The organism is Vibrio glycogenivorans (assembly GCF_051660965.1).
Classification (GTDB): Bacteria; Pseudomonadota; Gammaproteobacteria; order Enterobacterales; family Vibrionaceae; genus Vibrio.
This window is the reverse complement of sequence record NZ_JBPVIS010000015.1, coordinates 1-57,671: the sequence shown is the minus strand read 5'-3', so window position 1 is coordinate 57,671 and position 57,671 is coordinate 1. Positions and strand designations below refer to the sequence as shown.

The 57,671-nt window shown below is 48.4% G+C and carries 53 protein-coding genes; 20 read left to right on the top strand and 33 right to left on the bottom strand.

Annotation, left to right across the window (positions count from 1 at the left end; all coding sequences use genetic code 11):
- Nucleotides 1–86 precede the first annotated feature (86 nt).
- Nucleotides 87–872 carry a sterol desaturase family protein gene (locus ACSTTG_RS21085; protein ID WP_438476179.1) on the top strand — a complete coding sequence of 262 codons (786 nt, stop codon included), beginning with the start codon at nucleotides 87–89 and terminating at the stop codon, nucleotides 870–872.
- 4 nt (nucleotides 873–876) lie between these two features.
- A complete protein-coding gene (locus ACSTTG_RS21080) occupies nucleotides 877–1,347 on the top strand; it encodes an NlpC/P60 family protein (RefSeq protein ID WP_438476177.1) in 471 nt (156 codons plus the stop codon).
- 112 nt (nucleotides 1,348–1,459) lie between these two features.
- Here the strand turns inward: ACSTTG_RS21080 and ACSTTG_RS21075 are convergent, their stop codons facing one another.
- The gene (locus ACSTTG_RS21075; protein ID WP_438459327.1) at nucleotides 1,460–1,804 is read right to left on the bottom strand and encodes a DUF3802 family protein; all 345 of its coding nucleotides are present in this window, start codon (nucleotides 1,802–1,804) and stop codon (nucleotides 1,460–1,462) included.
- A 398-nt stretch (nucleotides 1,805–2,202) separates the two neighbouring features.
- Here ACSTTG_RS21075 and ACSTTG_RS21070 point away from each other — a divergent pair, with 398 nt between their 5' ends.
- The 3 genes from ACSTTG_RS21070 to ACSTTG_RS21060 all read left to right on the top strand — a co-directional run bounded on the left by ACSTTG_RS21070 (nucleotide 2,203) and on the right by ACSTTG_RS21060 (nucleotide 4,415).
- Nucleotides 2,203–3,072 carry a fructosamine kinase family protein gene (locus tag ACSTTG_RS21070; protein ID WP_438476175.1) on the top strand — a complete coding sequence of 290 codons (870 nt, stop codon included), beginning with the start codon at nucleotides 2,203–2,205 and terminating at the stop codon, nucleotides 3,070–3,072.
- A 154-nt stretch (nucleotides 3,073–3,226) separates the two neighbouring features.
- Nucleotides 3,227–3,430, top strand: a complete 204-nt coding sequence (locus ACSTTG_RS21065) for a CPXCG motif-containing cysteine-rich protein (protein WP_438459325.1) — start codon at nucleotides 3,227–3,229, stop codon at nucleotides 3,428–3,430.
- 748 nt (nucleotides 3,431–4,178) lie between these two features.
- Nucleotides 4,179–4,415, top strand: coding sequence for a hypothetical protein (locus tag ACSTTG_RS21060; RefSeq protein WP_438459324.1), 237 nt, complete (start codon nucleotides 4,179–4,181; stop codon nucleotides 4,413–4,415).
- Between the two features lie 126 nt (nucleotides 4,416–4,541).
- On the opposite strand, the gene ACSTTG_RS21055 is transcribed toward ACSTTG_RS21060, so the two are convergent.
- A complete protein-coding gene (locus ACSTTG_RS21055) occupies nucleotides 4,542–5,156 on the bottom strand; it encodes a riboflavin synthase subunit alpha (RefSeq protein WP_438459323.1) in 615 nt (204 codons plus the stop codon).
- Between the two features lie 105 nt (nucleotides 5,157–5,261).
- On the opposite strand from ACSTTG_RS21055, the gene ACSTTG_RS21050 reads away from it, so the two are divergent.
- The 4 genes from ACSTTG_RS21050 (at nucleotide 5,262) to ACSTTG_RS21035 (ending at nucleotide 9,378) form a co-directional block, all read left to right on the top strand.
- Entirely contained in the window at nucleotides 5,262–6,632 is a 1,371-nt protein-coding gene (locus tag ACSTTG_RS21050) for an MATE family efflux transporter (protein WP_438476173.1), read from the top strand.
- 297 nt (nucleotides 6,633–6,929) lie between these two features.
- Nucleotides 6,930–7,436, top strand: a complete 507-nt coding sequence (locus ACSTTG_RS21045; protein WP_438476171.1) for an outer membrane beta-barrel protein — start codon at nucleotides 6,930–6,932, stop codon at nucleotides 7,434–7,436.
- Nucleotides 7,437–7,711: 275 nt separating this feature from the next.
- Entirely contained in the window at nucleotides 7,712–8,701 is a 990-nt protein-coding gene (locus ACSTTG_RS21040) for a DUF3080 family protein (protein ID WP_438476170.1), read from the top strand.
- Between the two features lie 101 nt (nucleotides 8,702–8,802).
- Entirely contained in the window at nucleotides 8,803–9,378 is a 576-nt protein-coding gene (locus ACSTTG_RS21035) for a nucleoside triphosphate pyrophosphohydrolase family protein (RefSeq protein WP_438459319.1), read from the top strand.
- 276 nt (nucleotides 9,379–9,654) lie between these two features.
- On the opposite strand, the gene ACSTTG_RS21030 is transcribed toward ACSTTG_RS21035, so the two are convergent.
- The 4 genes from ACSTTG_RS21030 to ACSTTG_RS21015 all read right to left on the bottom strand — a co-directional run bounded on the left by ACSTTG_RS21030 (nucleotide 9,655) and on the right by ACSTTG_RS21015 (nucleotide 13,377).
- A complete protein-coding gene (locus ACSTTG_RS21030) occupies nucleotides 9,655–10,410 on the bottom strand; it encodes an ATP-binding cassette domain-containing protein (RefSeq protein ID WP_438476169.1) in 756 nt (251 codons plus the stop codon).
- A complete protein-coding gene (gene btuC / locus ACSTTG_RS21025; RefSeq protein WP_438459317.1) occupies nucleotides 10,397–11,392 on the bottom strand; it encodes a vitamin B12 ABC transporter permease BtuC in 996 nt (331 codons plus the stop codon). The genes ACSTTG_RS21030 and btuC overlap by 14 nt, the downstream gene beginning before the upstream one ends.
- A gap of 54 nt (nucleotides 11,393–11,446) precedes the next feature.
- The gene (locus tag ACSTTG_RS21020; RefSeq protein ID WP_438476168.1) at nucleotides 11,447–12,478 is read right to left on the bottom strand and encodes a succinylglutamate desuccinylase; all 1,032 of its coding nucleotides are present in this window, start codon (nucleotides 12,476–12,478) and stop codon (nucleotides 11,447–11,449) included.
- Between the two features lie 287 nt (nucleotides 12,479–12,765).
- A complete protein-coding gene (locus tag ACSTTG_RS21015; RefSeq protein ID WP_438459315.1) occupies nucleotides 12,766–13,377 on the bottom strand; it encodes a flavin reductase family protein in 612 nt (203 codons plus the stop codon).
- A gap of 107 nt (nucleotides 13,378–13,484) precedes the next feature.
- Here ACSTTG_RS21015 and ACSTTG_RS21010 point away from each other — a divergent pair, with 107 nt between their 5' ends.
- A complete protein-coding gene (locus ACSTTG_RS21010) occupies nucleotides 13,485–14,183 on the top strand; it encodes an NAD-dependent epimerase/dehydratase family protein (protein ID WP_438476166.1) in 699 nt (232 codons plus the stop codon).
- 17 nt (nucleotides 14,184–14,200) lie between these two features.
- The gene (gene thpR / locus ACSTTG_RS21005) at nucleotides 14,201–14,722 is read left to right on the top strand and encodes an RNA 2',3'-cyclic phosphodiesterase (RefSeq protein ID WP_438476164.1); all 522 of its coding nucleotides are present in this window, start codon (nucleotides 14,201–14,203) and stop codon (nucleotides 14,720–14,722) included.
- A gap of 22 nt (nucleotides 14,723–14,744) precedes the next feature.
- Here the strand turns inward: thpR and ACSTTG_RS21000 are convergent, their stop codons facing one another.
- The 20 genes from ACSTTG_RS21000 to ACSTTG_RS20905 all read right to left on the bottom strand — a co-directional run bounded on the left by ACSTTG_RS21000 (nucleotide 14,745) and on the right by ACSTTG_RS20905 (nucleotide 38,466).
- Nucleotides 14,745–15,935, bottom strand: coding sequence for a Gfo/Idh/MocA family protein (locus ACSTTG_RS21000; RefSeq protein ID WP_438476162.1), 1,191 nt, complete (start codon nucleotides 15,933–15,935; stop codon nucleotides 14,745–14,747).
- A 5-nt stretch (nucleotides 15,936–15,940) separates the two neighbouring features.
- Entirely contained in the window at nucleotides 15,941–17,032 is a 1,092-nt protein-coding gene (locus ACSTTG_RS20995) for an ABC transporter ATP-binding protein (protein ID WP_438476161.1), read from the bottom strand.
- A 35-nt stretch (nucleotides 17,033–17,067) separates the two neighbouring features.
- Nucleotides 17,068–17,928 (bottom strand): carbohydrate ABC transporter permease, encoded by an 861-nt coding sequence (locus ACSTTG_RS20990; protein WP_438476159.1) that lies wholly within the window; start codon nucleotides 17,926–17,928, stop codon nucleotides 17,068–17,070.
- Nucleotides 17,921–18,868: a carbohydrate ABC transporter permease gene (locus ACSTTG_RS20985; RefSeq protein ID WP_438459309.1), complete on the bottom strand. Its 948-nt coding sequence runs from the start codon at nucleotides 18,866–18,868 to the stop codon at nucleotides 17,921–17,923. The genes ACSTTG_RS20990 and ACSTTG_RS20985 overlap by 8 nt, the downstream gene beginning before the upstream one ends.
- A 2-nt stretch (nucleotides 18,869–18,870) precedes the next feature.
- Nucleotides 18,871–20,166, bottom strand: a complete 1,296-nt coding sequence (locus tag ACSTTG_RS20980) for an ABC transporter substrate-binding protein (protein WP_438476157.1) — start codon at nucleotides 20,164–20,166, stop codon at nucleotides 18,871–18,873.
- A gap of 367 nt (nucleotides 20,167–20,533) precedes the next feature.
- Nucleotides 20,534–21,253 (bottom strand): outer membrane protein OmpK, encoded by a 720-nt coding sequence (locus tag ACSTTG_RS20975; RefSeq protein WP_438476156.1) that lies wholly within the window; start codon nucleotides 21,251–21,253, stop codon nucleotides 20,534–20,536.
- 353 nt (nucleotides 21,254–21,606) lie between these two features.
- Entirely contained in the window at nucleotides 21,607–22,143 is a 537-nt protein-coding gene (locus ACSTTG_RS20970) for a flavodoxin (RefSeq protein WP_438476154.1), read from the bottom strand.
- 78 nt (nucleotides 22,144–22,221) lie between these two features.
- Nucleotides 22,222–22,479, bottom strand: a complete 258-nt coding sequence (locus ACSTTG_RS20965; RefSeq protein ID WP_438476152.1) for an RnfH family protein — start codon at nucleotides 22,477–22,479, stop codon at nucleotides 22,222–22,224.
- 57 nt (nucleotides 22,480–22,536) lie between these two features.
- Complete coding sequence (locus ACSTTG_RS20960; RefSeq protein WP_438476150.1) at nucleotides 22,537–23,205, bottom strand: electron transport complex subunit E; 669 nt, start codon at nucleotides 23,203–23,205, stop codon at nucleotides 22,537–22,539.
- Nucleotides 23,198–23,821 carry an RnfABCDGE type electron transport complex subunit G gene (locus ACSTTG_RS20955; RefSeq protein ID WP_438476148.1) on the bottom strand — a complete coding sequence of 208 codons (624 nt, stop codon included), beginning with the start codon at nucleotides 23,819–23,821 and terminating at the stop codon, nucleotides 23,198–23,200. Before ACSTTG_RS20955 ends, ACSTTG_RS20960 begins: the two co-directional genes overlap by 8 nt.
- Nucleotides 23,818–24,816, bottom strand: a complete 999-nt coding sequence (locus ACSTTG_RS20950) for an RnfABCDGE type electron transport complex subunit D (RefSeq protein ID WP_438476146.1) — start codon at nucleotides 24,814–24,816, stop codon at nucleotides 23,818–23,820. The genes ACSTTG_RS20955 and ACSTTG_RS20950 overlap by 4 nt, the downstream gene beginning before the upstream one ends.
- Nucleotides 24,809–26,302, bottom strand: a complete 1,494-nt coding sequence (gene rsxC / locus ACSTTG_RS20945; RefSeq protein WP_438476145.1) for an electron transport complex subunit RsxC — start codon at nucleotides 26,300–26,302, stop codon at nucleotides 24,809–24,811. The genes ACSTTG_RS20950 and rsxC overlap by 8 nt, the downstream gene beginning before the upstream one ends.
- Before the next feature lie 11 nt (nucleotides 26,303–26,313).
- Nucleotides 26,314–26,898: an RnfABCDGE type electron transport complex subunit B gene (locus ACSTTG_RS20940; protein WP_438476143.1), complete on the bottom strand. Its 585-nt coding sequence runs from the start codon at nucleotides 26,896–26,898 to the stop codon at nucleotides 26,314–26,316.
- A 12-nt stretch (nucleotides 26,899–26,910) separates the two neighbouring features.
- A complete protein-coding gene (gene rsxA, locus ACSTTG_RS20935) occupies nucleotides 26,911–27,486 on the bottom strand; it encodes an electron transport complex subunit RsxA (protein WP_438459299.1) in 576 nt (191 codons plus the stop codon).
- Nucleotides 27,487–27,577: 91 nt separating this feature from the next.
- On the bottom strand, nucleotides 27,578–29,002 hold the full coding sequence (locus tag ACSTTG_RS20930; protein WP_438476142.1) for a nucleobase:cation symporter-2 family protein: 1,425 nt from the start codon (nucleotides 29,000–29,002) through the stop codon (nucleotides 27,578–27,580).
- A 2-nt stretch (nucleotides 29,003–29,004) separates the two neighbouring features.
- A complete protein-coding gene (gene xdh / locus ACSTTG_RS20925) occupies nucleotides 29,005–31,593 on the bottom strand; it encodes a selenium-dependent xanthine dehydrogenase (RefSeq protein WP_438476140.1) in 2,589 nt (862 codons plus the stop codon).
- 136 nt (nucleotides 31,594–31,729) lie between these two features.
- Nucleotides 31,730–32,650 carry a xanthine dehydrogenase accessory protein XdhC gene (xdhC, locus tag ACSTTG_RS20920; RefSeq protein WP_438476138.1) on the bottom strand — a complete coding sequence of 307 codons (921 nt, stop codon included), beginning with the start codon at nucleotides 32,648–32,650 and terminating at the stop codon, nucleotides 31,730–31,732.
- Between the two features lie 377 nt (nucleotides 32,651–33,027).
- Nucleotides 33,028–34,356 carry a putative aminohydrolase SsnA gene (ssnA, locus tag ACSTTG_RS20915; protein WP_438476137.1) on the bottom strand — a complete coding sequence of 443 codons (1,329 nt, stop codon included), beginning with the start codon at nucleotides 34,354–34,356 and terminating at the stop codon, nucleotides 33,028–33,030.
- Between the two features lie 14 nt (nucleotides 34,357–34,370).
- Nucleotides 34,371–37,487 carry a putative selenate reductase subunit YgfK gene (gene ygfK / locus ACSTTG_RS20910; protein ID WP_438476136.1) on the bottom strand — a complete coding sequence of 1,039 codons (3,117 nt, stop codon included), beginning with the start codon at nucleotides 37,485–37,487 and terminating at the stop codon, nucleotides 34,371–34,373.
- 388 nt (nucleotides 37,488–37,875) lie between these two features.
- Nucleotides 37,876–38,466, bottom strand: a complete 591-nt coding sequence (locus tag ACSTTG_RS20905) for an NTP transferase domain-containing protein (protein ID WP_438476135.1) — start codon at nucleotides 38,464–38,466, stop codon at nucleotides 37,876–37,878.
- 44 nt (nucleotides 38,467–38,510) lie between these two features.
- On the opposite strand from ACSTTG_RS20905, the gene yqeC reads away from it, so the two are divergent.
- A complete protein-coding gene (gene yqeC / locus ACSTTG_RS20900) occupies nucleotides 38,511–39,377 on the top strand; it encodes a selenium cofactor biosynthesis protein YqeC (RefSeq protein ID WP_438476133.1) in 867 nt (288 codons plus the stop codon).
- Nucleotides 39,378–39,395: 18 nt separating this feature from the next.
- Entirely contained in the window at nucleotides 39,396–40,238 is an 843-nt protein-coding gene (gene yqeB / locus ACSTTG_RS20895) for a selenium-dependent molybdenum cofactor biosynthesis protein YqeB (RefSeq protein ID WP_438476132.1), read from the top strand.
- Nucleotides 40,239–40,326: 88 nt separating this feature from the next.
- On the opposite strand, the gene hydA is transcribed toward yqeB, so the two are convergent.
- Nucleotides 40,327–41,820, bottom strand: coding sequence for a dihydropyrimidinase (gene hydA, locus ACSTTG_RS20890; protein WP_438476131.1), 1,494 nt, complete (start codon nucleotides 41,818–41,820; stop codon nucleotides 40,327–40,329).
- A 60-nt stretch (nucleotides 41,821–41,880) separates the two neighbouring features.
- Entirely contained in the window at nucleotides 41,881–43,077 is a 1,197-nt protein-coding gene (gene dpaL / locus ACSTTG_RS20885) for a diaminopropionate ammonia-lyase (protein ID WP_438476129.1), read from the bottom strand.
- A gap of 353 nt (nucleotides 43,078–43,430) precedes the next feature.
- Between dpaL and ACSTTG_RS20880 the strand changes: the two genes are divergently transcribed.
- Nucleotides 43,431–45,179: a sigma 54-interacting transcriptional regulator gene (locus tag ACSTTG_RS20880; protein WP_438476127.1), complete on the top strand. Its 1,749-nt coding sequence runs from the start codon at nucleotides 43,431–43,433 to the stop codon at nucleotides 45,177–45,179.
- Nucleotides 45,180–45,193: 14 nt separating this feature from the next.
- Here the strand turns inward: ACSTTG_RS20880 and ACSTTG_RS20875 are convergent, their stop codons facing one another.
- Together ACSTTG_RS20875 and ACSTTG_RS20870 are read right to left on the bottom strand one after the other, a co-directional pair.
- Nucleotides 45,194–46,126: an N-carbamoyl-D-amino-acid hydrolase gene (locus ACSTTG_RS20875; RefSeq protein ID WP_438476126.1), complete on the bottom strand. Its 933-nt coding sequence runs from the start codon at nucleotides 46,124–46,126 to the stop codon at nucleotides 45,194–45,196.
- Nucleotides 46,111–47,382 (bottom strand): Zn-dependent hydrolase, encoded by a 1,272-nt coding sequence (locus ACSTTG_RS20870; protein WP_438476125.1) that lies wholly within the window; start codon nucleotides 47,380–47,382, stop codon nucleotides 46,111–46,113. The genes ACSTTG_RS20875 and ACSTTG_RS20870 overlap by 16 nt, the downstream gene beginning before the upstream one ends.
- 145 nt (nucleotides 47,383–47,527) lie before the next feature.
- Between ACSTTG_RS20870 and ACSTTG_RS20865 the strand changes: the two genes are divergently transcribed.
- A complete protein-coding gene (locus tag ACSTTG_RS20865; RefSeq protein WP_438476124.1) occupies nucleotides 47,528–48,403 on the top strand; it encodes a MurR/RpiR family transcriptional regulator in 876 nt (291 codons plus the stop codon).
- Nucleotides 48,404–49,061: 658 nt separating this feature from the next.
- On the opposite strand, the gene ACSTTG_RS20860 is transcribed toward ACSTTG_RS20865, so the two are convergent.
- Both ACSTTG_RS20860 and ACSTTG_RS20855 read right to left on the bottom strand, forming a co-directional pair.
- Nucleotides 49,062–49,646, bottom strand: coding sequence for a DUF1294 domain-containing protein (locus ACSTTG_RS20860; protein ID WP_438476123.1), 585 nt, complete (start codon nucleotides 49,644–49,646; stop codon nucleotides 49,062–49,064).
- Nucleotides 49,647–49,801: 155 nt separating this feature from the next.
- Nucleotides 49,802–50,641: a hypothetical protein gene (locus ACSTTG_RS20855; protein ID WP_438476122.1), complete on the bottom strand. Its 840-nt coding sequence runs from the start codon at nucleotides 50,639–50,641 to the stop codon at nucleotides 49,802–49,804.
- A 640-nt stretch (nucleotides 50,642–51,281) separates the two neighbouring features.
- Between ACSTTG_RS20855 and ACSTTG_RS20850 the strand changes: the two genes are divergently transcribed.
- Both ACSTTG_RS20850 and ACSTTG_RS20845 read left to right on the top strand, forming a co-directional pair.
- Complete coding sequence (locus ACSTTG_RS20850) at nucleotides 51,282–51,629, top strand: helix-turn-helix transcriptional regulator (RefSeq protein ID WP_438476120.1); 348 nt, start codon at nucleotides 51,282–51,284, stop codon at nucleotides 51,627–51,629.
- Nucleotides 51,623–52,939: a type II toxin-antitoxin system HipA family toxin gene (locus ACSTTG_RS20845; RefSeq protein ID WP_438476119.1), complete on the top strand. Its 1,317-nt coding sequence runs from the start codon at nucleotides 51,623–51,625 to the stop codon at nucleotides 52,937–52,939. The genes ACSTTG_RS20850 and ACSTTG_RS20845 overlap by 7 nt, the downstream gene beginning before the upstream one ends.
- Before the next feature lie 237 nt (nucleotides 52,940–53,176).
- Here ACSTTG_RS20845 and ACSTTG_RS20840 read toward each other — a convergent pair whose 3' ends face one another.
- Nucleotides 53,177–53,704 carry a CbrC family protein gene (locus ACSTTG_RS20840; protein WP_438476117.1) on the bottom strand — a complete coding sequence of 176 codons (528 nt, stop codon included), beginning with the start codon at nucleotides 53,702–53,704 and terminating at the stop codon, nucleotides 53,177–53,179.
- 1,034 nt (nucleotides 53,705–54,738) lie between these two features.
- On the opposite strand from ACSTTG_RS20840, the gene ACSTTG_RS20835 reads away from it, so the two are divergent.
- The 3 genes from ACSTTG_RS20835 to ACSTTG_RS20825 are packed head-to-tail and all read left to right on the top strand — an operon-like array spanning nucleotide 54,739 to nucleotide 57,247.
- The gene (locus ACSTTG_RS20835; RefSeq protein WP_438476115.1) at nucleotides 54,739–56,334 is read left to right on the top strand and encodes a flavin monoamine oxidase family protein; all 1,596 of its coding nucleotides are present in this window, start codon (nucleotides 54,739–54,741) and stop codon (nucleotides 56,332–56,334) included.
- Between the two features lie 15 nt (nucleotides 56,335–56,349).
- Complete coding sequence (locus ACSTTG_RS20830; RefSeq protein ID WP_438476114.1) at nucleotides 56,350–56,721, top strand: c-type cytochrome; 372 nt, start codon at nucleotides 56,350–56,352, stop codon at nucleotides 56,719–56,721.
- Nucleotides 56,722–56,749: 28 nt separating this feature from the next.
- A complete protein-coding gene (locus ACSTTG_RS20825) occupies nucleotides 56,750–57,247 on the top strand; it encodes a RidA family protein (protein ID WP_438476113.1) in 498 nt (165 codons plus the stop codon).
- Nucleotides 57,248–57,671 lie beyond the last annotated feature (424 nt).

The window sequence follows — 57,671 nt, the reverse complement described above, 5'->3', positions numbered from 1 at the left end:
AACGCGGCTCATTAACAACAATAAAAACGAGGCGCATTTTACACATTGAGTTACGTGCTGTGAACTAAAGAAAAGGAAAGTAACGGATGAATGCAGATGTGCTGCGATTGGGGTGCTTTTTTAGTATCTTTATCGCCTGTGCGGTATGGGAGCAATGTAAACCACGGCGGGTGTTATCACAACCAAAATGGCTCCGCTGGGGCAACAATCTGAGTTTGGTTGTGCTCAATAGCGTATTGCTAAAGCTCCTGCTTCCCGTTTTGGCCGTCGATCTCGCCTATCAATTGTCGGCAACCGATATTGGCTTGTTGAATATCCTCAGCCTACCCTTGTGGCTCTCGATGTTACTGACAGTTCTCGTGCTTGATTTTGCTATTTACTGGCAGCATCGGCTTTTTCACCAGATCCCTATGCTATGGAAGCTGCATCGTATGCATCACAGCGATCAGGACATTGATGTCACCACGGGGGCACGATTTCATCCAATAGAGATCATTCTATCGATGTTGATTAAGCTGATCGTAGTTGCGCTTCTGGGTGCGCCGGCTCTCGGTGTCGTGCTGTTTGAGATCATCCTAAATGGCAGTGCCATGTTCAACCACAGCAATGCTCGTATGCCACTCAAACTTGATCGCATTCTACGCGGTTTTGTGGTCACGCCAGATATGCATCGTGTTCATCATTCAACCATTCGCACCGAGTGCAATGCGAATTATGGCTTTTTCCTGTCAATTTGGGACCGACTATTTGCTAGTTATATCCCACAGCCCAGTCTAGGTCATTCTAATATGCAGATTGGGACGATGAACTTTAGGACCCAAGTCGAGCAAAGAATCGACAAAATGCTCACTCAACCTTTTCGGAGTCGTTAACAACATGCCCAAACTCAGCTTATTCGCGCACTGCTTGATTGTTCTCACGCTAACAGCTTGTGCGAGTAAACCCTCACAAGATACGTCACCTGAGAAAGTCACTACTAAGGCCTATCACAACTTTTATCAACAGTGGCAAGGGGTTCCCTATCGATTAGGCGGCAACAACAAGGCCGGGATTGACTGCTCTGCGTTCGTTCAGCAGGCTTTTCTCGAGTTGCATCAGATGCCGCTACCACGAACGACACATGAGCAAACTCAGGTGGGTAAACGTATCGAGTACGAAAATGCACGCCAAGGTGATTTGGTCTTTTTCAAAACGGGTCGCGAGTTGCGTCATGTCGGTATCTATTTACAAGGTAATCAGTTCTTGCACGCTTCGACTTCACAAGGCGTGATCATCTCTCGCCTGGATAACCCCTACTGGGCAGGTCGTTTCTGGCATTTTCGTCGGGTGACGGACGTTGATGACTGAGTGAAAAGATAGTTGAGATCAGAATGGCGATTGTGCCGCCATTCCATGTCGTTTGGCGTGTTGGTCTTAAGGATTAACGTTTTTTGAGTACTGATTTAGGTGGCTAGTAGCCCTAATCGTATTTCGCCACCGCGGTGTCAAATAAGTTTTTGACCAGTCCAACATACTCATCGAGAAACGTAACTTGGTCATTGGTCGCGGCCTTTTGCCAAGCACCTGCCAATACCTCGCCGAGATCAGCCACCACAGAGTCTGCCTCTTTCAACAATTGGAAACGAACACTTGAGTGAAGCTCAGGGTTCTGTTCGAAAAGCGCCATGATATTAGAGGCAATCAGATCGGTGACAACCTCTTCAACACTCTCCGTACCAATATCACCCGAAGCGTTAGAGAATAGGTCCAGATTCATTGTTAAATGCTCGATCAAGGCTAAGTAGCCATCGGTCTCTACAACCACATTGTGCTCCCAAAATGAGATGTAAGTATCTGGATAACCAGACATTAAAGGTAAAGTTAGGCTCTATATTAGGTATCTACCTAGCATACATCAAGTAAATCTTGTTCCGTGTGGGGAGAGGCGAGAGGCGAGATCGCGGTGCTGCGAGAGTCGAGGGGTGATTGCGGACAGCTCTCGTAACCCTCAACCGTGAAATACAGCTTCATTCTAGCTTGGTTATATGGCTAAAAGCTTACGTACAATTTAAGCATGTAGCACTCTCTCCTACCGACGCTAGTGCTCAAAATTTAATTTTCACATTGCTGATTTGTTTAAAAAAGTGACGGTACTCTGAGCTTAAATATGCGATTCATCTACAATTAGGGTTAATCTTGTGCGTCAGGTGAGGAGTGGCAGTTATGTGGCGAGCGATCGAGCAAGCGATATCTGAGCGTTTAGGGGCGCCTTTTGTAATAAAGGAGCACGAAAAGATCACCGGTGGCGACATCAATCAAGCCTACGTTTTTGGTGATGGTGAGCAGCGTTTTTTTGCCAAGGTGAACGATAAAAGCCACCTCGAACGCTTTCAGCTTGAGGCTGAACAACTCGACCGGCTACAAGCCTCAAATACCGTTCAAGTCCCCGATTTAATTGCAGTCGGTCACAGCAAGCAGCACGCTTGGCTGATCCTAGAGTACCTCGTGCTTAAACCGCTCGATAGCTGCGGTGGGTCTTATGAGTTTGGCAGCCAACTTGCCCAGCTACACCGTTGGGGTGAGCAGAAAGAGTATGGCTATGATGTCGATAACTTCATTGGCGCCACCTTTCAACCCAATACCTGGATGAAAAATTGGTCACACTTTTTTTCTGAACAACGTATCGGCTGGCAACTGCAACTGTTAAAAGAAAAAGGTGTTCACATCGTCGACCTAGATGAGTTTGTAGAGCTTGTCCATCAAAAGTTACTTCATCACAATCCGCGCCCTTCACTGCTACATGGTGACTTGTGGCATGGTAACGCCGCACAGAGTGTTGCAGGTCCTGTCATGTATGATCCAGCTTGCTATTGGGGGGACCGTGAGTGTGATATCGCCATGACCGAGCTATTTGGTGGGTTCGACCAAAGGTTCTATCAAGGCTATAACGACGAGTGGCAACTCGACAAGTCTTACCCTCAGCGGCAGCCAATCTATCAACTGTATCACTTGCTTAATCACCTCAATCTGTTTGGTGGTGATTACCTCAGTCAAACGCAGAAGTTAATCGATAAAATCATGCGAGCGGACTAATGTACCCAAATACGTCTTATAAGTAAGATTTTGAACTCGTCACTCTAACGCTACTCGACTAAACTCTTGGTACAGGTTTGGTGAAAAGACGCTCTTCGCCGCAGCCTACTTGTTGCGGCTGATAGCGTCTGACCTAAGCAGGCAAGGAGTTCTCATGCAAACATTTACTGAACGACGCATAACGTGTCCCCATTGTAATCACTCATTCGGTGTTACCGTTGACGCCTCTAACGGCAATCAAGAGTTTTATGATGACTGCCCCGCCTGTTGCCACCCGATTCATATTAATGTCGTCGTTGATGAAGTTCATGATACGCTCGAGCTCCGTTCCGATGCTGATGATGAGCAGATTTTCTAGAACGCTTGTGTAACCTTTTTATGTGCCTGTTTTTGGCCAGATTGTCGAAGGTGTAATAGGCAGTTCTTGCGCTTGTATATTTTCCTGAGGGTAAGCAGTCCTTCAGGCTACGGCATTAGTCCCAAGTTGATATATATACAACTTGTCAATCTCGGTCATCTGCCACTCGCAATGCTCGTATCGAGGTGAAGACGATAGCCATTTAATATATTTATTCTGAAATTAGCCTTATATTACCAATATTGAGATTGTCGCTTTCAGTATTGAGATTGCAATTTCTGATATAAATAGTTAATTTACCTATTAAAGTCATAATTCGTCACACGCTGACAGCTAATTGACAAAGTTTCCCATTTAACGGCACAATTTATAATAATCTACCACTCGACTTATTGGCTTAGCTTATACATGCTAAACTAGTGCAGACCAACACCCAACACATAAAGCACTGAACTTAAACATAAAATAATTAGGTTAATTTGATCGCCTGACCGTAATGGGCCAAAGGTTATACGAGTATGAATAGTAGATTTATCAAGCAACTAATATGTTGGTTTTTGGGTCATACCATGTTGGACTGGTTCGTATATAGTGCTGTAAAGTTAAGTAAAGCAAGGTGTTGCTTATTAAAAATAGTGCTACAGTTTAGTTGTAGTTTTAAGAATTAATCATTTGTACAGGTTAAGTAGACAATCACTACATTGTTTTTATTTGCTAAAACTAGTGGTTGAGATAAAGGGAGAATACCATGAGCAAACTATTCAAAACCGTTTTAGTTCTATGTGCTGCTACTAGTTTTGCTATTACAGCAAACGCAAGTAGTTACGACATCGGCGGCTACGAGTACGATACCTCGGGTCTCGGCGATATGACAGAAGGCGAACCCACGATCGCTTGCTTTGTTGATGGTGAATACATCGGAATGACTTTTGTCACTGACTGCCTACGTCAACGTGAAATCGCTGAAGAAGAGGAAGAGTCCTAAAGACTTGTTCGGACACAAAGTGCCCTGGTGTGATCCACCCTGCCGATGTGTTCCATCGTCGGTAGAGTGGATCTTTAACATCTCAAGGACTTCAAGTGTCAACCCACTTAATTGCTCATTTTATTGCTAAGATGGCAGACGTTGATTCATCAGTCTCTCAACAGTATCGACAATCGCTTGTGTCGAGGGGTCAATCTCCAAATTCACCTTGTCCCCAGCAACTTTCTCACCAAAAAGCGTTCTTTGTAGGGTCTCGGGGATCAAGTGGACGCAAAACCGGTTCTCTTTCACCTCACCAATGGTTAGTGAGCAACCATCAAGGCCAATGTAACCCTTTTCTAAAATATATTTGCTATGGCTTTCTTCAACCTCGAACCACAAGGTCACGTTATTGGCGCTCTCATCACGCGCTACAATCGCTGTCACCCCGTTGATATGCCCAGACATACTATGCCCGCCAATCTCGTCTCCAAAACGCGCAGCACGCTCAATATTGACACGGTCACCAACACTGAGCAGACCTAGGTTAGTGACTTTGAGTGTTTCTTGCATCAAGTCGAACGAGACAAGATCACCATTGATATTAGTCACGGTTAAACAACACCCATTGTGAGCAACCGAAGCCCCAATTTGAAGGTTCTCTGCCATGGAGCCACTCAAGCGTAAGGTATGAGTTTGGAAATTTTCTTTCTTCGCAATATCAACGACTTCAGCCGTACCTAGCACAATACCGGTAAACATCTTATTCTCCTGTAAGCTTTACTGGCACTCAGTGTGACATTTCTTTATGATTCCGCCAACCGCCTTTTTCTGACCAATAACAATCCAAGTGATTGGGGAGTTCCTTTGTACCGATATAAACAAGAGGCCATCAGGCTGATCAAGTTAGCTAGCCCCGTGTTGATCGCTTCTGTCGCTCAAACCAGCATGAGTTTCGTCGATACCGTGATGGCCGGTGGCGTTAGCGCTATTGATATGGCGGCGGTTTCTATCGCTGCAAGTATCTGGTTGCCCTCAATTCTTTTTGGTGTTGGGCTGTTATTGGCCTTGGTACCCGTTGTGGCTCAGCTCAATGGCTCTGGTCGAAGAAGCAAAATTGCCAAGGAAATTCATCAGGGAGGCTATTTAAGCTTGTTGGTGGCTATCCCGATTATCCTGGTCTTGCTGCAAAGTCAACGTATCCTCGACTGGATGGACGTTGAGGCCGCGATGGCCGAGAAAACCAACGGCTATATGACGGCGGTGATATTTGCCGTACCGGCGTATCTTTTGTTTCAGACCCTGCGCAGCTTTACCGATGGGATGTCATACACCAAGCCGGCAATGATCATCGGCTTTATTGGCTTGCTGATTAACATCCCCCTCAACTGGATCTTTGTCTACGGTAAATTTGGTGCCCCGGCGCTTGGTGGTGTCGGATGTGGCGTGGCCACCGCCATTGTCTATTGGGTTATGTTTCTTATCCAGCTTGGCTATGTTGCCACCACCAAACGCTTTGCCAGCGTCGCCCTATTTGCTGTTTGGCATAAGCCGGATTGGCGAGAGATCAAACGCCTATTTAGCCTTGGCTTCCCTGTCGCAGCCGCTATATTCTTCGAGGTGACGCTGTTTGCCGTGGTTTCAATCTTACTCGCCCCACTCGGCTCGCTTGTGGTTGCCTCACACCAAGTCGCAATGAACTTCTCATCGATGGTGTTTATGTTACCGATGAGTATCGGTGCTGCGGTGAGCATCAGAGTGGGTCATATGCTTGGTGAGCATAGTGTCGAGGGGGCACGCATCGCCTCTCATGTTGGCCTGATTGTCGGCGTGGCCACCGCCATTGTCACGGCGATCCTAACCGTACTATTACGCGAGCATATTGCACTGCTCTATACCGATAACCGTGAGGTTATTCGTGTCGCTATGCAACTTCTTTTGTTTGCTGCCATTTATCAAGTGACTGACACTATTCAAGTGATTGCGGCTGGCGCCCTACGGGGATACAAAGACATGCAGGCAATCTTCTACTGCACCTTTACCGCTTATTGGGTACTTGGCTTTCCGACCGGCTATATACTCGGTCTGACCGATTGGATCGTTGAGCCTATGGGGGCCTATGGTTTCTGGATTGGGTTTATCGTTGGCCTTTCCTGTGCGGCACTGCTACTCGCCGTTAGGTTGATGTGGATTCACCGCCAACCTGACGATCGCCAATTAGCGTTTGTCGAATCCTAAACTGTAATGAGAGGCTTAGAGGTTCCTCGAAGTAAATCACTCTCCGGGGGCCTCTTGTTAATTCCCACATCAATTTAATTCACACATCAATGTGACGCCGTCACTCTAACTGTATGATTGACCACTCCAGATAAGCAATCATTAATATACAGTGACGAGACTTGCAAATTTCGATAGTTAACCCGTCCATAATATGTCCCACCTAGCAGTATCTTTTTACTTGCACTGCAAGTGCCTTTTCTTTCGCGTCCGAATTGGTTATGTTGGTATCTAAATGTACCAATCAAACATAAGTATATGAAAAATTGGGCTCTAATTGCATTTCTAGCCAGTATCCCGTCATGTCTTTATGCTCTGCCTGACTTGGAACACCACCATCGTCTAGCGATCGGCAAAACTCGTGCTGACTTTACCTTTTCCAGTTCAAACCAAGATAAACAGCAGGTCCAAGGTGATGGCTTTAAGGTTGAATACAGCTATGATTTCAATCGATTGATCGGAATTCATGGCTCGCTAGAGCAAGCCAAAAAAAACCAACTGGCAACAGACACTATCAAGATTGGGGCTGATATTGGCTATCCATTGTCAATCGGTTCCGTCTCTTTCAAACCTTTTATCGCCAGTGGACTCTTTTACTATGATGAGTCTGACTATGACGATCTGGGGCCTTATTATGGATTTGGCCTAAGAATCAATTACTTATCGGCATTTATAGAGGCAAGGAAAGATTATCTCAACATGCAGTTTAATCGCAGTGATCTTGAACTTGAGCAAGCGGCTTTAACGCTTGGTTTTGGCTTTTAAAAGCCTATTTTCACGATTTCGGCTGCCTTGATCTTAACTCAACCATGCCCAGCTAAATCGCGAATTTCACTTATATTGGTGTGTGAATTTACGGTGTAAATCAAGCAGCCCCACGTCCTACTCGCTCATGCAACATTCCAACTTAGCCAAATTAGGTGACACTGTAACTGTACTGATTTCATTAAGCATCACTAGTGTGGCTAAGTTAGTCTATTTTTAAACTAATCAGCATCATACCTTTAGAGTTTTTATAACCAATTAAGGGCAGCACACGAGTGAGTAAACTACCTATAGTCGTCATCATTTGCCTATCTCTACTGGGCGGCTGTCGTCAGCAGCAAGAAAGCATGTTTGAGCGCTACATTGTGCGCTTGTCGAATGTATTGGATGTCGAGCCTCTTTCATTACCTGAGCCCTTGCTTATCTCTCTCCCTGATACCAGAGACCTTTATCGTGAGCCTTCTCCACTCTACCTTGGACTGCTCGATAGTTATCAATTGAGACAGTGTGGTTTATTCCAGTTAATTGCCGAGCGCAACTCGATTTTAGGCAAAGTGGCCGATCCCTTTAGAAGGTATGACTATCACGTTAGTTTTGTTCAACTCGCTAAGCAGTGTCTCAACGAGCAGCAGTTTGAACCTGAAATCAATCGGGCACTGACTGAGGCGATTGAGGTAAAAACTCTTGAGCTGACGAGTGTGCACTTCTCTAATCTTATCTGGTCATCTCAAGCCATACGCCGCCAATTGACCGGTGTTGAATGGCTAGCTGAGGGTGACATGCATAATAGCGCGCCTGTGGTTGACGCCTTTGAAGCCCTCACGGCGGCATTTCAAGGCTCCTACATGCAGGAGTGGGCGGTGATACCTGAGCTCGTTCCTCATCAAGAGGTACTTGAAAAACAAGCGCTGGTTGGAAATCTGGTCTACTCAATGTCGAACGCCAGTCACTATTTATCGGCGATAAACCTGTTTTTGACGCAAAATCTCGATACGGTTCGCTGTGGACAAGGGGTCGACAGCACCCAGTATCGTTATCTCAACAATGTCCTCAATCAACAGTATATTCAGACCATTCAGCCCTACCTTGCTGATCTCAATCAGCTGTACTATCAACTCTCTGAGTACACTCAGTTTCTGAGCTCGCTACAGCTGAGTTACCAGCTTGATCTCGAGAGTGTACACGATGAGTTTCAGAGTAAAGTCATTGAGCATGTGACGCAATGGCAAACGCTTTCACGACGCTGCGAGGCAGCAACAAGCTAACTTCGCAGCCATCAATGAGCTAAGTACCTCACATCATGACATCCTGCCTATAGGTCTGTTATCATGGCACTCTTTGTAAATAACCATAAGTAAAGTGACCTATGCACCTTTCTAAACTGACGCCAGACCTATTTAATCACCTGTACCGAGACATTACTGAGTTTCGTACCACATTTGATTTGCCTGTCGCTCAGCCTGACACCCTTGATGAGCAAGCCGATACGCTGCACACCTCTCTTATCATTGAAGAGTTAACCGAGTTAGCTCAAGCGCCTGATAAAACTGAGCAAGCGGATGCTATCGTAGACAGCGTCTATGTATTGATGGGTCGATTGGTTCATTTGGGTCACAGCAACATTGAAAATAACCTGTCTATTACCTATATCATCGACTTGCTGCTGAATGTTGCTAGTAACCTAGCGATTGATTTCGTTCCATGCTGGGATGAGGTTCACTCAAGTAACATGAGCAAGGTGTGTCGCAATGAAAAAGAGTTTGCTGACACCGAGGCGCACTATGCTAAGCAAGGCATTGCCCTGCAAGCTGTCGTGAATGGTGATTACATTATCGCTAAGTGCGCTGAGGATGTGGTCACGGCAGAGAAGACGATTCGTCGTGGTAAAGTACTCAAGTCCGTTTACTACCGCGCTGCTGATCTTGCGCCGCTAACCAAATAGGCCTCTTCCTTATTCGGCTTCCAGGTCGAGACAAAAAAATGGCCACCATTTCTGGTGGCCTCTGCTAACGTTAAGCTTAATAAAGATAAGAACGAGAATGTATCCCTTCTTATCTAGCTATCTCTGTGCCAAGATCACCATCTTTAGGGCATATTCTATATAATCTTTATAAATCATAGCTTTAGATTGGGATGTTCAATATTTAAGGTCAAGCCCAGTCGATACTGTGACCAAGTTGATGCCCCAAAAACTCTCAAAACGCCCTAGAATGGCGCACTAATCAAACACAAACAGCGCTTGACCATTGACACAGCCTAGCGTCACTGGGGTTTGATAGATTGCCTCTACTCGGTGGGCTAACAGGGTGTCGGCAACCGGGCCAAAACCTCGCATCACCCCCTGATCGAGCATCATCACTTTATCGGCATGGCGCAAGGTTCGATTCAGATCATGATTCGCCACAATCACAGCCAGCCCCTTGTCAGCCAGCTGTCTTATCAACTGATGAAGTTTGCCTTCAAAGCTGACATCCAAGGCGGCACTTGGCTCATCGAGCAGAGCGAATTGGGCATGCGGGTTGTAATCTGGCCAGATCTGCAGGCATGTGGCGACAATTCTCACTCGTTGCCACTCACCACCAGAGAGTTGATGCACCGATTTACGCAACTTGGTTGTTAGGGCAAAAAGCTCAATCAGCATCGTGAAGGTACGCTTAAAGCAATCATCGTGTTTATCCACCCATTTAGGGACGGAAACATCGAGATACTTGTAGACCGGCACATTAAAGGCGGGACGACCAGATTGAGCAAGATAGCTTCTGATGCTCGCCTGCTGCTCATTCGCTTGACGCTCGAAAAGGCGACCCTGCAAGTAAACCTCTCCCTTATACACAAGCTCGCCCGCCAGCGCCGCTATCAAGCTGCTTTTACCGCTGCCATTGGGGCCGACTAAATGCACCACCTCACCCGCTTCAATCTGAAAGCTGGTTGGAAGTAAGCGATGGTCTATCGCGATATCTTTAACGGTAATCATGGTTACGTATCAGCATCCAAATAAACACCGGTGCCCCCAGTGTGGTGGTTACAACGCCAACGGGTAGCTCACCTGAGCTCAGCGCCAATCGCGCAATTAGGTCAGCCAGCGCGACAAGGCTCGCCCCGGCCATGGCACTCATAGGGACAAGGTAGCGGTGATCATAGCCAAACCATAGACGAATTAAATGAGGGACTACCAGTCCTACAAAGCCAATGATCCCACCAAGCGCAACTGCACTGCCAACTAACAGCGACGCCGCGATGATCATCGTCATGCGCAGAGCATCGAGGTTAAGGCCCAGTTGACGCGCATGGCTTTCCCCAAGCATCAGTTTATCCAGTTTGGCGGACTGTAAGCCAATCCAAGTCAGCGTCGGTAACACGACCAATACCAGACCCAGTTGATACCACTGATTACCGGCCAGATTGCCCATCAACCAGTAAAGCAGTTGACGTAAATTCATATCGTCACTGAAGTAAAAGGCCCAGGTAACCAGTGCACTGGACATTATTCCGAGCGCAACCCCAACCAACAATAACCTAGGTGTGTTGAGGTTCAATCGACGCGCGATAAACACCAATAAAGCGGTAAACGATAGCGCGCCAACGAAAGCCGCGACCATTAAGCCAAATGTTGTAGCGGCCCAAGGCACGCCAAATAGCACCACGACCATCGCCAGGCTTGCCCCACCAGAAATGCCAATGATGCCTGGCTCAGCTAATGGGTTAGCCAATAAGGTTTGCAACACGGCCCCTGCAACGGCAAGGGATGCGCCAATCATCAGCGCAGACAGCAGTCTTGGGAGGCGTAATTGGATCAGCAATTGCTGCTCAATATCGCTCATCGACCAGAATGGGAAGATAGTCAGTTCACCGAGCGCTAAATAGAGTGCTGAGACGACAATTAATAGCGCGGCAAAAACGAAAAAAGCGCGTCGCCATCGCGCGCGCTCACAAGCCAGTATCGATTCCAGTTCCATTAGCGTTTCAATACCGTGACAACAGGGGTTTGCATAATCAGCCTAAGGGATGAATTAATCATAGACAAGTTGGCCAGCATCATAGCGTGTGCGCACAGAGCACACCATCAGCGCAGCGCGTTGACCAATCTCAACATGACGATTAGGGAATACTACGGCTTCCCCCTCATTCTTGGCCATTAGAGGCTTGTCACCATCATGACCAAACACCTCACCATGTTTGAACTCGGTAAAGTTCTCCACATCATCACCAAACATGAAGTCAAAATCTTGATTGATACGAACAATGGTTCGACTGACTCGGTAATGCACTACTCGACGAGGGTGGTGTTCTGATGGCGCATCGGCAATAAGATCGCGCAACGTCATATCGAATGCCACGAGCTTATCCAGTTGGTTCTCGCCAATTCTCGCCACCTGACCAAGCTCGATGGTCATCGCTTGCGCGGCAAACTTTTCAGCACTGTACCAACTAAAGGTGCTCGAGGGCGCGTTAGACAACAGTACCGCTTCCACATGACACAGCTCAACAAAATCAAACAGTGCTTTGCTGCGCGTAGCGTGGCGTGATCTCGGACTCACGGCAAACGAATAGTGCTTAGACAGGCGGATCGCGCAATGCAAATCAAGGTGCCAGCGATTGCTTGGCACAGTGTCAGCAAAGAATTCGCCGATAAGTGCCTTAAGATTGTCAGCAATCTGCGATTCCGTGCTACTTGGTCTGGTCTTGTTGTCAAACAAGCGATTGAGATTCTCGTCGACGCAGCGCTGATGCAATATCGTTGCTTCTGGATGAGCAATGATAAACAGCGTGCGCTGTTTAATGGCCTGGAAGCCAGTAGCGATATCTTCGACGATTTTGTCGATAAGTTCCATCGGTGCCGTTTCGTCACCGTGGATACCTGTAGACACAACGATGTGTTTGCCAACCTCTGGGTCAAAGTCGGCGGGAACACATTCAACAACACCACGTTGGAGCAATTTCAGCGTTGTGCCATTTGCTGCCACGAACTGCTGTGGTTTAAATGGGGTCGCTAAATCCAGTGTATCTTGTAAAAAGGATTGCTGAAATGGTGATGATGCCATGTATTACTCCTTGACCTTACGCACCAGTTGGCTGAACCGTCGTATTCAGTGCCTCTATCGTTTCTCCATGATAACCGAATTATCGCGTCGAAATACGATCGTAGGCGCACATCATATACGCTATTGTTCGATAACTAGCGACATCCTAACATGATTTTTCCGGTTTTGTGACGTTAAGCGCCGATCTTAAGGCGAGTGGTTATCAATGCGGCAACTATTAGCAAATTCGCTACCTTATCAACCCTTTATTAACACGCGCATGTTAACACGCGCAAAGATATTCACCCTCATTTAGGACGCGACACGCTAAACACCTCACCCAGATGCGCATACTCCTGTCCACCCAAGCGCATCAGTGGCTGTAACAGCGCCGCATCAACCTTAACTCGCCCATCCACATTGCACGCGACACTATCACTGATATAAACACTCTCTATCTCAACAAAGACCAGTGACTGAGGGGTATCACCCATTTCAATGATCTGCTGCAGTCGGCAACCAAATGCAATCGGTGCACCTGCAACCCTTGGCAGAGGAAAATCAGTCAAAGTGTTCAATTCTATCGCGTTTTTGCTCACTTCAGATTCACCATGATCGAGCGTCTCCGCGGTTGCACTCACTGAAGGCGCAAGCTCGGCACTGGCAATATGCACCACACAGCGCTGCTGGCGCTCGAGATTGACCACGGTATCTTTGCGCTCACCCGTTGGCTTCTTGCCAATAGAGAACATCATCAAAGGGGGTTGGCTCGACACCGCAGTAAAATAGGAAAAAGGCGCTAAATTGTAATTCGCCTCTGAAGACTCGGTGAGCACCCAAGCAATCGGCCGTGGGATAACGGTTTGAGTCATTAAGTGGTAGCGTTCGCTCGATGAGAGCGCCTTAAAATCAATCTGCATTCTTCCCTCCGCTGCATGAGCATAATCCCGAGGCCAGCAAAATGGCTCGGGCAAAGTCCCTAGATTGTGGTAGGTTTAGAGTGTGTAGCAACTATTGGACAAGTGCAATGATCTCGGTCGAAAATCAACATGACTATACCGCCGTGCTCGCCGGTGCAACGGGATTGATTGGCAGTGCGCTGCTCGATGTGTTGCTTGCTGATCCGCGTTGCCAGCAAGTGCTGGTGATCACCCGTCAAGCTTTGGGTCGAGATGACCAGCGCATCATTGAGTGTCTCCACCCTCACCTAGTTTTTACCCACGAAGATATCGACCAACTTTGCCTGCCGCCAACCTGTGGCTTTATTGCCCTTGGCACAACACTTAAACAAGCAGGCTCTAAGCAGCGGCTAGCGAATGTCGATCTACACCTGGTCAATAGTGTCGCTGATAGAATGAAACAAGCCAACATCCAGCGCCTGTCGGTGGTGTCTAGCTATGGCGCAGCACGAAAAAGTCTCAGTTATTATTTGCAGTGCAAAGGCTTAATGGAAGAGTATGTTCAAGCGCTTGAATTTGACCATACCGCTATCTTCCGGCCAGGTCCTTTGGCGGGAGAGCGCCAGCAGCCGCGCACAAGCGAGGTGATCACCGCAACCATCTTGAATGTTATTAATCCAGTGATGATTGGCCCGTTAAGAAATCTACGATTGATTGACGCCCGCACAGTAGCGAGAGCGATGTGGCTCGCTAATCAGTCGCACCTAGGGCTGCAAATTCTCGACAATCGCGCCATGGAACAACTGGTTGCCGATGCAGGCAGATAACTAAGGAGGGCAATAACGTGCGGCTGTTCTACGCCCTCACCTTCAGCGGTGAAACCAAACAAATGATCACTCAATACCAACAACGGCTTAAACACCAAGGCATTGGTGGCAACTATACTGCGCTTGATAAACTACATATCACCTTGGCGTTTATTGGCCAAACGACGCCGCATCAAACCAGCCAGCTCATCGACAATCTTCATCTTATGCGGCCCTTTTCCCTCAGCCTCGTGATTGATCACTTTGGCGTCTTCCATCACAAGCGAGCTCCCTTGATTTGGCTGGGCACACAACCTAATTTGGCCCTTAAGCAATTTCAGCATGAGTTATGCCAAACACTGGCAAAGCAACACTTTCCTGTTGGTCAGCATCAATACATAGCGCATATTACCTTGGTGCGCAGAGCAACGTCCGTGCCGTCAAACCTCAGCTTAAAAGCACAAACCCTACCGGTAGAGAGTGTTGCGTTAATGGAATCTTTGCCAACGGAAGGTCGCAGTGCCTACCGCATTATTGAGTCCATGCCAATGAGGGCGTGAGAAAACGGCGACAATATAATGCTCAAATTGAGCGGGTACTATCTAGACTCGACTGAGCTTCACAACCCGTGCGGTGCCATGGGAATGCATCCAGTCTGTGCCAAAGCGGCTGAAGATCGATCACTTCACCGAGGCGACGCGCACTGTCGATACTTAATGCAATAATGCCAGCTTCTAAAGCCTGCTTGGCTGTGACCGCGAGTGGGGCTGCGTCACAACGTAAGAACTGGCTGAGAAGGTTGGCCATTCTCAGATCAGCGCCGTAATGATGAGAGCACGCCTGAGGGTCCTGAGTGTAATCAATATCCAGACACAACTGATTGGTGCGCGCACAGTGGACTTTAAGGTAGCCTTTCTCGAACTCCCCCTCCGCCATGCCATGCGTGCCATAAATCGAAAACCGGCGCTGCAATTCTGGGGAGTTGGTGTTGGTATGAAACGTCATTGAAACACCATTTTCAAACTGCAAGATAGCGGTCTGGTGATCAACGATGTCCGCCTCGCTGGTAAACGGATTTGACGTCGAGCGCCAATAACTGGGCCGTTGATGGTACTGTTGATCCCCCTCAAGGCGGGACTCAAACTCTGGTACGAATGCAGCACGTGCGCCAAAACTGGCGACTTTGCTCGGTCGTGAGCCAACTAACATGTGATACAAGTCCAGGTCATGACAGCACTTTTCAAGCATATACCCTCCTGAGTAACGGCTGAAACGCCGCCAATCACGCATAAAAAACGCCCCATGTGAAGGTAGGATATGCTCACATGCTTCGAGGGATACAATCCTTCCCAGAGTGCCATCAGCGATGACTTTTTTCAGGTCCAGCATGTGTTGCGAGTAACGCAACACCATCCCCACCATCAGGCGCGAGCTGCCATATTTACACAACAAGCCTGCCATCTTCCAGGTTTGCTCTAATGAAGAGACGAGCGGCTTTTCACAAAACACCTTAACGCCAGCTTCAAGTCCTGCTCTAACATGCTCTAGATGAAGATGATTGGGCGAGGCAACCATCAACAGATCAGGTACCACGCTCGCCAGCATATCCTGCACGCTTTGATGGTTGCCTCCACAAACCGGCAGGTTGAGTTTGTTCAGTAACACTGGGTTGGGATCGCAATAACCGACCAGTTTGGTTTCTGAGTCAACGGCATACAGGTCGTTGAGCACCATCACGGCGCGACGCCCCAAACCAATCACGGCGATCTTCATCTTAGTCACTCCTTTGTCTCATGAGCTAAACGCGAATATGCCACACCTGCTGCATCGAATAGATGCAGTGACGACGAGCAGTAGTGTAAGGTGATGTGCTGCGCTTTAGGCAATTCGGTGTAAAGTGTTGCTGTCAAAGGCGTCGAATCCTCCAAGTGACCAAAGAGATGACTCACATGACCTAACGCTTCACGCCGTTGGCAAGTCATGCGAATCGCACTATCTCCCCCACAAAGCGATAGCGACTCTGGCCTTAACCCTACAGTGACCCTGTCACCGACCTTGCACCCTTGCGAGTGAACTTTTGGGCGGTAGTGGTGGCCATTGGCATCGACAACACTAAGCGCACCATCCACAATCTCAGTAACTTGAGCCGGTATTAGGTTGATCCTTTGCTGTCCGATAAAGCGCGCCACAAATTGATTGACTGGATAGTGATAAAGATTAAGCGGTGTATCGAACTGCTCAATTCGACCTTGATGGACCACACCGACCTTATCCGCCATCGTCATCGCTTCAACCTGATCATGGGTAACGTAGATCATGGTTGAACCGAGTGATTGGTGCAGCGCGGTGATCTCTGCGCGCATCTCCGTTCTTAGCACCGTATCTAGGTTAGATAAGGGCTCATCAAACAGAAACACCTTAGGTCGACGCACAATCGCCCGCCCGATCGCCACACGTTGACGCTCCCCGCCCGAAAGCGCTTTAGGTTTATGCTTTGCTCGATGCTCTAGTCCGAGTAATGCGAGCGTTTGATTCACTCTCTCTATTCTTTGCGGCTTTGGCCACCCTGCGCTTTCAAGAGGGAAAGCCAGGTTGTCAAACACGGTTAGGTGGGGGTATAAAGCGTAAGATTGAAACACCATCGCGATATCGCGCTCAACGGGCTCCAGTTCCGTCACACACCGCTGTTTCATGTAGATATCGCCACTGGTCGGCTGATCTAACCCACAGATAAGGCGCAGCAGAGTGCTTTTTCCGCTACCTGACGGCCCGACAAGCACGATAAACTCACCCTCGTCGACCTTGAGGTCGATACCATGAAGGATGGGTGTCTTGCCGATTGATTTGGTCACTTTTTCTAGGGCGATCACTGCAACTTCCTTAGTTTATTCCATCTATCCAACTTCTAACCCTTAATCCCGCCGACACTGAAACCATAGAGAACATAGCGTTGCGATAAGGCATACACGATAATAAGCGGCAGCGTTGAAACCACCGAGCCTGCCATAAGCACCGTCCAGTTCGCCTCATACTGGCTAAAGAAGTTCATTAACCCCAGTGGTAAGGTGTAGCGCTCCGTGTCATTTAAAAACAGCAGAGGTCGCAATAACTCGTTCCAGTTGTTGGTAAACGCAATCACGAACACCGCAATGATGGCGGGTCTGGCTAAAGGACAATAGATTTTTCGAAATATTCGCCAGGCAGATGCTCCCTCTGCATAGGCTAATTGCTTGTACTCCTGCGGTAGCTGACAGAAGTACTCTTTCAAGATAAACGTACCAAAGGTTCCGACCAGAAAAGACGGCACGATGAGCGCATAAAGGCTATTGAGCAGCCCCAACTCTCGCATCATCAAGAACTCTGGGATAATGGTCACCTCGACCGGCACAAAGGCGGTGACCAGTAAACACCCAAACAGGCCATTTTTACCCGTGACTGGCAAACACGCGAGCGCATACCCCGCCAAGGTTGTGGTAAAAACCTGACCAATCGCCGCGCCAGTTGCGACTAGCAGCGAGTTGCGCATAAACAGCCAGAAATCGTGTTGGGTAAACAGGATGACATAGTTGCCCATTGGGTCCTCTGAGACTAACTTGCTCGGAAGCAGGCTCGGTGGGATCCTAAACACATCCGATGGCACCTTAAAGCTGGTGATCACCATCCATAAGAATGGGCCAAGGGCAAATATCAGGTAGGCAAACAAAAAACCGTACAGCACGACCAGTGTTGCCTTATTTTGTCGCTCTTGAGCACGGTAATCAGTCATCTTGCCACCGCTTTCTGATTTGAAATTTGAGTAGAGTTAGCAGGCCTAACAAGAAGCACAACAGATAAGCCAGCGCAGACGCGTAACCGAACTTAAAATCAACGAAGGCATGCTGATAAATAGAGAACGCCAATGTGGTTGAGGCATGGTTTGGACCGCCACCGGTCAGTGAGTAGGTGATCTCAAACGTCTGGGTAGAGCGGATCAGCGCGATGATCGCAACCACGAACAAACTGCGTGAGAGCAGCGGCAGCGTGATGCGATAAAAACGGCGCCAGCGCCCTGCTCCATCAACTCGTGCCGCCTCATAGAGGGTGGGATCAATGGTCTGCAACCCTGCTAGTAATAACAGCATGTAAAATCCCGCGTCTTTCCACACTGCCACGATGGCGACTGACGGCAGTGCCCAAAAAGGGTCGGCTAGCCACGCCGGGGGACTGGTCACTCCCAACCACAGCAACAGGTTGTTTAACAGCCCAAATCGCGAGGCAAAGATCCAACGCCAGGCCAAGGTGACCGCGACAGCAGAGGTAATGTAGGGCAAGAAAAACGCCCCGCGAAACAAAGCAGAGAAGCGAAAGGCCCGATTGAGGACAATAGCCATCAATGTCGCAATCACAATTGAGCCACCCACATACATCAGCGAAAAGAGCGCGGTGTTGGAAAAATAGGTCAGTGCGAGCTCCGAGCTGGCAATCTGGCGGTAGTTTGCCAGCCCAACAAACTCCGGCGTATCAAAAATTTTCCACTCATAGAAAGACAGAGCAAAAGACCACACGATAGGCACCAGACGAAACACGACTAAGCCAAGACAAGTTGGCAATAGGAACAGCAGCGCCAGAGTTTTTTCACTTAACCGTTTTCGGCCAGATGATCGCTGGTATGCTCTCATCTGGAAGAGGTGAAAAGCTGGCGCCAGCTTGATTATTTTGGCTATCACAATCAGTTATTCAACACCTGATTGCCATAGGCGGTGGCTGCGTCAATCGCTTCCTCAATTGACTTTCTGCCATTAAAGGCTTGGTCGAGCTCACCATTTAAGCCACCCGAGCCCGAGGCGCCATAGCCGCGCCAGGCACTCCAATTAGCAGAAAAGCCTGAATAGGTGTTTTGCTGGCCTATTTCCAGCAGCAGGTGTTTATTAGCCGGCTGCTGATCTTGCTCAAGGAAGTCCGCGCTTTCAGCGGTAGCAATATAGGCTGGAATTTTCCCGCCTCGATAGTCAGAGACAGAGCGCTCTCCGCCAGACATGTGCTGGATAAATTTCCAAGCCAGGTCTTTGTTTGGTGAGTCGGCGGAAATAGACAGCATATCAGACCATGTGTAGGCACGATCTGCTCCGCCTTTCGCATCTGGGCCCAGAGGTACTTGGGCGATCCCCCAACGATATTGATCACCGACGATATCGCGCGTGTTGGAGATAAACCATGAACCATCAACAAACATCGCCGCCAGTCCCATTGGCATCACATCTTGATGACGAATACCCTCCATCTCTTGCGGCTTTGGCGCAACCTTGTGAACCTGGATCAAATCGTTTAAGAATTTTAAAGTGCTAACCGCAGCGGGATTGAACGAGAGCGCCGATGCATCATCGGAGAGATACTGCCCCCCATTGCGAAACACCCACGCATCGATATGGGCATAGCGGCCAAACATCCACATTCCCCATTGATCAATCTTGCCATCTTCGTTGTGGTCTAGTGTCAGCGCCTTAGCGGCCGCTAAGAAGTCTTGCCAAGTCCAATCAGGCTTAGGCAGTGGCACGCCTGCCGCCTCAAACATATCAATGTTGTAATACAAGACGGGAGCGACCCAGTTTTGCGGCATCGCAAAGCGGCGCCCTTCCACCATCCCTGCCGCAGAAGCCGCTGGATAGTAACCATTTAAAACGGTCTCATCCGCTTGTTCAGTCAAATCAGCCAATAAGTCGGCTGCCGACCACTCTTTGATAAAGCCCGATGACATCATAAACACATCCGGCATGGTTTTGCCTGCTGCCAGTGCCGATAGACGGGTCCAGTAATGCTTAGAGGCAACCGCTGTGGTCTTAACCCGAACTCCAGGGTGCGCTGACTCGAACGCTTCGATGGCTTGACGCTCCACCTCGAGCTGTGATGGGTCCCATGACATGTATGTCAGTGTGACGTCACTCGCTAAGGCATGGTTAACATAAATTCCGTTAATCAATACACTGGATGCTAAAACCAATGTGTTGATGCTTGTCGCTCTAATCACTTTACTTCCCTACTTACGATTAGTATTCCGCTTAAAATTGATGCAAAATCGCTTAAACAACCGCTCACAGTTCATGATGTTAGCGAGCCAAGCTTATATGATGATTTCTACAACAATTGACATTACATCAATAAGTTAGCAATAATTAAGCCAGATCGGAACCTCACTCTCTTGGGTATTGAGTTGCGGTTTATTAGTGTTGCCAACACAAATCAGCCCGAGCGGGTAACTATTATGGTGCAATCGTTCATTTATGTGGCAGTCTATTGCACCATCTTAACGCACGTCGCGAGAGGCTAAAGTTTGATGGATTATTGTGGCCCACCTATGCAGACCACAACAGTCGCATTGATTTATCTATTACAGATTAAAAGTGCCACTTCACCAGTGCTGAGGTCACTCGCTCGTTGATATCAGTACCGTACTTGTTATTCCAATAAGCAAATTCAGCCCCTAAGTACAAAGGTGCCGATAGATTAAAGTTGGCCCCCACATCCCATTTCAACTGAGACGTCCAGTTAAACTCGGCGAGATTGGTATCGGTTCTATTCGACCAGTCAAAGAACCCGTCATACAAGAACTTCTGATTGGCGAGCTCTAATGGCAGTGCCCAGCTACCGTTAAACAGCCACTCGTTATCACTCTTTTCGTTGTCCATGTAATACAGGTTTAGGTTGACGTAGCGAAAACCAGGGATCGTCCAGGCGCTGCCGATACCTGCGCCAAAGTTGTCAAACCCCTCGCCCATCTCCCACATTGTGGCAACGAATAAGTCTCTGACTGGACCTAGCGATAGCTCGCTGCCAGACAGGTAGCTTAAGCTCAAGCGTGGGCTAAATTCGCCATAGAAATCGGCGTTGCCTTCATCTGGCATTCTTCGGTCAATAAACAGAAAGGTATCACCCCAGTTGTGTGAGCTTGCATGCTCAAAGGTCACCACCTCCATCTCGCCATTGGGGGTAAACTGATAGTTTGTGCCATAGAGGTACGTGACACTAAAATTTTGCCAGTTAAGCTCTGCCTGTGCACCCGTACTGGCCAAAGCTAAGCTTGCCAGCGGCAGCGATAAATATTTTGCGTATCTCATTAATAAGTCCTTTTAAGTTAATCCAAAAATAAACACAAATTGATATATACAATCATTAAACGAAGGGAATACCCCCGCAATTAATATAATTGCATATATTAATTTGCTATAGGTTTCTCATCTGAATTACCTACGGCTAAATATATAAAAACAACTTTCGCCAGAGAATATAATTTTTAGAAAAATATAATACACACAATACGCTGATAAGATTTAGCGCCGTCTAATTAAATAAGCATTTACTTTGTCATATTCTTCGTGGTGATACTGAGGTCAGTGTTAAGACTGACCTCAGTATTAAGGTTTCTTTTGGGACTGTTGAATTGAGCTAGTTAACTGTCACAAAGACATGATTAAAGCGCCATCTCACCTTTGATCTGCTCAACCCAGGTCGCCACTCTATCCTCAGATAGGTTGGATTGGTTGTCTTTATCGATAACCAAGCCAACAAACTTATCTTCTTCCACTGCGGTCGAGTCGTTGAACCCATAACCGTCAGTAGACCAACTACCGACGACATTGGCGCCGCAATCCACCACACAGTCAAACAGCTCGCCTAGGCCATCAACAAACTCATCCGCATAATTGACTTGGTCACCAAGCCCAAATAACGCGACGGTTTTACCAGAAAGATCCATATCATCAAAATTAGGCGCAAACTCTTCCCAGCTTTCGCTTTCACACTCAGCAGACAACCCTGGCAACTCACCCTCGCCATAGGTCGGTGTGCCGAGGATCAAATAGTCGTATTGGTCAAATGCAGTCTCATCGACTTGATTAATATTTACAGGCTGCGCTGCAATATCACCACCTAATGTTTGGTGAATTAAAGCTGCAATTTTCTTGGTACTCCCTGAGTCCGTTCCGTAAAATATACCAATTTTAGCCATCATATACTCCTAATAGGTTTTAAATATAATCATTGTATTTCAATATAATTGTTCACAATTTCGTGTTGTTGCTCGCCGTTAACCATCGATATCATTTTCTTCATTTTTCCAGGTAATTGGGCGATAGATCTCGACCCGGTCTCCCTCTTGTAACTGACAGTCCAGCTTGGTGAGTTTGCCAAATATCCCCACCTTAAGCTGGTTGAGTTCAATACTCGGAAACATGGTTAAGATTCCCGAGAGATGAATGGCGTTCATTACTGTGTCTTGCTCATTCACCTCTAACGGCAGCCAAACCTGCTCTTGCGGTAACGCATACACTACACTCACTTTCATCTCTCTATCCTTATGAATCTCAATACTTGTTGTTTTTGCATTTATCGCTTTTTGTGCTTATTGCTCTCTGGCAATCAAACGGCTGCGCGCCGATGCTTGGCGCCGGGCAAAGCTTTGCTTAATACCCAGCAACGCTCCGAGAATCAAAAAACCGCCTGGCGGCAATATCACCAGAAGCAATCCTCGATACTCTTCGATAAGTGTCATCTCAAGAAAGGCAAACTGCTCTCCAAGCAGCAAGCTCGCATTGGCAAATAAGGTTCCGCTGCCAAGCACCTCCCGGATGCCGCCGAGCAGCACCAGCACCCAAGTAAACCCAAGCCCCATTGCAGCGCCGTCTATAAGTGAAGGCAGGACTCCCGAGCGACTGGCAAACGACTCAACGCGGCCTAAAATGGCACAGTTTGTCACAATCAAAGGGATAAATAGGCCCAGCGACTGATGAAGCGGGTGTAGCCAGGCGTTCAGCATCAAGTCGGTCAGTGTTACTAAGGTGGCGATGATAATGATATTGACTGGAATTCTAATTGCTCGGCTAATCAAGGTTTTACCCATCGAGACCAGTACATTAGCGGCGATCATCACCGCAGTGGTAGCCAGGCCCAGGCCCAAGCCATTGGTTGCGCTGCTCGTTACGGCCAACAATGGGCACAGGGCCAGCAGTTGTCCTAATACAATATTGTTGCCCCACAATCCCTGGTAAACGATTTTGTTGTAATCACTCATTGATCGCCTCCTGATTTTCAGTGCTGTTGCGGGACTCAAATGCCTGCAGCGCATTATGCACTCCCTGCACCATGCTTCTTGCGGTAATGGTTGCGCCAGTGAACTGGTCAAACTGGCCGCCATCTTTTTTGACCGCCCAGGCGGGTGTGTTGGTTAAGCTGCGACCATTAAAATCGAGTATCCAGTCACTTTTGGCCAGCTCAATCTTATCGCCCAGCCCTGGGGTTTCACTGTGGCTAATCACTCGAACGCCGGTAATCGTTGCTGTTGCATCGACGCCAAGGAGAAAACTGATCGGCCCGCTGTAGCCTTTCTGTTGGGCTTTGATAACGTGATGCGAGGTCTTACCCAAAGCGTTTTTGACCGAGTAAACCAAGTAGACTTGATCATTGAAAACCACACTTTGGCTGCGATCAAACACACGGTTCGCGACATCAGCACCAGCAAGGACCTCAGTCAGTAGAGCCTGTTGGTCATCAAGGATTCGCTGAGCAATAACCGGCTGCGTATAGTGATAACAGATAAACAGGAGTGATGCGGCAAGACCACAACAGCTACCAAGTAACAGACTTTGATACGCAATCCGCTCTTTCCATCTCTCAATCAACGCGCTCATTTCACACCCTCCTTGGTCGCTTGACTGCCAAACAGGCTTGGTCTTACATAGTGGTCAATCAAGGGGCTGATCGCGTTGAGCAGCAGCACGGCAAATGCCACACCCTCGGGGTAACTGCCATAGCTGCGGATCAACCACACCAGTGCACCACATCCCGCGCCGTAAATGAGCTGCCCTTTCACCGTGCTTGGTGAGGTGACCAAATCGGTCGCAATATAAAATGCACATAGCATGGCACCGCCACTCAACAAGTGCTGAGGCATCGATAAAAATTGTGTCGGTGCTAATGTCGAGCTGATCAGCGCTGGCAGCGCCAAGCCGGCGATAAATGCAACCGGGATCGCCCAATGAATGATACGTCGGTAGATAAGATAGACGCCACCTAGCAGTATCAGTATTGCACTGGTCTCACCTAGGCTACCCGCGTGGCTGCCTAACGCCAGGCTGCTCAGGCTTGGCGTAACTGAACTCTCACCAAGTACGGTCGCCGCTGACACGCCGTCAAATAAAAGCCAGTTATCGGGAATGTTGACCTGATCTAAAGTAAACTCTACCGGGGTTGGTCCTGCCCATTGGCTCATTTCCAGTGGAAAGCAAATCAACAGCATTACTCGAGCTAACATGGCAGGATTAAACAGGTTCTGACCAAGGCCACCATAGATCTGCTTACCCACAACGATGGCAAATACCGTACCTACTGCGCACAACCACAGTGGCGCGGTGGGTGGCAGGCTCATCGCCAACAATAGTGCGGTGAGAAGTGCTGAGCCATCTAGGCAGGCGCGGCAATCTCGACCCATCAACTTGAGACAAAGATACTCACTGAGTACGGCGACTAGGCAACACACCATGACCATGGATAAGCCGTTGATACCAAATTGATAAACACCGACCATCAGTGCCGGTAACAGCGACGCCATCACGCGATACATGATTCTGACACTCGAGTTCTCCGAGTGTGCAAAAGGCCCCGCTGCAGAATCATAGTTAATCATGGTTTGCCTCCGTACTGGCAGTGGTTGATTTACGCGCTCGGCTGGAGCGTTTACGCCGTCCTTCGGCTTTGGCCGCCTTGGCGGCTTTCTTCGCCTCGGCCTCTCTCGCTAGGCGTAACTTACGAGCCTCAGTCAATCTCTTGGCCTCGGCCGATTTTTGCTCACGCACTTTACCCGCCTTAATCACCCCTTTTGCATGCTGAAAGTACTGCACCAAAGGGATGTTGGACGGACACACGTAGGAGCATGCTCCGCAGGCGAGACAATGATTCACGCCCAACTGCTCAGCCTTATCAAACGCCGAGACGCGGGTATGCGCCGCCATCTGAAACGGCATCAGGCCCATTGGGCATGCGCGCACACATTGACCACAACGGATGCAGGATTGTTTTGGCGGTGCTTGGACTTCTTCTGCAGTGAGGGCGAGGATCCCCCCCACACACTTATCCACGGGTACAAACGGTGAGGCGATCACTTGGCCCATCATCGGGCCGCCAAAAATTAACCGCTCGGTGTCATGGTCAAAGCCACCACAGAATTCGAGGATCTCATGCACAGGCGTACCAATCGGCACCTCAACATTCTGTGGGTTTTGGATGCCCTTGCCTGACACCGTGATCGTGCGACTGACCAAAGGGCGATTAAAACGCACCGCGTGATACACCGCTTGCGCCGTCGCGATATTATTTACTACAACGCCAACCGACATCGCCAACTGCCCTAAAGGCACGGTGATGCCCGTCGCCGCCTTAATCAGGTGTCGCTCGGAGCCCATCGGGTAGATGCTTGGCACCTTGCGCACCTTGATATTGGCATCCTCAGAGGCCGATGCTGACAGCTGCTCAAACGCCTCAGCCTTGTTGTCCTCAACACCGATTACCGCGGTCTCTGCGCCTGTCGCCGTCAGCATTAAGCGCACGCCAGCGATAATCTCTGCTGAGTAACGGCGCATGGTTAAATCATCACAGGTCAGGTATGGCTCGCACTCCCCGCCATTAATCACCAGTGTCGAAACCGCGTGTTGACGCGCAGACTGAAGTTTTGTGGCGGTGGGAAAACCGGCTCCACCCAGGCCAACCACCCCAGCACTCTCGATCTTGGCCAGAATAGCCTCATGGCCTAACTGATAGAAATTGCCTTTGGTGGTGTGCGTGCACCAATGCTTGCTTTGATCAGCGCGAATGATGATGGTATCGCTATTGGCTCGAGAGGGATGCGCCGTAATGTGTGAGGTAATTCCTGTGACGACGCCATTCACCGAGGCATGTAGCGGCGCATCCATCTCAGAACGTCCAACCGCAATTACCTGCCCGCGCGCCACCTTGTCGCCCACCTTGACTAGCGGCTTGAGCATCACGCCACTGCGCAGCATCAGCGACATATACACCTGCTTAGGCCAAAAGTGTCTGGCAATACCCTTATCGCGCGTTAACCATTTGCGCCCACGTGGCTTGATCCCGCCCCGAAACGGAGATTTTATTATCATCTAGCCTTACCTCAATTTATCATCTTCGTTTCAATTACTTGCCCTGGTACTTGCTCTGGTACTTGCGCTGATACTTGGTTTGGCACTTGGTCTGGGTTCGGCCAATACCAGTTTGCTGCACTGGTCTTCACCGCCTGCATCTGCAAACAGCCTTGAGGACAAACCTCAACACACACACCGCAACCGGTACACACTCGCTGAATCACGGTATGCATCTGCTTATTGGCCCCCACAATCGCATCATAAGGACACGCCTTAAAGCAGCGAGTACAGCCCGAACATTGCGATTCGGTAATATAGGCAATCTGAGGTTCATCGCGCTTATCTGCGACCGAGATGCCTAACATCTCAGCCACCTTGGCGATGAAATCCTGACCCGCGGATGGACATGAATCAGGGCTTAACGTCCCTTGTGCCATCGCCTCTGCGGCTTGGCGACACCCTGGCTCGCCGCACTGACCACACTGAGAGCCTGGCATCATGTCTTCAATCTTGTCGGCAATCGGATTGCCCTCGACTCGAAACACGATGGCGGCATAGCCCAGAGCAGCACCTAACGCGGCACCTAAAAGGATAAAGAAGATTACTGAGACCATATTTCCCCCAAATCAAGCCATGCCAGAAAAGCCCATAAAGGCCATCGACAAAAGACCAGCAGTGATAAAGGCAATCGGTGTGCCCTTCATGGCAGCTGGCACACGGTTGAGGGCCAATTGGCTACGCAGGCCAGCAAACACCACAATCACAAACGTGAACCCGAGGGCAGAGCCAAAACTGAACATCACCGTATTGATAAATGACAGCTGGTCTTGAACCGCTAATAGCGCCACCCCTAGCACTGCACAGTTAGTAGTGATCAAGGGAAGAAAGACACCTAGCGACTGATACAGGGCCGGATCGGCTTTTCTTACATACAGCTCGGTGAGCTGCACCACGGCGGCAATAACCAAAATAAACGCAATAATTCGCATATACTCCAGTTGCAATGGCAGCAAAACATAGACTTCCATCAGCCAGGTCGTGATCGCCGCCACCGTCAAAACAAAGGTGGTCGCAATCCCCATCCCTAGCGCACTGGCTATTTTTCCTGACACCCCCATAAACGGGCACAAGCCAAGAAACTTAGCCAACACGACGTTGTTGACAAAGGCGGCACTTAATAAAATCACGACACTTTCTGGCATTGAGTTATCCTTAACGCTTTAGTAAGCGCTGCAATCCTGGTTATCGTAGATTGCAGCACAACACGATGTTTTCCTTTGTTCGTTCGAGAGGTTAGTTAGCTTGCGGCTTTGGCTCTAGCGGCTCACCGTCACCACTGGGTTTCTGCTCACGCAACGCCTGTGGCAACAGCAGGTTAAGCGCAATCGCGGTTAAGCCACCTGTGGTCACAGCCGAGCCAAAGATATGTTGTACATAACTTGGGAAGACCGACAGTACCTCGGGTCTAAACACCACACCAAGCCCCATACCCAAAGACATCGCAATGATCATCACCCCACGGCGATCGATGGTGTTGCTGGCGATAATTCGAATGCCTGACGCTGCCACTGTACCAAACATGATGATGGTCGCCCCGCCAAGGACCGAGTTAGGAATAATCGAGAACAAACCGCCAACGATTGGGAACAGACCTAACAGCACCAGCAGACCCGCAATCCATAGGCCAACATGACGACTGGCCACGCCGGTCATTTGGATCACACCGTTGTTCTGACTAAACGTTGTATTCGGGAATGAGTTGAAGATCGCTGCCATAGCAGAGTTGATGCCATCACCCAAGATACCGCCTGAGATACGTTTGAAGTACTTTTTCCCTTTGATAGGCTCGCCAGAAATCATTGAGGTGGCAGTCAAGTCACCAATCGATTCTACAGTGGTGATCAAGAACATAAACGCCATTGGGATCACATACTCCCAAGCAATGTGGAAGCCGAACTTAAACGGCACCGGCGCGTTGATCCAGCCCAGGTCGCCAATCTTGCCAAAGTTGACCATTCCCATCATCGAGGCCAACACATAACCCAGTGTAAGACCAATAGCGATTGCGCCAACTCTCAACCATTTGTTGCGACTTGCATTTAACGCAGCCACGGTAAACAGAACGATTGCCGCTAACGCGATATTCTGCGGACTCGCATAAGCCTCAGGCTTGTTGGTCAGCAGCCATTGTCCACCACCAATATCCGTGATGGCCACGCGCACCAGTGACATACCAATCAGTGTCACAACAATGCCGCTGATCAGCGGTGTAAAGACCTTCTTCAACGCCGGAATAAATCGGCTAAAGATCATCTCAATCGGTGAACAGATAAGGGCAACACCAAAAATCGATGCCAACGCCTGCTCGGGTGTCCCGCCTGACGCTTTTACCGACAGGCCGATACCAATACACAAGGTAATAAATGGGAAACTGGTGCCTTGGATGCTGAGTAGTCCCGACCCAATTGGGCCAAAACGCTTGGTTTGGATAAAGGTGGCGACCCCAGAGGTAAACAGCGCCATACTAATAATGTAAGCCTTTAACTCCGGTGATAGCTCTAGTGCACCGCCTATGATCAGCGGTGGTGTAATAATGCCGACAAAAATCGCCAACAGGTGTTGCAGTGCGGCAAAAAATGACGCCACTTTATTCGGTTTATCGTCTAATGCGTAGATTAACTCTGATTTTGGCGTTATTCCCTGATTACTCTCAGTCATGACTAACGTCTCCTTGTCTTCTTCTTTTTCTTCTTGGTATAACTAGTGTCATCCATCGGTAGTTTTGTCCTAAACTTACCGTCCAATATTAGATAGGCACCCTGAATAGCCGGTGGGGTTGGAATCGTGGCGAGTTCGCCGACTCCTTTGGTCCCACAGGCGATGGTTGCGTCGAATTCACGCTCGACAATGATGGTTTCAATTTCTGGGACATCCGCTGCTTTTAGCAGTCCCAAGTTGTTGTAGGTGGCTTTGGGTATCGCATTGACTAATGGGTAGTCTTCGGTCAGTGCATAACCGAGCCCCATGACAATGCCACCTTCGATTTGTCCTTCTGCACTCTTGCGATTAACCAACTTCCCCAGGTCGTACGCCGCCACGACTTTAGTGATTTTGCCGTCCTCACCTAAGATCACGACTTGAGCGGCATAACCATAAGCCACATGGCTGACTGGGTTGGTTTTATCACTGCCAATTGGGTCGGTCTCACTACAGTACTCGGCGTAAAACTCTTGGCCTTCGAGATCGCTCAGTGTGCACCCTGGCGACATGGCCTCGCGGACTTTTACTGCGGCTCTGCGCACCGCTTCACCGGTAAATACGGTCTGGCGTGAAGCAGTGGTGGTCCCGGAATTAGGCGTTCTTGCGGTATCTGGCGCTTCTACCACCACACAACCCGGTGGTAACCCCGTCACTTCACAGAACATCTGTACCGCTACGGTACCGATGCCTTGGCCAATACAAGCAGCACTGGTACGGATATGTGCTTGGCCTTGCTCAATGGAGATCATGCAGCGCCCAGTGTCAGGCACCCCAACCCCAAGCCCGGCATTTTTAAATGAGGTGGCAATACCCACATATTTGCTCGAGTGATAAATATCTTTCACCGCGTCCAAACACTCGACTAGAGCCGTGCTCTCATCGGCAATCTGTCCATTGGCGAGCACCAACCCGGGCCGGATTGCATTGCGATAACGGATCTCCCACGCCGAGATCCCGACCTGCTCTGCCAATAGGTTAAGGTTCGACTCCATTGCAAACGCCACTTGCGAGACGCCAAAGCCTCGAAACGCGCCACCTGGTGGGTTATTGGTGTAGACCGCTTGACCTTCAATCAACAAGTTCTCGAGAGGATAAGGCCCAGCAGCATGCGTGCACGCCCGCTGCAATACCGGTCCGCCCAAAGAGGCGTAGGCACCGGTATCGAACAGCAGCTTGGCCTCTAGGCCAACCAACATCCCTTGTTCATCACAGGCAGTGGTAAACTCCATCTGCGCGGCATGACGTTTGGGGTGGATCAAGATACTCTCTTGGCGAGAGAACTTGACCTTGACCGGTTGCTTGGTGACCCAAGTCAGCAGCGCGGCATGGTGTTGCACACTCATGTCTTCCTTGCCACCAAATCCACCGCCCACGAGCTTACTCTGCACCCTAACCTTCTCTTTAGGTAACCCAAGCAGGCCAGCGACCTCTTTCTGCTCGTCATAGATCCCTTGCGCGCCGGTATAAAGCAAAATACCCTCGCCATCAATCATGGCGATCGCACACTCAGGCTCCATAAACGCGTGCTCAGTAAACGGGGTTGAATAGGTATGAGTGACCTTGTATTTTGCGCCCGCAATAGCAGCTTTGGCGTCGCCGCGCACTAGGCGCTCACTCGATAACACGTTACCTGAGGCATGCAGTTGTGGTGCCTCTGCACTCAACGCTTCTTCTGGGCTAGTGACTGGTGTGAGCTCTTCGTAGTCGACCTCAATCAGGGCAAGGATCTCATCCAGTGTCTCCTTGCGCTTGCTCGCTACCAGCGCAATGGCATCACCGATATAGCGGGTGATCTCCCCCTCTGGGATTAAGGCATCCCAATCTTGGACCAAATGGCCAACCTTGTTGTCTCCCGGCACATCTGCAGCGGTCAACACGCATACCGCATCAGGATGTTGCTGCGCCGCTAGGGTATCAATACGATTGATGCGTGCCCTTGGGTAGCGGGTGCGCAGCGCCTTACCAAATAGCATTCCTGGGACAACGATATCATCGACGTATTCGCCATAGCCTAAGGTCTTCTCACGCGCATCGATTCGATGCAAGTCATCGCCTAGCTTACCCGTATTCTGTTTGGGCATTACAGCGAGCCCTTCTCGAAAGTACTTCGCGGCGAGTAGAATGGCGTCAATAATCTTCACATAGCCCGTACAGCGACAGATGTTGCGTCTTAACGCGACCTTAATCTCTTGCTCGTTTGGCTCAGGGTTCTTGTCGATGAGCGCCTTGGCAGCCAGCACCATTCCGGGAATACAAAAACCACATTGAACCGCACCGGCCTCGGCAAACACATAGTCAAACACCTCTTTTTCGCGCTCTGATAGTCCTTCAACTGTGACAATATCGAGGGGCTCATCAATGCTCGACAGGTTGATACAAGACTTTTGTGCCGTGCCATCAATAATCACGGTACACGTGCCACAAGCACCCTTAGCACAGCCATCTTTGACCGAGGTTAGCCTATGCTCGTCTCTTAAATAATCCATCAAGGTAATAGGAATGGAATTATCAACACTAAATTGTTGGCCATTAATAGTTAAGTCAATCATTCATATTCCCTCAAAATAACGCTTGGCTTATATTTTTGACGAGCGCAGTCGCCCATCGGTTAGCAATGGATTGTCTAATGATCCGATTAATCGTGTTCAGTACAGCGCCTTGGCCTTACTGAGTTTATTAAAACAACTAGTTACAGGTGTTCAACGTCTTTCTTAGCTGATTACTCTTATCCCATTGAGCTTGATTACTGGCTTGCAGGCTTGCTTGACCATTGGCTTGGTTAGATGAGCGGTTTGATGCAAACAAACCCAACAGCTGGGCACTGATGGACACGGCTACTTGCATCGGCAGTTTGCCGGGTACATCAGGGTGACCAATCGGGCAGGTCAGTTGCTCAAGCCGCGCAGAGTCAGATAACTGCTCACTCAACCGAAATTCAAAGCGACGTTTTTTCGCTTGGGAGCCAATAAGACCGATAAATTGACTGTCCCCACGCTCAAGCGCCTCAAGCGTGAGCTCGTAATCCAAACGGTGGTCATGGGTCATAATCACTAAATAGGCGTCTAAAGGCAGCTCTGCAACGGCCTGCTTGGGACACGTATAGTGCTCCGCCGCGACACCTTGAGCTGCAATAGAGTCCAACCACTCCTGACGGTTATCCCTGACCAAAACCTTACACGGCAGAGGCTGCAAGATAGTGGTCAGCGCGTGCGCAACGTGCCCTGCGCCAAAGATGACCACGTTGGGCAGTTGAGTATTAAAAAACTCAAACATCACCTGTGCAGCGCCACCACAACACTGACCCAAGTCTGCCGCCAGCGACAAGCGCTCAATATGCACGGCCGACAGTGACTCCCCACCAAGCCGTTGGCTCAGCTCAGCGCGAGCCGACTTAATCACCTCAAACTCAAGCTGACCACCGCCCAATGTGTCGTATTGGTGCGTCGCGGTGATCACCATCTTAGCGCCATGGGATCTTGGCAACGAGCCAGACTCCGCCACCACAGTTGCGATACAGTAGGCCTCTCCCTGTTGCTCGAGCCACTGGCAAGCATTTAGCCAATCGAGGCGAGATGCACTCAATAACTGCTCAACGGATGATGACATGAAGAACCTCCTGTTACGCATGTCCTAATATAATTTTGCAGGTAACTCTTATTAATATTTACTTGCAATATTCTGACCAATTAAACAAATTGACAAAAATATTTTTTATCGTGGGAGTTTCTTATAAAAACCCCACATTTTAGCTGGTTTTATGACCAAAATTGAGTTTATTCTGGCATTGCCGTCGACAAACCTTACTCGGTGTTAATTAAGGCTAATAAATGCTGCACCAAAATAAACCAACTGCACCGTATTTGATCCCCGCCAATGTCACTTAATCGCTTTCCTCCTCTGAAAATACACCGAACAAATACAATAAAGTTACATTTAAATAACGTACTTCATGTTGTAATGGTTATCGCACTGCTAGCCACGTCTTAGTTCAGACCATCCATCGTATGCCATACTCTTTGTGCGACCCGTTGCGCCTGACGATATATGGACTCAACGTCAAATGGAAACTCTCGATCTTGGTAGACAAAACGACCCTCTACCATCACACTTGAGACACTGTTTGCATTGAGGCCAAAGGCAAAATGACCGGGTAGATTTTCAGCCAACAATGGCGTCGGACTCAGATAATCTAGGATGGTTAAATCGGCCTTATAACCCGGCTCAAGCAGGCCAAATTTTGCACCAAAATTACGCGCAAGGATCTGATTACCATTGAACAAGTGCTTGAGAAAACTGTCAGGCCACAGCTGACCGCCAGAATCACGATGCTTGAAAAAGGCAAACTTCAGCTCTTCGAACATATCTGCGCCAATACCGTCGGTACCTAACGCGACATTATTAAATCGGCCAATACTATTATTGTAACCAACGTTATTATTCATATTTGAGCGAGCATTATGCGCTAAAAACGCATCGCGCTTATTTAATATTGAAATATCTTTTTCAGACAAATAGATCCCGTGGGCAATTAGGGTTTTATCGTTAATCAACTCATATTTATCAAGTCGCTCAATCAAGTCTTGTTCGTAATGATGATGACTGTGGGTCACATCATAACGGTCTTCCGCTACATGAATATGTAGGCCACGCCCGGTCGCCTTAACCGCCTCGGATAACATTGCCAATCCATCATTGGAGACAGTAAACGGCGCGTGAGCACCGATATGCGCTTCCACCAAGTACGGCTCGTCGCCTGACGATTTTGCCGCATCAATCGATTGAGCAAAACGGATATTCTCCTCAACCCCACGCATCATCTCATCGACACCACCATTACGATCCGTGGTTTCAAAACAGGTCATACCGCGCAGCCCTGTCTCAAGAAAACTTTTTCTCAACGTAGTGAGCGAGCCATCGATGTAGTTGGGTGATGCGTGATGATCGATAACGGCAGTGCAACCACTTTTGATCGCCTCTAGCGAGCAAATCAAACCACTGTAGTACAACGCTTCCTCATCCAGGGCGCGATCCATTCGCCACCAGAGATTTTTCAAAATAGAGATAAAATCTGGGCTGGGTTTAATGTCGGCCATGATCCCGCGTGCGAGACCAGAATAGAAATGGTTATGCGAGCAAACAATACCCGGCATGACCAACTTGCCACGCAGATCCTTGCGGCTAGCATTGGGGTACTTGTGCTCAAGGTTGCTACCCACCTCAAGGATCACCCCATTGTCAATCGCGATATCCGTCCCTTCTCGGACCAAAGCTGGCTCAAACTGAACCGCTGTTGCATTGGTTAAAATTAACATAGTGAACCTCCCTGTTATGCGCTGACTTCACCGAGAAGATAGCCGTGGTTTTGGATGACGTGTTGGATGATTTGCTGTTCTTTTTCCATGCCTTGTGGCAATTCAAACTGATTGCTTTCACCCAACTGGGCGCGATGCACCTCACCATTGACTCTCAACCATAGGTTACTCTCCGCAAGCCAAAAACCTGGGTTGGTACTGGAGTGGAAGTCTTGCTCGAGGTTAAATAAGGTGAACTTATCTTTATAAGGCTTGCTATCCCAAGGGCAGAACTGCGCACAGTTACCACACTCATTACAGTAGGCATCGATATGCATCACTTGCAGCGCGTCTTTAAAGCCTGCAATCGGCAACGAGACATTGGCGCGGTTTGGGCACACATCGACACACTTGCTGCACACATAAGAGCACTCGAGACAGCGAGCACTTTCTTGCTCAGCAAACGCCTGATGCTGCTCTGCCTTTAGATCTTGTGGCTCAATAACATTCACTTCGATCATGCCTTTGCGCTGATAGAGCGCGCTCAGGTCAGTCGTCAGCGCTTTGCCGCTCGTGGCCACTTGCCCAGATGCGGATTCACCCTCACGCGATAGGATTGATTGCGTTGCCTGTCGCGCACCTTGGATTGCCGAGACAATTGAAGAAGGCCCTGTTTTGCTATCGCCAAGTAAGAACACGTTATCAACCTGTGTCTCACCAGTTTGGTTATCTATCACCGGCCAGCCATCAGCCCCTAGGGGAACGCCCATTCGCTCAAGTACTGGGGTATTCGCTTGCTCACCGATGGCCGTGATCACGCTATTGGCTTCGATTGTCATGGTGTCTTGCGTTGCAATCGGACGACGTCGACCCTGCTCATCCGGCTCACCCAGCGTCATCACTCGGGCAACCAGTTGGCCGTCTGCGTCAAAGTGCTCTGGGCTGGCAAGGAAGATAAACTCAACCCCATCCTCGAGCGCCTCAAGGTACTCTTCCTTGTAGGCTGGCATTTCTGCCTCGGTTCGGCGATAAACCACCGTCACTTTCTCGACACCCTCGACCTTGAGCGCCGCGCGTGCGCTGTCCATCGCAGTGTTTCCGGCGCCAATCACCACGACGTTTTTACCCAGATTGGGCACTTGATTGCGGTTAAAATTTCGTAAGAAATCCAGTGACTTGTAGACCTTTGAATTATCGCCAGCGAGTGACATCGGGTTGCCTTTATCGGCGCCGATACCCAAACAGATGTATTTAAAGCCGCTTTGCTTAAGGGCCTCAACCGTGATGTCCGCGCTGGCCCCATACTCAATCTGCACGCCATGGTCTTGAACAAACTGGATATCGTGCTCAATCGCCGCCGCCGGAATACGGAACTCGGGAATGATGTGTTTGACCACGCCGCCCGCGCTGCGCTCTTTCTCAAAAATCGTCACAGGGTAACCTGCTCGGGCCATAAAGTAGCCTGCCGATAGTCCTGCTGGACCTGCGCCTATCACGGCAACCGCTGGCTTGTCTGAATCAACGCCCGGTTGGTGCCATTTGTCACGATAACCCTGCCAGCCCTGCTCCAAGGCGATCTTTTTCATCTCGCGAATATTGACTGCCCCTTCGTAATCACGGCGCGTGCAGTTGTATTGGCACTGATGATCACAAATATGCCCGGTAATCGAAGGCAGCGCATTGCGCGCATAGATAAGCTCAAGCGCCTCTACATAGCGCTGCTCTCCCACCAAGCGAACATACTCCGGGATATCTTGACTGATTGGACAAGCTGCGACACACGGAGCCACGCTGCAATCGGTCAACGGAACCGCTTTATCTATCTGGATTTCTTCCGGTCCACGCCACTCTTTTTGCACGTAATCGGCGCTTAAGGCCTTAGTCGCGAGTTGTTCGAGCTTATCGACATCGACACAGCTGTTATGCCAATCTTGGCTGTTGTCTAACTCTTGTGCGCATCCCGCTAAACGCAGGTAACCGCCAGGCTTAAGCAAGTCCGTCGCCATAGTGATTGGACGAATACCGGTGGCAAAAATTTCTCGAATATTAAACTTGCTGGCCCCGCCGGAGTACGAGATAGGCAGCTGACCGTCAAACTCTTTCGACAGCTCGAGCGCTACGTTTATCGACAGCGGAAACAGCGCACGGCCCGACATGTACATCTCTTTGTCTGGCAGGCGACCTTTATTGTTTAAGGTGCCCAAGGTATTGGTTAGCTTGACGCCAAAGCCAAGTCCTTTGTCTTTACCTAACGCAAAGAGACGATGCAGCATCGCTTTGGCATCGTCCATCTGCAGGTCATGGAGGAACGCCTCTTCACTCAGAGCAATATAATCAAAGCCTGCCTGATCGAGAATATGACGCACCCTCTGGTAGCCAAGCAGGGTTGGATTGAGCTTGACGTAGGTATTTATGCCTTTTTCTTCCAGCATATAGCGACAGATGGATTCAATCTCATCCGATGGGCAGCCGTGCAAGGTAGACAGCGTCACCCCTTGAGTCACTTGAGCAGGCACCTGTTCGACGAGTGCTGACAGTGTCGCGCGATCCCAATCATCAAGCAGCTCACTGTGTTGGACAAACGCCTTAAGCTCTTGTTGATATTGAACAAACTTAGGATGACGTGAGGCATCGAGCATATTGTCGATGTATTCCTGCATCGGCGCCGTCTTGATCCCCTCAAGGTCATAGCCAACACTGATGTTAAACACGAACGACTTATCGTCACCAGGCTGCTTGTGAGTAAACACGCCCTCGAGCAAGTGCAGAGCAAACCAAGCCTTGAGGTACTCATCAAAAGCTTTAGGCAGGGTAAATTCCGTCGACCACTCAGTATTAAAACACTCATCCTCGGCATCAATACACGGCTTAGCAATCTCAAGCTGATCTAGTTTTTGTACCGTTTTGAGCTCGATAAACCGGCCACCTGCTAGCCAAGAGGCGATGATATTTTGGCTCAGCTGGGTATGTGGACCAGCTGCGGGTCCCACGGGGGTAGCGCACTGCTCGCCCCATACGCTAAAGTCACGCGCTTGAGGCTGCCTATAAAACTGTTTGGCTGGAATGCCAAAGATGGATTGGCTTTGTTTAAACTCGCCAAACACGCGTTCGAGCAGTTCGCTAAACGGAATCTGACGCATAATATCGCCCATAATCACTCTCCTAAGATACGGTGCTTTGCTTGATTTCTCAGTCGGTGACTGGGTAAACCAAGAGGAATGTACTTAGTAGAGCAAGTGACGCGCCAAAAGAGGCCTAAGTCGATATTTCGCCACTAGAACAGAATATTTTCGTGCGTGATGGCTAATTATTCACATAAAAAACTAATAAATCTCCCATTAATAACTCACTATTCGCATTGTGCTTTAGACGGCCATCAAGGTTAATGGGTTGCTATCGCCAACTATCACTATCAGAATAATAGTGCACTATCACTTTGATAGCTCTCATCTGTGATAGCTATCATTGATAAGAATAAGCAGATTGAATGGTTCTGTTTTACTCGTTCTCTCTCACTACGCCGCGCGATAGACATAATTTTCATTTCGCCTGCTGAAGCAGCATTTGATAATCATCGGGGGTGTCAACATCAAAGTAGATGCTTGGTTGGTCAAGATTTAAGAACGTCATTGGGTAGGGCTTTAGCAGCGGCTTCATTGCCTGATGCTCGGCACTGCTGATGATCCTTTTTGCCAGTGGGGTTGAGATCAATACTGGGTGCCCACCTTGCGCAGTAGTGCCGGGAAACACGCTGCCCGGGCCTCTTGCCGCCCACAGCTGACGATAAGTTTGCGCCTCAATACACGGCATATCGGCATGAGCAACAAAAAAGTGCTCGCTGCGAACATGCTCAAGCCCAGCCTTAATCGATGACAGCATGCCTTGACGGTAATTAGGATTGCAGACAATTTTAACCTTGGGTTGATATTGAAAGCGTTCAATCATTTCATCCGCGCGATGACCTACCACCAAAATAACTCTAGAGCACACCTTTAATGCATTACTGACGCTTAATTCAACCAGGGTGGTATTTTTATACGCCAGCATTAGTTTCCATTTACCCATTCGACTTGATAATCCCGCCGCGGGTATTATACAGTCGACATTGGGTTGAGTGTTATTTGTTGGCATTCCCTGCCCCTTTTTTAATTAGCTCTAGGTTGTGAACTAGCATAATGCATCAAAGTCACCCAGGTGAAAACCTCGCGCCCACCAATAACAGTAAGTCTATGCGCGCCGCTTATCGTGCGCTCAAGCGCCTCATCACAGCAACGCATCGAACGTGGTTAATCTCGATTGTTGGCGGCGGCGGTAAAACCCATCTGGTCTTTGCCCTTGCCAAGCACTTTCAGCAGCAGGGAAAACGTGTTGCGGTGACCACCACCACCAAGATGTATTTGCCACATCAAGCCCAGGTGGACGTTATCAGCCAGTGGCGTGATGGCGGCCAACTTGACCATGGAGAGGGTATTTATTTTCTCTACCAAGAGCAGCTAGTGGATAGCCAAACGCAAGACCGACCCAAAGTGCGTGGACTGTCTCTCACCCAGCTCGATAGGCTGTGTGATTCACACCAGTTTGATGTCGTGATTGTTGAGGCCGATGGCGCTAAACATAAGCCGCTCAAAGCACCAGCCGAGCATGAGCCCTGTCTGTCACATCATTCTGATGCGGTATTAGCAGTCACGGGGGCAGAAAGCCTGCTTGCGCCAGCCATGCCCAGCCAAATCCATCGCTGGAGCCAGTTTCAAACCATTACTCATTGCCAACCAGGAGAGTTAATCGGCGAGCAGCACCTGAAACGACTAATACACCACCGGCAAGGGATGTTTAAGTCCGCTCCTGAGGGCGCAATCAAAATATGGATCATCAACAAACTTGACCAATGTGCCAATTCAACCGCGCTGCTGTCGATGGCAAAAAGCCTTTATGTCGATACGCCGTGGCTTAATGATGTATGGCTTTGCCAGCTTAATACCGGCGAGCCACTGCATGACCAACTCACTCCACTCTCTTGGCCCGCGAGCCTGGATAGGATTTAACCTAATAAGGTAGCAAGGATGCAAAATTCTCCCCAACCCACCCGACCTCATCACTCCCCGCTGTGCGATCAGCTGGTGGTGATCCGCGGCGCAGGTGATATCGCCACGGGTGTGGCCGTCAAACTGCATAACTGTGGTTTCCCGGTAATAATGACCGAGATTGCCCAGCCGACCATGATCCGCTGCAGTGTCTCTCTCGGCCAGTGCTTATACGATGGCGTGACCGAAGTCGAAACAGTCACCGCAGTTAAAGTCACCGACAGCCAATCAGCTCTTGAAGCACTCGCCAAAGGGCGAATTGCGGTCCTAGTTGACCCACACTTGACGCTATCTCAAACGCTGAAGCCCCACTATGTTATCGATGCGATATTAGCCAAGCGCAATCTCGGTCTTACACGCAGCCATGCGCCAATTACCATTGCACTGGGCCCGGGCTTTCACGCCGGCAAGGATTGCGATGCGGTGATTGAGACCAATCGCGGCCACTATTTGGGTCGGATCATCTATCAAGGCCCTAGCCAAGCGAACACGGGCGTACCAGGCACAATTGCCGGCTTTAGCCATGAAAGGGTTATGCGCGCGCCTTGTGATGGCATCATGCGCGGCTTGGTTAAATTAGGTGACGTTGTCACTCAAGGTGCTACAATTGCGATGATTGACGATACTCCAGTAGCGGCGCCACTATCTGGGATGGTGCGTGGCCTGCTTAATAGTGGCTTAAGCGTGACCCAAGGCTTGAAGATTGGTGATATCGACCCGAGGGGAGAAAAAGCCGATCACACCACGATATCCGACAAAGCGCGTGCCATCGGCGGCGGAGTTTTAGAAGCGATGTTGCACTTGGACCGCCATCGTACCTGATGGCCTAAGCAACATTTTGCCGCCAAGGAAAATGCCGTCAAAACTTGAGCAGCTTTGACGGCATTGATCTTTTGGTGAGACAGCCCGGTTACTCCGTGGCCGCAACAGTGGTCGCCGTGAATTCGGTTGGGGCAACGGCGGTTGGCGCAACGAACCTTTGGCGGGGTAGAAACCGACCTTGACCCGCTTCACCGACAAATTCCCCATGCCAGGCAACCACTGCACCACGACTTAAAGTTACCACCGGCCAGCCTTGCACCTTTTGGCCCTCAAAAGGCGTGTAATCGCTATTATCGAGCAGCAGCTCATGGCGTAATGTCGTAACCGCAGACGGGTCAAAGATCACCACATCCGCGTCCGAGCCCGGTTGTAAAGTGCCCTTCTGCGGATAAAGGCCAAACAATTTGGCCGGCATGGTGCAGTTCTGGCGCACGAACTCGCTTGGCGACATTCGCCCATTCATCACCCCATGGGAAAACATCAGCGGCATCCGCGCCGCCACGCCTGGTAGACCATTCGGACAGCGGGTAAAGTCATCGGCGCCGAGTTGTTTCTGCTCGTGGTAGGTAAACGCGCAGTGATCGGTGGCTACGGTATCAATACTGCCATCGATTAACCCCTGCCAAAGCTTATCTTGCTCAGCTTTCGGTCGAAGTGGCGGACTGAGAATATATTTAAGCGCATCTGCTCGCTCATAGTACGAATCATCGAGCAGCAAGTATTGTGGGCAGGTTTCGACGTAAACCGGTTGGTTATTACTGCGGGCAAGGCGCGCATAGTCGAGCCCAAGTCCATTGGATAAATGAACAATGTACAAAGGCGCATTATCGGCCAGTTTGGCCAAGTTAATCATCCGGCCGATGGCTTCAACCTCACACTCCAATGGACGACTGATCGCATGATAGCGCGCACTGGTTTTCCCCTCGGCAAGTAAGCGTTCGCGCTCTAGGGTGATCACCGCATCATTTTCCGGGTGAACGGTGGTTAACGCGCCCACTCGGCGCAGCTCTTGAAGCGCTTGAAACGCCGCTTGGTCGTCAAGTTTGTAGCCGTAGGTCAGATACAATTTGAAGCTTGAGATCCCCTCACGCTCCACCATTGGCGCCATCTGAGACAATATCTTGTCGTCGATATGCTGAATCACACCATGAAAGCCATAATCGATCACCGCATTCGCTTTAGCGTACTGCTTATAGACCTTCAATTGATGAAACAGATCGCAGCCCTTTGGCCCAAAACCCATATGGTCAATGATCGTGGTGGTGCCCCCCATCGCTGCGGAGCGGGTGCCGGTAAAGAAATCGTCGCAGCTGCGGCTGATCCCGACATCAATGTTGAGGTGGGTATGTACATCAATGCCTCCAGGCATCACATAGTGCCCATTGGCATCGATCACGCAGCACCCTTCGCTATCAATTGATGGACTGACTTGGGCAATTTTTCCATCCAGGATCAACACATCGGCTTGTCGCTGTGAGTCTGCTTCAACGACTAAACCATTGCGGATCAGCAGGGGCTTGTCTGCCCCTTGCCTGCCCGCTAGCTTGACTTGGTGTGATTTAAGGCATTCTTGTGTGTGCATCGCTGCGCCTCTCATTATGATAATTAGGTGTAAACAACCTAGCTCAAACCAGTAATACGCTTAATTGCTTGGGTATTTGCCATGCCAAACCACATCTCGATAATGAGCCGGGTCAGTATCGCCCTCAGAGCTGATCACCAACACGACCGAGTCTTTATCAAGCCCTAGCGCGGTTTTTAGCGATTCTCTCTCGGCACTGAAATGAACGCCAGCCAACAGACCCGCACCAATAGCACCCGACTCACCTGAAATCACTCTCGGATCGCCACTAAGTGGGTTAGCTAAAACGCGCATGCCAAGTGCCGCTAAGGTATCTGGGCTAGAAACAAAGTGGGTCGCACAATCGCGTAAAACCTGCCAGCCAAGCGGGTTAGGCTCACCACACGCCAAGCCAACCATAATCGTCTCAAGGTCGCCGTCGACGTTCACGACCTCGCCGCTCGCTGAGCAACCTGAGCGGTAAATACAATCCGCGTTAGTCGGCTCAATAATCACTGCGTTCAATCCATCATCGGCAAATGCCTGCGCCAGATAGCCGAGCACGCCGCCAGCCATTGCGCCCACGCCCGCCTGCAAGATAACGTGGGTTGGTTTTTGCAACTGCTCTGCTTGGATTTGCTCAACCACCTCTGCGGCAAGTGTGCTGTAGCCCTGCATAATCCAGGTTGGGATCTCGGTATAGCCTTCCCAAGCCGTGTCTTGGACCACTTTCCAGCCGCGCTCTCTTGCTGTTTCCACCACAAAGCGCACCGTATCGTCGTAGTTCATATCGGTAACGATGCACTCCGCCCCCAGTGCGCGAATGTTGTTCACACGCTCATCGGCCGCGCCCTTTGGCATGTACACCACCGCATTTTGCCCAAGCTGCTTTGCCGCCCAAGCTACGCCACGACCATGATTGCCATCGGTCGCGGTGGCAAAGGTCATCTTGTGACTGATTTTTTTATTCAGCTCAGCGAAATCAAACTGGCTAATATCAAGCTGATACTCTTGGCACAGTAAGCGTGCGATGGCGTAGACGCCGCCAAGCATTTTGAAGGCGTTCAAGCCAAAACGGTAGGACTCATCCTTGACCAAGATGTTTTTCAGGCCAAACTCCTGAGCAAGTTGCGTCAGCGAATGCAGCGGCGTCGGCTGATAGCCATCCAAGCGCTGGTGGAACGTGCGCGCTTTGTCGCCCTCTGCCACGGAAAATCGACTCGATAGCTGGCCGGTATAATGCTGGTTGGCTTCAATGTGAAACGTCTGGTTACTCACGATAATCCCTCATAATATTGGTAAGTCAAACAATAAGATACAACTTGCATGCCAACCTTGATCCCTATGCCCAGACAAGCACTGAAGCGCGAATACTGAGCCGTTTGACTCTCAAAGTGAACGTCATGCCACCAAAGTGATAGTCAGTAACTCTCACGGACTATCACTTTGATAGTCTCTCGCTTGTCCAGCTTATCTGATTTCTGCGGCTCGCGTAGAGCGACTTGCGTAGCCCAGTACTGCCCAGCAGCCAATTTGTTGCTTTACAAGCCTGTCAGTATCCATAAAATGGAAAAAGTGCTTGAGCATTCAATGCTTTCACAGCACAAGGAATCACAAAACAATGGATTAGTATGTTAAATAGACCAGCCTCCTCCGAGCTAATGGAGATCCAGCCGACCATCATTCGCTTTAGCAAAATGTTGGCGGCGGTGCTCAAAGTCGACGCTGAAGTCGTTGATGCGGATCTGGTGCGCATCGCTGGCACCGGCCCTTACGCGCAAAAATTTGGCAAGAAGCTCAGTGCCAGCTCGCGCCTGTTTCGCTATATCATCGACACCAAAGAGCAGAAAACGGTCATCAAGACCCAGGCCGATCCACTGTGTGAGGGCTGCGATAGCAAAGATAACTGTAGCGAAACTGCCTTTCTCGGCGTTCCTATTCTCTACGAGCAGCGCTGCATTGGCGTGATTAGCCTGGTCGCCTTTACCCAAGAATCTCAGCAGCGCATCAAGCACAATACTCAGCTCTTTTCCGACTATATCCAACATATCGCTCAGCTACTGGTGGCCAAACTTATCGAAGAGCGCACCCCGCGCAACGGACTCGAAGACGTGTTTATCAACTTGATTGATAATATGGACCAAGGCGTGCTGGTGCTCGATGAAGATTATTACGTCCAATATGGCAACCAGCCAGCGCTGGATAACCTCAACCTCACCAAGCGCGATATTCAGCACACCCCGATCACCATCCGTCCACTCGCGCAATGCAAAAATAGCGTCGAGCAGCAGCAACAGTACATTATCTCTCTTGGCCAACGCGATGAGCTTTTGGTTGGACAAGTCCATGACTCTGAGGGACATAAGCTATTCCTGATGTCCTTCTACCAGCCACACAAACCAATCATCAGCAACGAGAGCAATCTCGTGTTTCAATCGGTGATTGGTGAGAGCGAGATCATGCACAGGCTCAAAACCCTGATCACCCGCATCGCACCAAGCCCATCGAGCGTCCTGATCAATGGTGAAAGCGGCACTGGTAAAGAGGTCATTGCTAATGCGGTGCATAAGCTGAGTGACCGGGCGCAAAACCCCTTTATCGCTATCAACTGCGCGGCCATTCCCGACCAACTGCTTGAGAGTGAGCTGTTTGGCTATACCAAGGGCGCGTTTACCGGCGCTTCAAGTAAGGGACGGGTTGGCTTAATTCAGGCCGCGCACAAGGGCACCCTGTTTCTCGATGAAATTGGCGATATGTCGATGCAGCTGCAAGCTAAATTGCTCAGGGTTCTCGAGGCCCGCGAGGTGATGCCTATCGGCTCTAACTCACCTGTGCCGGTGGATATTCGTGTTATTTCCGCCACCAACCGAAACTTCGAGCAGCTGATCGCCGACAATCAATTCCGTGAGGACTTATATTACCGCCTCAATGTGATCCCACTTTATCTAGCCCCTCTGTCTCAGCGAAGCGGTGACGTGACGCTATTACTCAACCATTTTGTCGAGCTGCACACTCGCAAGCTCGGGGTAATTTATCCAGGCTTTACCCCACAAACCATTGAGTGCTTGACCCAATACGCTTGGCCGGGCAACGTGCGTGAGCTAAGCAACTTGGTTGAGTATCTGGTCAATATCGTGCCCGAGGGCGGGCTAATTGATGTTGATCTGCTGCCGCCGCATTTTTCGGTCAATATTGCCAAGTCGCAAGAAACTGTAGATACAAACAGCCAACAACTGAGCTTGGAAGAGATGGAGAAACGCCAGATTGAAGCGGCGATAGAGAAACTCGGCAACCGTAAATTGGTTGCCGAAGAGCTCGGCATTGGCATTGCGACCTTGTATCGCAAGATAAAAAAATATGGCTTAAGCGAGCGCGCTTAAGCCGCTTGGTGACGTTACTCTGTCACTTTCTCTTTTGGCTGACTGATGATTTGGTACTCTTTGGGGCTGCGATGGAGATCAAAGTTAAAGATATGCTCTTTGATCTCTTTGGTACGCTCAAAGTCACAATCAGCAACAATCAACTCATCGCCTAATGTTTGAGCCTGAGCAACAATCTCGCCAGTCGGCGCAATAATGCAGCTTTCACCTAGCAGGTCGCACCCCTCTTCATTACCGGCCTTGGCACACGCCACCACCCAGCAACCATTTTGATATGCTGCTGATTGCATCACCACATGGTTATGGAACGATTGCAGGTGATCATGCTGCGGCACGGGTGGGTAGTGCATCGGCGTATTGTATCCAAGTACGATCATCTCGGCGCCTTGCAGTGCCATTACGCGATAGGTCTCAGGCCAGCGGCGATCGTTACACAGCGCCATACCGACCTTACCGCCCATAAAGTCCCAGGTACCAAAGCCAAGGTTACCAACTTCAAAGTAGCGCTTCTCCAAGTGCTGGAATGGACGCCAAGGCTCGTTTTCCTGATGGCCTGGCAAGTGGATCTTACGATACTTACCGACGACTTGACCTTGTTCATTGACCAGAATTGAAGTGTTGAACTTGCGCATTTCGCCCTGCTCTTGGCACTGCTCAGCGTAGCCTAGATAAAAGCCAATCCCAAGCTCGGCTGCTTTATCAAACAGCGGCTGAGTCTCTTTACTTGGCATGCTCGTCTCATAGAACTGAGCCAATTCGTGCTGATCGTCAAAGAACCAGCGCGGGAAAAAGGTCGTCAGCGCGAGCTCTGGGAACACGACAAAATTGACACCCTTTTCACCCGCCTGCTCAAGCAGATCAACGAGTCGTGCGACAACCAGCTGGCGGCTCTCACTGCGCGCAATTGGGCCTAATTGGGCAACGCCGACTTTTATACTTCTGGACATGCTGCTATCTCCTTACTTTCACATGCAAATTCGAGTACCGTCTCGAGCAGTAGATTCGCTCCCTTGGCAATCTGCTCTGGTGCGGTGTATTCATTAATGTTGTGGCTTATGCCACCTTGGCTTGGAACAAAAATCATCGCGGTTGGACAATGGGGAGCAAACATCTGCGCATCGTGGCCAGCACCTGAGTACATGCGCTGACACGCCTGGCCTTTTGCCTTGGCTAAGGTCTCAATTCGACTGACTAATTGCGGATTAAACGGCACCGGCTCAAAGCGCGCGAGAACCTTGCGCTCGATGGCCAAGCCATGCGCCTTTGCTTGCTCGGTGAGATAATCCAATAGTTGAGTTTCTGCTTGCTTGAGCTGCTGCTCGTCGCAGTTTCTTAAATCAACCGTAAACTTCGCGGTGTGTGGGATCACATTGATAAGGTTGGGTGCAAGCTCTAGCGCCCCAACCGTCGCAAGTTGGGTTGGCGAGATCTCGTTCGCCAGTTGATGAGCAAAGGTCATCACTTTAGCCGCGACAAGCCCGGCATCGTGGCGATAAGCCATGGGTGTGGTTCCCGCGTGGTTGGACACACCCGTCAGGGTAAATTCTTGCCAAGAGATCCCTTGTACTCCCTCGACAATACCAATTTCCATGCCGAGCTCATCCAATACCGGACCTTGCTCGATATGCAGCTCAAGGAACATGGAAACCCACTTGTGAGTCGGGGCAAATTTGTCACTGCCGTTGTAGCCAATACGTTTAAGTTCATCGGCAACCACGGCGCCATCAATGCCTTGGGTTTGCAGCGCAACATCGAGCGAAAGTGCACTCGTAAACACACCACTGCCCATCATGTCCGGAGCGAAGCGAGAGCCCTCTTCATTGGTAAAAAAGCCCACCGCAATCGGACGAGTTGGCGTAATGCCCGACTCTATCAGTGTTTCAATCACCTCAATTCCGGCCAGCACACCAAGATTGCCGTCAAACAAACCCGCAGTAGACACCGTATCGATGTGCGATCCCATCATAATACACGGCGCATCACTCTCACCGGCCAGCACACCAACCACATTACCAATCGCATCAACCTTGACCTTCAAGCCTAGCTGCTGCATCCAACCCACCACAAGATCGCGCCCAAGCTTATCAGCATCGGTCAGTGCCAAACGGCTGACACCGCCACCCTCAAGCGCGCCAATCTCGCCAAGCTGCTCTAGTCGCGCCTGCAGTCGATCACAATTAATCGTTATCCCTTGCTCACTCACCTTACACCTTCCTTGTCTCTATGAAATCATAGTATCAATAATCATGATGCTAAAATTATATTTTCAATAATTCAAGCCTTTCTTGAAAATTGATTTTCATTTAGTATCTATACAAAACAAGATTTTCAACCCTGTGGAGTTGTTCGTGAGCCAAGTGAAAAAAACCGATCTGTTGGATGCCCGCATCCGCCAACACTATGAATCGATCCCACCATCAGAGAAGCCCCTTGCCGATCTATTGCTCACGTTTCCCGGTGACATCACCGACTACTCGGCCACAGAATTGTGCGAAAAAGCCAATACCTCAAAGGCGGCCGCATCGCGATTTTTTAGTCGAATTGGCTATAAGGATTTTAACGATGCACGGCTGCAGGCTCGGGAAGCCAAAAAATGGGGGGCACCGCTGTATCAAAGCTCGAGTCAGTACCAAACGGAGCCGGGCACCTCTGACACTAGCGCGGAGATCAGCGAGCACATCCTGACCGAACAGGCCAATCTGGCGAGAACACTGGAGAGTATTAACAGTGATGATTTAACCCAGATAGCGCATGAGCTAACAAACGCAAAACGCGTGCGAGTCATTGGCTATCGAAATAATCACTTTTTAGCCAGTTACTTTAGCCACCAACTGTCACTGGTGCGCAGCGACGTGACACTGCACCCACAAGCCAATCAAACCATCGCTGAAGAGCTGTTTGACCTGAGCCAAGATGATTTGCTGGTGGTTTTCGGTGTTAGACGCAGAACCCCGTTATTAGAGAACGTGCTGAAACTGGCTAAAAGTAAGGATTGTAAGACACTGCTGATCGCCGACCCCACTGCAAATGCACTTTATAAATACGCGACATGGAAAATCGATACCATAGTGCATAGCACCTCAACCTTTGACTCTTATACCTGTGTTATGAGCGCCATTACGCTGCTTGTTAATCGTGTGATAGCGGATAACTCAGAGTACATCGAGCGATTGTCGGCGATTGAGTCGGCGCATGAGGTACTTGGGGAGCTTGATTCGGTTTGATTATCCGTAGATTAATGACGTTCGCATGGTTTCACGAATTTAGCCTATGAGGACACTATAGGAGGGCTCAATCTTTCGATAGACCAGAAGGTGTTTTGTGGACGCCCCTAGTCCTGTTTAGTTAGATGAGCGGGACTCAGAATGTAAGTTTGACATATTCACACCTTAATTTTTGCTGCGCGTGCTTAATATCAAAATCGACATACCCAATAGAAACACGATCGACGAGTGAGCGGCATGAAATAGTAATTCGCTTCGTTCTGCCCCAGTAAATAAAGCAAACCAAAACAGTGGGCAGAATAAGCCGAGCAAGGCAATCATTCTTCCTGTACGCGCCTGCTGAGACAAGTCCCCTCCCTTAACCAATACAACCAATACCTTCACCAAATGGCTATAGGCACATAAACTGGCTAGTTTCTTTAAAAGAACGTTTCCTCCTTGTATCTAAATTCCTAACTTTAACTTTGACGAATTCCTATCTAATCACATTCAAAATGTTAAGCAACTAATTGACTACCTTACTGCGACATACCCAGTAAAGTTAAGTCAAATCAGGCCATACAAAAAAGATCGGCGTATCTACACGAAACAAGGCGGTAACAGGTATTATCATCTAAGCTAACTTGCAGTACTACAGTGACACCATCTCCGTCTAATTCTAGATCTGACTTAAAATGCCTTGAATTAAGCCCCATCCTGATTCACTCAACAACCAAAGAAAAATGCCGATGTTTAGTATAATCGTACACCAAAGAATAAACTTGAAGGGCTGTTTCTTTGATTTGTGTCGTAATACAAACTGAGCCAACAGTGCACCCGGCCAACCACCCAGCAAAGAAAGCATGTGCAGCGTATTTTCTGACGTTCGCCAATTTCCGCGTTGTGCGGCTTGCTTATCCCAAGCGAACATCAAGTAAGTGAAAATACTCATGAAAAGATACAATGGGATCAAGAGTAGCTGACCATTGAACAAAACTACTGATGCTGTTGCTGCAACCAAAAAGCTAGAACCAAACAAGACCGAAAATGGGAATCGTTCAACACCTTGAACCACCACGTTTTTTGCATTGAAACGTCCCTTAGTATCTCTGGTCACATCGTAGCTTACACTATCCTTTAGCTTTGGTCGGTAGCCGCGATTTTGTACTGACGAAATATGGAAAAACACCCTCGTTTCACCATCTAAAGAACGAATAAATCCATAACCCTTATTGTCATTCCATTGAACTACTTTGCCTTGCATTATGTTCCTTCGCTTATTGTGCTATCTATTAGCAGCACTACCACAAATGTATACCACCTCCGACGTACTTACATGCTTAACGAGCTAAATTTGTCTCACTATCACGATTAGATTAGTTATCTTGTTAGTTTTTGGGTTACTTGCCTTGTGAGCACTCACGCAAGCTCAGCCGAAATAGAACAAGAATAACGATCATGTAATTCTGTAATTTTCTGAACATCCGGATGCACTTTTTCTGAACCAAATGATGCTAAATATTTTGTTACAGCATTATTTACAGAAGACGCTTTGTATTTACTCAGCCACTGTTGAAATTCTAGTTGTTCTTTCTCACTCTCGCGGGGGTAGCGACTAGATGGTCTGTCAACAGCTACCCTCCAGGGTTTTGGGCTAAGTCGTGCGCGAAAACACTCTTGTTGCTGACATAAGCGCATATATAACGGGTCTACATTCAAATCAGTAAACATTTCTCTAACAATAGATTCTTGCGGTGAGAATGTTCGGTTTGTCACAATAAATCGAAGACCTGAGTGTGTTTCATACACTTTGAAAGATAAGTCCGGATGGTTTTTCTGATACCTTTCAATGCTCTTCAAGTAATATGCTTTGTCTTTTTGAGGCCTACCAAGTTTTCCTAGCATTCGTTCAATGAAGCTAGATGGTGGCACATCTATATCTCCAAAAAGCACAGAATCAGTGTTTAGGACCGTTGCCCCGTAACTATTACGGCTGAGTATTGCTAGCACTCGACTGTCATTAGACTTAATTTCTTCAATTATTTCTTCTTTGACAAAATCTACCCAGTATTCGTAATCATCTTTCTTGTCGAAATCGCCACCAACAAAAGCTTGCATTGCCGCTAATCTTTTTTCGGCATTTTCCTTTGCTGCTTGTGAACTTTCATTTGATGCACCCCAAACGGATATCACATCTTTCCCAAATACCTTTTCACTAACAGTTACTTCTTGTTTTTCCCAATATTTCGCAAATTTCAAAACTTCCTACCTGAGTGCTAACGCTATCTATGTAGCATACTGCCTCATCATGCCTCGACATGCAATCGCATAATCTAGAGAATTTACCAATAAAAACAGAGTCATACGTACAAAAAATGGTAACAGAACATCTAATATGTTAACGAAGGTCTGCCTAGTTCAAACTAAAAGAAACCTTCAATTGTCATAGAGTTGCGTTTAAACATCTCGTTGGGCACGTGTTACTTTCATTCTTCGATGAGGTCTTGGTTTTTCGACTCAAAAGTAATCGCACCATTAGTTCGGCCATGAACTCTTGCTAACACCCTGATTTCTTGTCCAGATGGATACTGTCGGGCTAAGTCAAACATTGTTCGTCTGTCCAAAGGCCTGCGTTTCTAGGTAGGTCATTTTCATTGTTTTCAGCCTGTTTCTGCTCAAGTGTTTTCTTTGCCTTCGGGACTTTTTCTTACCCAACAAACAACATACTCACTCTTAATGCGTGGTTTTTAGGTCATTATGTGTTACAAATACCCACTATGACCGCATTTAAGGTCATTACACTCACTTGTATTTTCTGCTAACATCATTGTGTAATGAGTGCTTTTTAAGTCATAATGTCAATTTTTACCACATAACGACTGAATTTTAGGTCACAATGATGAAATCGAATATATACGCAATGTCAGATGAAGCGCTAAGTAGTGAGCTTGGCCGTCGAATCGAAAGGCGAAGACTAGATCACCGTTCGTCACTAACTCAAGCGCAGCTTGCGCAAAAGGCCGGGATCAGCCGGTCCACATACCAAAATATGATAGAGGGTAAATCAACCCTGATAAACATCATCAAGGTACTCAGAGTGTTAGATTCATTGGAAGGTATTGACACTTTCCTACCCGATCCCGGGATTAGCCCAGTACAGCTGCTCAAAATGAAAGGGAAAGTACGACAAAGGGTAAAACCACCCTCAACACCAAAGAAACCTAAAGAGGAGGATTTAGATTGGTAGACAAGAAATACAACACAGCAAAAGTCAGTCTGTTTGGAACAGATGTCGGCGCTCTGGCTGAAGATATAACGACCGGAATTGTTAGCTTTGAATATTTCGATGAGTGGCTAAAAGCCGGGTTTGCCATTTCACATAGGCTCCCTCTTGAGGCTGGTACGTTTAGTTTCCCCACTCTGAGTTATCCAACCTATAAAGGCCTACCCGCAGCTTTCGCCGATACTCTACCTGATGATTTTGGTAATGCCGTCATCAATGCTTGGCTTGCGCGCCAAGGCCGAGACCCACAATCTTTCAGTGCATTGGAAAGATTGCTCTATACCGGTTCGCGAGGTATGGGCGCTCTCGAGTATACACCCGCTTTGGCTGACACAAACAAAAAACAAGATCAATCAATTGAGCTCGACTCACTTGTGGCAATGGCACAACTCGTTCTAGACGAACGAAACAACCTAAATGAAACCGTCACCAATGAGCAGGAAGCGCAAGAGGCCTTGACTGGTATCCTTCAAGTCGGTACCTCTGCTGGCGGTGCCAGAGCTAAGGCTGTAATCGCAGTCAACTCAGATCGCACACAAATACGCTCAGGTCAGACAAATTGCCCCAAAGGCTTCGAACATTTCCTCTTAAAATTTGATGGTGTTGTCGAACGCTCGTCCATGAGTGAAGTATTTGGTGACCCTAAGGGCTTCGGTTTAATGGAATATGCCTATTACCTAATGGCCAAAAAAGCCGGTATCAATATCTCACATTGTGAACTCTTAAAAGAAAACGGGCGTGCTCACTTCATGACAAAACGATTTGACCGCGTAGGAAACGAAAAAGTACATTACCAATCTCTATGCGCTATGGATCACGCAGATTTCAAACAACCTGGCGGTTACAGTTATGAAGAGCTATTTACTCTATTACGCTCACTGAGACTTGATCGACTATCCGCTCTTGAAGTGTTTAGACGCATGGCTTTTAATGTGATTGCCCGCAACCACGATGACCACACCAAAAACTGGGGGTTCGTTATCAATAGTGCGAACAAATGGGAGCTCGCACCAGCATTCGACCTAGCGTATAGCTACAAACCGGGCTCACCTTGGGTAGACAGCCATCAAATGTCAATCAACGGTAAGCGAGACAATTTTACCAAACAAGACTTACTGGGAGTGGTACCGCCCTCACTACAAGATGAGGCAGAGGCCATTTTAAGTGAAGTTCACGCCGCCGTGACATCATGGCGAGAAATAGCACAAGACGTGGGTGTCGATCCATCGTTCCTTGACGAAATAGAATCCAACCACAGACTCAACCTACTATGATTGCAATCGCTCCCTCGGGAGCTTTTGTTCTCTACCTGAGTATTCAAAGTATCGATTCAACAAACAAGAGTGACGATATATCAGTATCATTTTTATGACCCAATACTGTGGCGTTGGTAGCGGTAGAGACCGTAATAAGAGACCCTAAATATATGTTTGTCGGTAATATTGGCTGCTGACGCAGCCAAGGTTAGAAATTGCTTATTGAAAGGCTTGGGCTCATAAATGTTAACTCTATTAGCAGAACTCCATTGCATAGATAACTTCTGGACACTTACGGCACTTAAACTTATAAACCGAAGGACTTCCGCCTTTCTGATAGTCCACCAGTATACTTTCCCAAAAATCAAGTTTGATCATCTCTTTCTCTAGAAACGAATCAAGTGCCTCTCCTGCTAATGCCTGTAACTCTTCTTTATCAGCATCTCCGTGAAACTCGCATGCATCGTTACAATGGCTTTGCCATTGCTCTTGTTGCCAAGAGTTATAGCCGGGTGTTCGTTCACAAACTTCTGAAATAACACCTTTACTTAACCCTACATCTATTAATGGGTCATCATCTATATATGTACCGTCAAATTTCTTGGCAGCTGAACCGTCAGCTATGCACCAAGGGCAGATAAATTCAACGTCTTCTTGAGCATATAGGGTTGATGAATAAATATAACCAGTTACTTTTTCACAACACTCGCAAACTTCATCACTAGTATCAATGGATCCTGTAGCTAAAGGATCAGGGTGATATTTAAATATCGGAAGTTTCATTATTTCTCCATAAGTTAACGCTTATTATGTGGCAACTCGCCTCAAAGCATACTAACATTCAATAATATGATTTTGATTTTTACTAATTAAAACAGTACCGTAAGGTCAAAATTGTTAACATGGTACAAAATAAGGTGGTAACAGATAGGTGAAAAACGATGCCATCCAAACCCGTAAATTGAAATAACCAGACTTTATTTCCTAGTCCCTCTACCAACCAAAGTACCGGAATACACATGTAATTGTCGTCTGTATTGATAACGCCGCATTCTAGCGAATACCCTCATTTATCGTCTTCTAAACAAAGAGATAAACGTACATTGCCTTCTCTGATCTAATGATTATCGCCAAACAAACATTCAAACATTCAAACATTCAAACATTCAAACATTCAAACATTCAAACATTCAAACATTCAAACAGAGAGGATAGCAATGTACGATACTCAAATACTGCAGTAACCCTTAGAAAATCAATGCCCCAACATTCACAAAAAAGAGCTATATCTCTTGTACTTGCCACCTAGAGCGTGCTCGACGGCGCTGAGCTCATGCTCACTAAGTTAGGCCGCTCAGTCAGAAACCACGGGCGGTATAAAATATCAGAGATCCAATATCGCTAGGCCTGACTCGAATATCATCGACTGACTTATAACTCTGGACTGGGAAAATAATGAGAGAGTTAATCAGCTCCTTAGTTAATAAGTTAGCACTCAATAACAAGTTGTAATTACAAATTAATCAACTAAATAAACTCTCTCAAAGAATAAGCACTATTTGAACTCAAACAAACTGTAAAACCATGTTCTAATTTAGTGCATTGACACAAAGCAATCTGTAAATTTTAGTGCAGATGCGCTTTATTATTCGCGTAAACACGTAGGAGTTCAACTATCTCTTACCTTCATCATCGGCGTGTACCCATTGTCATCTATAGCTCCAGAATAAAATAACCATCAGTAATGTTTTTTTGGCACTTCACTTGCAAAAGAACGGTTATAAAAATCATATCTTTAAACAACAAAGGAAGTCAGCATGAACAGTAATAATCAATTTTCTCGCCGTGATTTTATCCATAAAATAGCCTTATTAGGTGGAACTGGTGCTGCATTTGCGGCATTAGGAGCATTTAATATTCGTCATGCTTCAGCCTCCGATGCACCCCCAATACTAAAGGGGGGAGACAACGGAAAAACAGTGTTAGTTCTTGGTGCTGGGATTGCCGGACTGACCGCAGCCTATGAGCTCAAAAACAAAGGCTACAACGTTAAAGTGTTAGAAGCCCGAGATTTTGCTGGAGGACGATGTCAAACCGCCCGCAAAGGAACCGTTATCGAAGAGTTAGGTGGTCATCGGCAGGTATGCGACTTCGAATCAGGGCAATACCTAAACCTTGGTCCAATGCGTATCCCTTCTCATCACAAATCTACCCTGTATTACACAAAAAAATTCAATGTACCACTTGAAACCTACATTAACTATAACGAAAACAGTTGGGTATATTTCGAGAATGGTCAAGGTGAATTGAGCGGAAGTAGAGTAAGAATGCGAGAAGTCCTTGCCGATATGCGCGGTTACACGGGTGAATTAATGGCTAAGGCAGTCAATAGTGACTCTCTTGATCTACCATTATCAACTGAAGATCGCCATCTATTTTTGGAATACCTCATCAGTGAAGGGCAGCTTGATAAACAAGACCTCTCCTACAAAGGTTATAGTGGTCGTGGCTATCATACTGACCCTGCAGCCCTCTTAAATTCAGGTGAATACTCTAAACCTCATAAGTTAGACTCTCTGCTCCACTCAAATCTTTGGAAAGTCTCCAAATCGGTAAGTAGCTACTCTCAGCCTAAGACCGTATTCCAGCCCATTGGCGGAATGGACAAAATTGCCCAAGCCTTTGAAGAAAACACCAAGGAACTCATCACCTATAACGCCGAGATTACCAAACTTCGTCAATCTAACGGGAAGGTAAATGTTGACTACAAAAATACCAAAACAGGCTCTGTCGTAAACCTTGAAGCAGACTACTGTGTATGTACTATTCCACTTTCCGTCTTGAAGCAAATCGACACTGATTTCTCTGCAGAATTTAAGCAAGCAATTCAAGCGGTCGCCTACACCCCCACCTGTAAGCTTGGTATCCAAACCTCCCGACGCTTTTGGGAAGAGGACGACGAGATCTATGGTGGCCACTGTCTAAACAATATTGGTTCACCGCGAATTGGAGGTATTACCTACCCTAGTCATGACATGTTTGGCCAAAAAGGCGTGCTCCTCAGCGCCTACAATTACAACGGAGATGCCGCTCAGTTTAGTGCCATGTCACCAGAAAAGCGTTTTGCTCATGCTGTAAAAGAAGGGACAAAAATTCACGGTAAAGCCTATGAACAGCACGCTGAGAAGGCCGCAAGTATCAGCTGGCACCTCACTAAATACAATCTCGGAGGCTGGGCAAGTTGGAGCTCAGAAGGACGAGAAAAATATTACCCAACGCTGTGTGAACCAGAAGGAAACGTATTTTTGGCCGGAGAACATATGAGCTACCTGACTGGTTGGATGGCGGGGGCCATTGAATCGGCATGGGAACAGATTGAAAAAATCGACCAAATTAATCAAGCCGCGGCATAAAAGGAGCGATTGAATATGAAAGTACTATTAATAACCATAATTGGCCTATTGAGCTTTAGTACAAGCGCTAATAATGGCGAAACACTTTATCAACACAAGTGTTCAGCTTGTCATATGGGGAATGGAATGGGAATACCCGGAGCCTTCCCCAACCTCAAAGATAGTCAATTCGTCGCACTGGAAAATGACCAACTGATCGCAACCATAATGGATGGTCGCGGTGGAATGCCTACCTTTAAGAATGAGTTAAGTGACCAAGACTTTGTCGAGGTGATTAGCTACATCAAATCAGCTTGGGGTCCACAAGGAGAGCCGGTCAATACAGAGCAAGTCGCAACAATTAGAAAGCACGGGGCAACTCACACCGCACTCGCGCGCCAAGAATAGCGAATAATTCACAAAGGAAGTGTAAGTAATGAAAGTAACTATGAAATCCATTCTTTTCGCATCAGCAATGTCGTTAAGTCTTCATGCTCAAGCAAGCGGTGTTGAGAGGCACCTTAACGAGGGAAGTACGTTCCCAATTGCTAAGGCTGTCACCCTAAAAGCAGGCACTGATATTGTCTTTCTTAGTGGCACGGTGCCACCAGCTTTTGATACAAATTTCGACAAGGGTACGATTGAATATTTTGGGGATATGGAGCAACAGACGGTAGGCGTGCTCACGAGCATTGAGCATAAGCTCCACTCCCTCGGTCTTGAAATGGCAGATGTCGTTAAAATGCAGGTCTATCTTGTTCCTGATAAAGACACTCAAAAATCGGACTTTGCCGGTTTTATGCGTGGATATACTCAGTTTTTTGGTACTGAAGCACAGCCTAATTTACCCAGCCGCTCTGCATTTAACATCCACAGCTTAGCCAACCCAGGCTGGTTGGTTGAAATTGAGGTTGTTGCTGCTAAAAAAGGTTAGATTGCCATCACCATGAGTTACCCCTGCTTACCTCATCAAAATCTGTCCACGTATTTAGACTTTGATGTGTGTCTCGCCCATGGGCGCTGATATCGAATCAGCGCCCTATTCCGTTCGGTTCTCTTTGAATAGGGCCAGCTTGGGTTAACCGATGAATGTCGTGGGGGACGCCTAGTCTGGCCCTACCTAATTGGTAGGCGGCGGTGAGACCGCAGTAAGAGACCCTCTATATGTGTTTGCCGTAAGCAACGATTAACGGCCGAAATGACAGAGCGAAGTAGATTACCTTGCTGTTCGACTAATTTGACCCTGTAAATAATTCTGTGTAACTGACGGGGTTATTGATATTCAGAGAGTCGTTCTTCGAACATAATCATAAAACGGTTCAGGGCTTGTCGCCAGTTTCTAATGGGCATTGTCCACC

Excerpts from the sequence above, each read along its gene's own strand:
- ACSTTG_RS20850 (WP_438476120.1), top strand. The coding sequence starts at position 51,282 with ATGAAATCGAATATATACGCAATGTCAGATGAAGCGCTAAGTAGTGAG.
- ACSTTG_RS20860 (WP_438476123.1), bottom strand. The coding sequence starts at position 49,646 with ATGCAAGGCAAAGTAGTTCAATGGAATGACAATAAGGGTTATGGATTT.
- ACSTTG_RS21000 (WP_438476162.1), bottom strand. The coding sequence starts at position 15,935 with ATGAAGATCGCCGTGATTGGTTTGGGGCGTCGCGCCGTGATGGTGCTC.
- ACSTTG_RS21065 (WP_438459325.1), top strand. The coding sequence starts at position 3,227 with ATGCAAACATTTACTGAACGACGCATAACGTGTCCCCATTGTAATCAC.
- ACSTTG_RS21010 (WP_438476166.1), top strand. The coding sequence starts at position 13,485 with ATGATCTCGGTCGAAAATCAACATGACTATACCGCCGTGCTCGCCGGT.
- ACSTTG_RS21045 (WP_438476171.1), top strand. The coding sequence starts at position 6,930 with ATGAAAAATTGGGCTCTAATTGCATTTCTAGCCAGTATCCCGTCATGT.
- ACSTTG_RS20840 (WP_438476117.1), bottom strand. The coding sequence starts at position 53,704 with ATGAAACTTCCGATATTTAAATATCACCCTGATCCTTTAGCTACAGGA.
- ACSTTG_RS20905 (WP_438476135.1), bottom strand. The coding sequence starts at position 38,466 with ATGCCAACAAATAACACTCAACCCAATGTCGACTGTATAATACCCGCG.
- ACSTTG_RS20880 (WP_438476127.1), top strand. The coding sequence starts at position 43,431 with ATGTTAAATAGACCAGCCTCCTCCGAGCTAATGGAGATCCAGCCGACC.
- hydA (WP_438476131.1), bottom strand. The coding sequence starts at position 41,820 with ATGCACACACAAGAATGCCTTAAATCACACCAAGTCAAGCTAGCGGGC.
- xdh (WP_438476140.1), bottom strand. The coding sequence starts at position 31,593 with ATGATTGACTTAACTATTAATGGCCAACAATTTAGTGTTGATAATTCC.
- ACSTTG_RS21060 (WP_438459324.1), top strand. The coding sequence starts at position 4,179 with ATGAGCAAACTATTCAAAACCGTTTTAGTTCTATGTGCTGCTACTAGT.
- ACSTTG_RS20975 (WP_438476156.1), bottom strand. The coding sequence starts at position 21,253 with ATGAGATACGCAAAATATTTATCGCTGCCGCTGGCAAGCTTAGCTTTG.
- rsxC (WP_438476145.1), bottom strand. The coding sequence starts at position 26,302 with ATGATAATAAAATCTCCGTTTCGGGGCGGGATCAAGCCACGTGGGCGC.
- rsxA (WP_438459299.1), bottom strand. The coding sequence starts at position 27,486 with ATGCCAGAAAGTGTCGTGATTTTATTAAGTGCCGCCTTTGTCAACAAC.
- ACSTTG_RS20955 (WP_438476148.1), bottom strand. The coding sequence starts at position 23,821 with ATGAGCGCGTTGATTGAGAGATGGAAAGAGCGGATTGCGTATCAAAGT.
- ACSTTG_RS21055 (WP_438459323.1), bottom strand. The coding sequence starts at position 5,156 with ATGTTTACCGGTATTGTGCTAGGTACGGCTGAAGTCGTTGATATTGCG.
- ACSTTG_RS20990 (WP_438476159.1), bottom strand. The coding sequence starts at position 17,928 with ATGACTGATTACCGTGCTCAAGAGCGACAAAATAAGGCAACACTGGTC.
- ACSTTG_RS20940 (WP_438476143.1), bottom strand. The coding sequence starts at position 26,898 with ATGGTCTCAGTAATCTTCTTTATCCTTTTAGGTGCCGCGTTAGGTGCT.
- ACSTTG_RS20950 (WP_438476146.1), bottom strand. The coding sequence starts at position 24,816 with ATGATTAACTATGATTCTGCAGCGGGGCCTTTTGCACACTCGGAGAAC.
- ACSTTG_RS21070 (WP_438476175.1), top strand. The coding sequence starts at position 2,203 with ATGTGGCGAGCGATCGAGCAAGCGATATCTGAGCGTTTAGGGGCGCCT.
- ACSTTG_RS21035 (WP_438459319.1), top strand. The coding sequence starts at position 8,803 with ATGCACCTTTCTAAACTGACGCCAGACCTATTTAATCACCTGTACCGA.
- ACSTTG_RS21030 (WP_438476169.1), bottom strand. The coding sequence starts at position 10,410 with ATGATTACCGTTAAAGATATCGCGATAGACCATCGCTTACTTCCAACC.
- ACSTTG_RS21020 (WP_438476168.1), bottom strand. The coding sequence starts at position 12,478 with ATGGCATCATCACCATTTCAGCAATCCTTTTTACAAGATACACTGGAT.
- yqeC (WP_438476133.1), top strand. The coding sequence starts at position 38,511 with ATGCATCAAAGTCACCCAGGTGAAAACCTCGCGCCCACCAATAACAGT.
- yqeB (WP_438476132.1), top strand. The coding sequence starts at position 39,396 with ATGCAAAATTCTCCCCAACCCACCCGACCTCATCACTCCCCGCTGTGC.
- ygfK (WP_438476136.1), bottom strand. The coding sequence starts at position 37,487 with ATGGGCGATATTATGCGTCAGATTCCGTTTAGCGAACTGCTCGAACGC.
- ACSTTG_RS21015 (WP_438459315.1), bottom strand. The coding sequence starts at position 13,377 with ATGCAGATTGATTTTAAGGCGCTCTCATCGAGCGAACGCTACCACTTA.
- btuC (WP_438459317.1), bottom strand. The coding sequence starts at position 11,392 with ATGGAACTGGAATCGATACTGGCTTGTGAGCGCGCGCGATGGCGACGC.
- ACSTTG_RS20830 (WP_438476114.1), top strand. The coding sequence starts at position 56,350 with ATGAAAGTACTATTAATAACCATAATTGGCCTATTGAGCTTTAGTACA.
- ACSTTG_RS21085 (WP_438476179.1), top strand. The coding sequence starts at position 87 with ATGAATGCAGATGTGCTGCGATTGGGGTGCTTTTTTAGTATCTTTATC.
- ACSTTG_RS20825 (WP_438476113.1), top strand. The coding sequence starts at position 56,750 with ATGAAAGTAACTATGAAATCCATTCTTTTCGCATCAGCAATGTCGTTA.
- ssnA (WP_438476137.1), bottom strand. The coding sequence starts at position 34,356 with ATGTTAATTTTAACCAATGCAACAGCGGTTCAGTTTGAGCCAGCTTTG.
- ACSTTG_RS20970 (WP_438476154.1), bottom strand. The coding sequence starts at position 22,143 with ATGGCTAAAATTGGTATATTTTACGGAACGGACTCAGGGAGTACCAAG.
- ACSTTG_RS21080 (WP_438476177.1), top strand. The coding sequence starts at position 877 with ATGCCCAAACTCAGCTTATTCGCGCACTGCTTGATTGTTCTCACGCTA.
- xdhC (WP_438476138.1), bottom strand. The coding sequence starts at position 32,650 with ATGTCATCATCCGTTGAGCAGTTATTGAGTGCATCTCGCCTCGATTGG.
- ACSTTG_RS20835 (WP_438476115.1), top strand. The coding sequence starts at position 54,739 with ATGAACAGTAATAATCAATTTTCTCGCCGTGATTTTATCCATAAAATA.
- ACSTTG_RS20875 (WP_438476126.1), bottom strand. The coding sequence starts at position 46,126 with ATGTCCAGAAGTATAAAAGTCGGCGTTGCCCAATTAGGCCCAATTGCG.
- ACSTTG_RS20965 (WP_438476152.1), bottom strand. The coding sequence starts at position 22,479 with ATGAAAGTGAGTGTAGTGTATGCGTTACCGCAAGAGCAGGTTTGGCTG.
- ACSTTG_RS20930 (WP_438476142.1), bottom strand. The coding sequence starts at position 29,002 with ATGACTGAGAGTAATCAGGGAATAACGCCAAAATCAGAGTTAATCTAC.
- ACSTTG_RS20960 (WP_438476150.1), bottom strand. The coding sequence starts at position 23,205 with ATGAGTGATTACAACAAAATCGTTTACCAGGGATTGTGGGGCAACAAT.